Source organism: Paraburkholderia caffeinilytica (assembly GCF_046030355.1).
GTDB lineage: Bacteria > Pseudomonadota > Gammaproteobacteria > Burkholderiales > Burkholderiaceae > Paraburkholderia > Paraburkholderia caffeinilytica_B.
The window spans coordinates 1-57671 of the sequence record NZ_JAQQCQ010000035.1 but is presented as its reverse complement, the minus strand read 5'-3'; the positions used below and the strand labels follow the sequence as shown (position 1 = coordinate 57671).

Genomic DNA, 57671 nt, shown 5'->3' with positions numbered 1-57671 from the left:
GCAGGCCTTCATGAATTTCGTGCTCTCGCCAGCCGGCCAGGCCGTGCTCGCGAAGTACGGCTTCAAGCCCGCGCATTAACCCAGGTACGGCAAGCCCATGCAACAGGCCTGGATTCCGCTCCTGCTGTCACTGAAAGTGGCGGGCTGGGCCACCGCGCTCAATCTGGTGTTCGGCGTCGCCGCGGGCTTTGGTTTGTCGCGCTGGCGCTCGGGCGCGCGCGATGTAATCGATTCGATGCTGATGCTGCCGCTGGTAATGCCGCCCACCGTGCTCGGTTACTACCTGCTCGTGTTGCTCGGACGGCGCGGCGTGATCGGTGCATGGCTCGACCGCTTCGACATCCAGTTGGTGTTCACCTGGCAGGGCGCGGTGATCGCGTCGACAGTGGTGGCGTTTCCGCTCGTGCTGAAGTCGGCGCGCGCCGCTTTCGAAGCCGTCGATCCGCAGCTCGAGCGGGCCGCGCGCACGCTCGGCATCAGCGAAACAGCGATCTTCTTTCGCGTGACGCTGCCGCTCGCCGCCCGCGGCATTCTCGCCGGCGGTCTGCTCGCGTTTGCGCGGGCGCTCGGCGAATTCGGCGCGACGCTGATGATCGCGGGCAACTTGCCAGGGCGCACGCAGACGCTTTCGGTTGCGGTCTATTCAGCCGTGCAGGCCGGCGACGACAGCACCGCCAATTTCCTCGTACTCGTGACCTCCGTGACGTGCGTCGTGATCCTGTTGCTCGCGGGCCGTCTGGTGCCGCAGCACACGCTTTTGTCGTCCCGCTGATATGCCGCTCGCCGTCGACATCCGCAAGACCTTCGCGAGCGCCGAGCGCCGTTTTACGCTTGACGTCTCGTTCAAGGCGATCACGCAGCGCGTCGTGCTGTTCGGGCCGTCCGGTGCAGGCAAGAGCTTAACGCTACAGGCGATCGCCGGCTTGCTGCGCCCCGACGAAGGGGCGATCACGCTGCACGGCGACACTTTATTCGACAGTGCGCGCGGTATCGATCAGAAACCGCAGGCGCGCAAGATTGCGTATCTGTTTCAGGACTATGCGCTGTTTCCGCATCTGAACGTGCGGCAGAACATCGGCTTCGGGTTACAACAGGGTTGGCTCAATCCGCGCGCGCGTATCGCGCACCCACACGTCGATTACTGGCTCGATGCGCTCGAGTTGAAAAGCGTGGCGGGCAATCATCCGGCGCAGCTTTCGGGAGGACAGAAACAGCGCGTGGCGCTCGCGCGGGCACTGGTCGCCGAGCCTCGTTTGCTGTTGCTCGACGAGCCGTTTTCCGCACTCGATAGCGCGTTGCGCCAGCGTATGCGGCGCGAGTTATCGGACCTGCAAACGAGGCTCGATATTCCGATGGTGTTGATCACGCACGATCCCGACGACGTCGCCGCCTTCGGCGATCAGGTTGTGCAGGTCAGTGACGGTTGTGTACGCGAGAATCATCCGTTTGCCGGGTACGAGCGCAGCATGCCGTAACGTCAGCGCGCGCTGCCGGATGGTTCAACGCCACGCGCAATACGTAATCCGGAAATCCTCAGAATCGCCAGAGGCTGTGCCCTCCAACGCCCTTGCCTCACTCAATCCTTCACGCCAAGAATCACGCTCGACGCCTTGAACACCGCAACTGCGGTCCCGCCTTCCGCAAGCCCAAGCGTATCGACGCTTTGATTCGTGACCACCGCGGTAATCACCGCACCGCCGTCCAACAGCAACGACACCTCCGCGTTGACTGCCCCGCGCTTCACGCTCTGCACCTTGCCGCGCAACTGATTGCGCGCTGAGAGCTTCAGCGGCGCACCGCTTTCGTTCTCCACGAGCAGCACCACCCATGACGCCTTGATCAACGCGAACGCCGCCGCGCCCACCGCGAGCCCCAACGTCTCGGTACTTTCATGCGTGACGACCGCGACGATCGTATGGCCGCCCGGCAACGCCAGCGACACTTCGTCGTTGACTGTGCCGCGCGTGATTGCCGACACCGCGCCGTAAAGCTGATTGCGCGCGCTCGTTTTCACGCCGATGCGTCCGATCAGATCCCAATCCGTCGCAAAACCTTCGATCGCCGCGCCCGCGCGTTCCAGAAAACGCCGGTGCTCGCGTTCGACTGCCCGAAACGTGTCGATCAGCTTCACGGCGCGCGACGTGAGCGTCGTGCCGCCACCGCCTTTGCCACCGGTCGAGCGCACGACGAGTGGCTCGCCGGCGAGATTGTTCATCGTGTCGACGGCGTCCCACGCGCCTTTGTAGCTCATGCCGACGGCTTTCGCCGCGCTGGTGATCGAACCGGTCTCGCCGATCGCCGCGAGCAGCGCGATCCGCGACGCGCCGCCGAGCGTTTGCGCGCCCGCCTGAAACCAGACGGAGCCGCCAAGTTCAAGAGCTTCGTGGGACGAATCGGTGCGGTCGGATGTCATGGCGGCGGGGGCGATATGCGAGGAAAGGAGAGCGAATCATTATAGCGACGCAGCGCTCCTTAACGGCTGCATGTACGGCGCGTTACGGATTTCGGAGCCACTTGACGCAGCCCCGCTGCATCCATCCCTCGCCGCAAAGGAGCGCAGGCCGCCGGGTTCGTCAGTCATTCAAACCGCGTACTGCGCGATCCCATTCCCGAACGACCAGTTCTCCTTGAGCACTTCGACGAGATTGATGAACACATCTTCTCGTCGCAGTCCCGGCGACTCCGCCAGTTCATCCGCCATGCGCTTGTACAGCGCCTTCTTCTGTTCGAGCGTGCGCGTATTGTTAAACGTGATCTGAATCACCACGAGATCGTCGCTGCGTTCGATGTTCAGATACTGCTTGTCATACACAAAATTGCCGGCCTCGTGCTCGGTGATAAGCATGAAGATGTCGTCTTTCGGCACATTGCACGTTTCCACCAGCGAACGCTGGATGCTGTCCGTCAGCGCCTTCCGGTATTCCACCGGCTTGCCGGCGCGCAATGCGATTCGTGTGAGCGGCATGATGAAACTCCTTGGTTGCAGTGATTGGGTAAACACAGCTTAGGCGCACTCAGTCATAATGAACAGACATCATCGGCTATTTCATCCATATTCAACTGAAATGAAAGTTCTCGATCTCGACGCGGTACGCGCCTTCGTGCTGGTCGCCGATCTGCACAGTTTCACGCGGGCTGCGGACGCGCTCGATACCACGCAATCGGCCGTCAGCCTGAAGCTCAAGCGGCTGGAGGCGCACCTCGGCAAGCAGTTAGTGGAACGTACGCCGCGTGTCGTACGGCTTTCCGCGGACGGCACTGCGTTCCTCGGCGCGGCCCGCGATCTGCTGGGCGCGCATGAGCGGGCGCTGGGTTCGCTGTCAGTGGAGCGTCGGCGGCTCACGCTCGGGCTGAGCGAGCACGTCGCGGGAACGAACTTGCCGCAGTTGCTTGCGCGGCTCAACGCGCACGATCCGGGTCTGGTGGTCGAATTGCATCTGGGCACATCTGCGGCGCTGCTCGCGCAATTCGACGAGCGGCGTCTCGACGCGGTGATCATCCGCTATGGCGCCGATGAACCGCCGCGTGACGACTCGCAAGTGCTGTTCAGCGAGCCGCTCGGCTGGCTCGCGACACCGGAATGGCTGCCGCGCGTCGGCGAGCCGTTGGCGCTGGCGCTGCTCAGTCCGCCGTGCAATGTGCGCGACGTCGCGTTGCATACGCTGAATAAGGCTGCGGTTGCGTGGCAGGAAGTGTTCGTCGGTGGCGGTGTGGCGGCAGTCGGCGCTGCGGTTGCGGCGGGTTTGGCTGTGTCGCCGCTGGCGCGTAGAGTTGCGCCGCGTGGATTGGTCGATGTCGGCGGGCGGCTGGGTTTGCCGCCGCTGCCGGAGTCACGCGTGACCTTGCATTCGCGCGTGAGGGACAAGCGGTCGATGGAGACGCTGCGGTTGGTGACGAATGGGTTGGCAAGCGCTTGAGACATCTGGCCGCTTTGCCATAAAAACCCAAGCCCTGTGCTCCGCATGGAAAGGAATCCACTCATGAACAGCAGCGAAGAATGGCGGCTCGCTCGGGAACGCGGCGCTGAAACCGCCAAACGTCCCGCCGCGCGTGGCGCTTGCTATAAACCGCGCACCAAACGGCTCGAAATCACGCTGACCAATGACATCTCGCTGCTGGTGCCCATCGCTTATATCGAGGGTTTGCACAACGCGTCGGCCGCGCACTTGCGCTCGATTGAGATTTTCGGCCTCGGTTCAGCGCTCGTTTTTCCGGCACTCGACGTCGTGGTGTCGGTGCATGGCCTTATCGATGGTGTATTCGGCTCGAAAGCATGGATGCGTGATATCGGCCGCAGCGGCGGTAGCGTGAAATCCGAGGCGAAATCGGCGGCTGCGCGCGAGAACGGCAAGAAAGGCGGCCGTCCGCGAAAGGCCGCGTGAGGCTTTTCACCGCAAAAAGCGCACCGCCTGAACCGAAGATCAGTGGAGGATCGGCGGCAACGAACTGCTGCTGGCGGTAGCCGGATTAACGGCCGCGGGACTCGCCGTTACGTTTGCGGCCCCGGCAGGCGCGTTCGTGTGGACAGCGGCCGGTTTGGCCGTGCTGGTTTTCGCCGTCACCTTGACCGCTTTGGCGTGCGCTGCATGGCCTTGAACCAGGTTGGCGTGCATGATCCTGCCTTGCCCCGATTTCGCCTGAGCGAGTTGTGCGTGCGGCTTTTTACCCTGCGCCACCACGGCTGCCTTCGGCTTGGGCTTGAGTTTGCCTGCGCCCTTTACCACACCACTGTGGCCAGCACTCTTGGCCGAGACCTTCTTCACGCTACCGTGCACTGCCGGCCTGGCACCACTCTTCGACGCCGACGCAACTCGTTGCGCCCCATGTTGACCGTTCGCCGCGTGCTTCGAACCCGCCTTCGCCGCGGCGGTAGACTTGACCTTGCCGGCGCCCGTCGTTTTCTTTGCGTGCTTCGCCGCGTGCCCGGTCGACTCGGGCGGATTCCACACCTCCGCGTAACCGGCGGCCATTGCCGCACCCGATACACACCATACGGCAACTGCCGTTGCTACTGCTCGAACCCACATCTCCTGCTTCTCCTGATCTTCGGCTTCATAACGAGCCGGGATTATATTCTCTTGCAAAAATCCATTTTTAGACTAATATCAATAACAAGTACAGATAAGGACTTACCCGCTCATGGCTCACGCTGCCCGCGCCACCCAACCCGAACCGCCGATCCGCCGGCCGGTTTCGGAACCCACGCTCACGGAAATGTCGGCGGCAGGCCTGCGCGCATTCTTCAACATCGCGCGAGACTGGGACCTGAGCGCCGAAGAGCAGATCGTGTTGCTCGGCTCGCCCGGCCGCTCCACCTACTTCAAATGGAAATCCGCGCCGGCAACAGCGCGTCTGGGGCGCGACACGCTGGAACGCCTGTCGCTGCTGCTAGGCATCTATAAAGCGCTGCAAATCCTGCTGCCGCAACCCAGCGCCGCCGACACCTGGATCAAACGCCCCAATAGCGCGCCGCCGTTCGGCGGCCGCCGCGCGCTAGACCGTATGCTGGCCGGCAATATCAGCGATCTCGTGGCCGTGCGCCAGTATCTCGACGCGATGCGAGGCGGCTGGGCGTGACAGAACCGCATTGGCAGCACCGCTGGCGCAGCGCGCCGCTCGACTGGTCGCCCGCGTATCGCGTGATTCCGACACGCTTTCCGGCCGTCAATCTATTCGACCGGGTCGCATCGCCGGAAGATTTCGACGCCCTGTACGCGCTCGAGGGCATGACCAACGACCGCCTGCGCACCGAAGTCGGCGAACTCGATCTCGTGCCGCGCGAGGAGCGCCGGTTCGGTCCGGGCTATGGGCCGATCATGGCCGCGTTGACACACCTGAATCCGCTCGGCAGCCGCTTCTCGGACGGCACGTACGGCGTGTTCTATTGCGCCCGTTCGCGTGCCACTGCGATCGCGGAGACGCGCTATCACACGGGGAAATTTCTGGAGGCAACCGCCGAGCCCCCCATGCGACAGCAGATGCGGCTCTACACCGTGGTAGCGCAAGGTAATGTGGTCGACATCCGCGACGACGCATCGCTCGATCTAGCGGTGCTGTCGCCCGACGACTATGTCGCCGGACAATCGCTCGGCCGTGCCGTACGCGAGGGCGGTGCGCCGGGCATCGTGTATCCGTCGGTGCGGGATGACGAAGGCGAGTGCCTCGCCGCGTTCAGAACCACGCTGCTGCGCGACTGCCATCACGCGGCATATCTGGAATACAACTGGAACGGCTCAAGCATCGATATCGTGTTCGAACTCAATCAGGTGGGCTAAGAGACTCGAAACAATCACGGCAAAGCCAGCGCCGCCGCCCCGCTCTCCCGTGCCGCCTCAACCGAGATCGACCAGCGCCGCAGCGCCCGAGGCTCCACGATGGTCAGCTTGCCACCCGGCCCGAATGCGCCAGTGTCGATAAAAATCTGTGAGCCGATCTGCTGGATGTCGCGCATCGGCGTATGGCCGCAGTAGGTCAGTGAAAGGCCGTGTTGCCGCTGCGGATCGCCGTTACCCAACGCAAGATCGCGCCCCCACAGCAATTGCTGACGCGTTTCGGCGGAAAAATTCCCGGCGTCGAGTTCGGCGTCCGTGCCGAAGAATTCGGCATGCAGAATATTGAAGCGCTCTTTGCCGCTGCCGACCACCCGCACAAGCGGCAGCGTCCGCAGACGTTCAGCGTAGTGCTGCAAACGTTCGTCAGACAAAGTCGCCGCCCATATGCCGCCGATTCCATACCACCATTGCCGCCGCAAACGCCCATCGGCGACGGCGCACAAGGTGTCTTCATGATTGCCGAGCACCGCGTGAAACCACGGCTTGTCGAGCAGGGCCAAAGCCTGCTCGGAATGTTCGCCGCGGTCCACCAGATCGCCGACCGAAAAGAGCCGGTCGCGCGCCGGGTCGAACGCGATGTCGCGCAACAGATAGCGCAGCGCATCGACACAGCCATGCAAATCGCCGACGACAAAGTCGCGACCGTTCCCATTGGCCGGATGATGCTGGACGAAGTTGACGAGTACGGAAGCCATTCGCTCATGATAGATCGGTACGTGCAAGTACGTATGCGCGTTCCCGATCTTTTCCTGATGTCCCGCCTCACCGAAATGACGTAGAAACGACGCAAAATTTGCGTATCTCCGGCATAAGTTGCCGGAGAAATCCGCATAGGCGCGGTCGCTATTGCTGTGTTCGCAGTTTGGCATCCTGATCCGCCGTCATCGTGGACTGCGGATTGCCGAACTGTCTGGTCACGTAATGGGTGATAGCCGCCACCTGATCGTCGGTGAGTTGGGTGCCGAACGCGGGAGATACGCGCCGCCTGCCAATCCCCTTTCAACTGAAAGCGGTGCGCAAGGCCGTTGCGAAAGACTATGGCCTGCGACTCACCCATTCGACAAATGGTGCCCGAAGCGCGGGTAGAATCCGCGACACAGACGGCCCTTCACCCTTGATTCCATGCTCATCAACTATTTTCCGCAGGTTCTCCGCAATCGCCCCCGCATGCTGATCGGCCTCGCCGTTGGCCTCGTGGCCGCGCTGTTGCTCCCCGAACACACACGCCCCATGGTGCGCGTTCTAGCCGGCTGGGACGTCGCCGTGTGGACCTATCTCGTGCTGATCTGGCTGCACATGGCCTTCGCCAACGAAGGCCTGGTCCGTGACTTCGCACGGCGCGACGACGAAAACGCTGGTGTGGTGCTGTTGGTGATCTGTGTCGCGACAGTCGCCAGCATTGCTGCGATCGTGCTCGAACTGGCCTCGGCGAAGGGTACAGCCGGTGCTTCGACTGCCTGGCACTACCTGCTGACCGGCCTCACGATGGTCGGCGCATGGTTCCTGATCCCGACGATTTTCACGCAGCACTACGCCCGGCTCTATTACGACACGAATGCCGCCGAGACCGCGCTGCTGTTCCCCGACCACAAGTTGCAGCCGGACTATTGGGACTTCCTGTACTTCTCGTTCACCATTGCCGTGGCCTCGCAAACTTCGGACGTCGTGCTGCGCTCCCGCACGATTCGCCGCGCCGTGCTCGCACAGTCGATCCTGTCGTTCTACTTCAACGTCGCCGTGCTCGGCTTGTGCGTGAACATCGCGGCGGGCCTGGTCGGCTCCTGACCGGTCCCTGCTTCACTAAAGGTCTCTCCCTCACGACGCTTGTCCCGCCGGCCACCACTTCACCTTTCGCGGCGCCGGCAGCCGCGTCGTTTCCCCGTGTAAAACCGGGCGACATCCGTCCGTTTTACACGCCGGCCGGCCGTTACCAGGCCCCTGCCGCTTCCGGCTATTCGCCGCGCCTCCCCTAGGGCGCGCGCTTCCTCACCCTTCCGCGTGAGTCCAGCCCATACTGGCACAACGTTTGCTGCGTCTTGCGAATAGTCTGGCCGGCCGCGCGCTATCGACGCCTGGCGTCAAAGCACCCGCTACTGGCCAGCGGCGTGACGATCTTTGCACTACATTGACCAGTACGCGCCCTCGCTTCACGCATCGCGCGGTATCCGGCTCTGGCAGTCTGGAAGCCCAATGAGCGCTGTGATCGCATGTCAATTGCATCCACACCGCAGCAGGACGAATCTGGAAACGACCGATGGAATTCCCAAACGGGTACGCGCCGCGGATTTACTTTTTTCATTCACTTCTCGTTGGGCCGCTCGATGCATGGCCCGCGCAGTTCGCTCACGCAGCCGGACTGGGTTTCGATCACGCGCTGATCGGCGGCCTCTTCGAGCCGGGCCGTGCGGGCCACGCCCAGGTGGTCGGCAATCATGGCCGGCTGCATCCGGTGTTCGAGACTCAACAACCTGCCACCGAGGCGGTCCGCACGCTTGCGCAGGCCGCCCGCCAGAACGGTCTGGCCTTGCTGGTCGATCTGGTGATCGACCGGATGGCGGCCGATGGCGCGTTGTACGCCGAGCATACTGGCTGGTTCCACCCATTCGAGTCGGAAGAGGCGCGGCTCGATCCGCGCCATGTGCATCGCGAAGACAACGTCGCGTATGCGAACTTCAACGACGCCGCCAGCAGCGCCGCGCTAGTCGACTGGTGGACCCAGCAACTGCTGGCGCTGGCCGACGCCGGTGTCGGCGGCTTCCGGTTCGATTCGCCGCATCGCGTGCCGGCCGCGGTTTGGCGGCAACTCGGCGACGCGGTTCGCGCGAAGCATCCTGAGGTGCGTTTCCTCGCCGCGACGCCGGGGCTCGCGCGGGGCGATCTGCTCGGCCTCGCAGGCGCGGGCTTCGACAGCGTGTTCTCGTCGGTGCGCTGGTGGGACTTCCGCGCCAGCTGGATGGTGGAAGAGCATGCCGCGCTCGCCCGTATTGCCGCCCCCATCGCCTTTCCCGAAGCGCCTTACGGCACCCGCCTCGCCGCCGATCTCAGCGACGCGCACGACGCCGCCATCGTCGAACGTGCCTACCGGCGTGCGCTGTTCGCGTCGGCCTCGACCGGCACCGGCTGGATGATGCCGATGGGCTTCGAATACGGCGTCACCGAACCGATGTCGCAGACACGCGGCGACGCTGCGCAGTTCGCGCTGGCCTGCCAGGCGAAGCGATTCGACCTCTCCGAGCGGATCAGCCATGCGAACGACGTGGTGCGCAATACGAAAACGCTGCACGCGAACGGCGAATTGCGCCCGCTAAGCGGGCCCGGCGCACCCGCGGCCGTCTTGCTGCGCGCCGACACATCCGATCTGCGCGATGCCGGCGAAGCGATCCTGATCGCCATCAATCCCGAACTCGGTGCGCCAGTCCGCGTCGATCCAGCCCGCTTCCTCGCGGGCGTACCGGGCAACTTCACCCGCTTCGCTCCGCTCGACGCACCTGCCAACGCCACGCCCGCTGCATTCGCTCCCTTCACGCTCGCACCCGGCGCCGTGCGCCTGTTCCGCGCAGCCGCCGACCAACCGATCCGACTCGCGCCGCCGATCGACAAGGCGAACAGCAAGCGCAGCGGCCGCAAGACCGTGCTCGAAGCGATCAGCGCGCCGCGCGTGGCGATCGAGAGCGTGACACCGTCGGTCGATAACGGACGTTTCCCCGCCAAGCGCACGGTGGGCGAGCGCGCCGAAATCACCGCTGCGATCTTCGCGGAAGGTCACGACAAGATCGCCGCCGCCGTCGTCTGGCGCGCCGCCGACGAGACCGCCTGGCACGAAGTGCCGATGAGCCCCGCACAGCCGGCCGGCCTCGATATCTGGAAAGCGCGCATCCCGCTGGAGCGCCTCGGCCGTCATGAATTCACGGTCATCGCATGGCGCGACGATTTTGCGTCGCTGGTCGAGCATATCCAGAAGAAACTGAAGGCGGGCCAAACCGTCGAGCTCGAACTCGACGAAGCCACGCATCTGTTCGCCCTCGTGCTCGCCGAAGTGGAAACCGTAGAAGGCGCGGTGACCGAACCGCTCGAACATATCGTCAAGCTCTTCACGAAGGGAGACGCCGAAACGAAGCTGGCGCTGCTGCTCGCGCCGACCACCGCAAAGGCAATGACCGCCGCGCGCCACCGCCCGTTCCTGAGCCGCGATCCGATCGTCTACAAGATCGACGCCGACCGCACCGCGGCAGCCTTTGCCAGCTGGTACGAAATCTTCCCGCGTTCGATGAGCGACGACGAATCGCGTCACGGCACCTTCGCTGACGTTGTCACGAAACTGCCGCGTATCCGCGACATGGGTTTCGACGTGCTGTACTTCCCGCCGATCCACCCGATCGGCGTCGCGAACCGCAAAGGCCGCAACAATACGCTGACCGCACAGCCGGGCGACGTCGGCAGCCCGTACGCGATCGGCGGAGCCGAGGGCGGCCACACCGCCGTGCATCCCGAACTCGGCACGCTCGACGACTTCAAGCAGATGCTGGCCGCCGCGCACGCGCACGGCCTCGAAATCGCGCTCGACTTCGCGATCCAGTGCTCGCCGGATCACCCATGGCTGAAAGAGCATCCGACGTGGTTCGCCTGGCGCCCCGACGGCACGCTGCGCTACGCGGAAAATCCGCCGAAGAAGTATCAGGACATCGTCAATCCCGACTTCTATGCGCACGACGCCAAACCCGATTTGTGGCTCGCGCTGCGCGACGTGTTCCTGTTCTGGATCGAAGCCGGCGTACATATTTTCCGGGTGGACAATCCGCACACCAAGCCGCTGCCGTTCTGGGAATGGGTGATCAACGACGTGCGCTCGCGCTATCCCGACACGATCTTCCTCGCCGAAGCCTTCACCCGGCCGCGTATGATGAACCGGCTCGGCAAGATCGGCTTCTCGCAGTCGTACACGTATTTCACGTGGCGCGAGTCGAAGCGCGACTTCATCGAGTACATGACCGAACTCACGCAAACCGGCGCGCGCGATTTCTACCGGCCGAATTTCTTCGTCAATACACCGGACATCAATCCACGGCATTTGCAGTCGTCGGGGCGGTCGGGCTTTCTGATTCGGGCGGCGCTCGCGTCCACGCTCGCCGGTTTGTGGGGTGTATATAGCGGTTTCGAATTGTGCGAGGCCGCCGCGTTGCCGAACAGCGAGGAGTATCTCGACTCCGAGAAGTATCAACTGCGCGCGTGGGACTGGAACCGGCCCGGCAACATCGTCGGCGAGATCACAGCGCTGAACCGGATTCGTCGCGCGAACCCGGCGCTGCAAACGCATCTCGGCCTCACGTTCCTCACCGCGCACAACGACAACATCCTGTTCTTCGAAAAAGCAACCGAAGCACGCGACAACGTGATCCTGGTGGCGATCAATCTCGACCCGTTCAACGAACAGGGCGCGGATATCGAATTGTCATGGGACACTTTCAACCAATGGAATTTGCACGACCATGGCGCGCTGGAAGTGACCGATCAGATGACCGGCGCGCGCTTCGAATGGCACGGCCGCTGGCAGCACGTCCAGCTCGGTTCGGGCCAGCCGTTTTCGATCTGGCGCATCGCGCCGCTCGGCGGCCTGCCCGCCGAACGCCCGGATGATGCCGACAGCGACTATCACGCAGACGACGCTGGCAACCCAACCCCTACGGAAGGTGCGACATGAAGCGTGACGATCCAGCCCAAAGCACGTCGCAGGTCCATACGAGCGCAGCCACGGGCAGCGTCGCCAAAGCACGCTCGCATCGGCGCGGCAAGCCCGCGGCCCTGAGCGACGACCCGCTCTGGTACAAAGACGCGATCATTTATCAGGTGCACATCAAGTCGTTCTTCGACGCGAACAATGATGGTGTCGGCGATTTTCCGGGCTTGATCGCGAAGCTCGACTACATCGCCGAACTCGGCGTGAATGCGATCTGGCTGCTGCCGTTCTATCCGTCGCCGCGTCGCGACGACGGCTACGATATCGCCGATTACCGCAATGTGCATCCGGACTACGGCCAGCTTTCCGACGTGAAGCGTTTCATTCAGGAGGCGCATGCACGCGGCATTCGTGTCATTACGGAACTCGTCATCAACCATACGTCGGATCAACACCCGTGGTTCCAGCGCGCCCGCCGCGCAAAGCCAGGGTCGAATCATCGCAACTACTACGTGTGGTCCGAGACCGATCAGAAGTACACGGAAACGCGGATCATCTTTATCGATTCGGAGCCGTCGAACTGGACTCATGATCCGGTCGCGGGCGCTTACTACTGGCATCGTTTCTACTCCCACCAGCCCGATCTGAACTTCGACAATCCGGCCGTGCTGAAGGAAGTGCTGCAGGTGATGCGCTTCTGGCTCGATATGGGCATCGACGGGCTGCGGCTCGACGCGGTGCCGTATCTGGTCGAACGCGAGGGCACCAACAACGAGAACCTGCCGGAAACGCACGCGGTGCTGAAGAAGATCCGCGCGACCATCGACGCCGAGTATCCGAACCGGATGCTGCTCGCCGAAGCGAACCAGTGGCCGGAAGACGTGAAGGAATATTTCGGTGACGAAGACGAATGCCACATGGCGTTCCACTTCCCGCTGATGCCGCGCATTTATATGTCGATCGCGAGCGAGGATCGCTTCCCGATCACCGACATCATGCGGCAGACGCCGGACCTCGCGGCAACGAACCAGTGGGCGATTTTCCTGCGCAATCACGATGAACTGACGCTCGAAATGGTCACGGATTCCGAGCGCGATTACCTGTGGAACACCTATGCAAGCGATCGCCGCGCGCGCCTGAACCTCGGCATTCGCCGCCGCCTCGCGCCGCTCATGGAGCGCGACCGCCGCCGCATCGAGTTGATCAATTCGCTGCTGCTCTCAATGCCTGGCACGCCCGTGATCTATTACGGCGACGAACTCGGCATGGGCGACAACATCCACCTCGGCGATCGTGACGGCGTGCGCACGCCGATGCAATGGTCGTCGGATCGCAATGGCGGATTCTCGCGCGCCGATCCAGAGCAACTGGTGCTGCCGCCGGTAATGGGTTCGTTGTACGGCTTCGACGCCGTCAATGTCGAGGCGCAAAGCCGCGATCCGCATTCGCTGTTGAACTGGACCCGGCGCATGCTCGCCACGCGCCGCGCGAAACAAACCTTCGGACGCGGCACCATCCGCTTCCTGAAGCCGGAAAACCGCAAGATCCTTGCGTATCTGCGCGAATTGCCAGGCGAGCCGCCCATCTTGTGCGTCGCCAACCTGTCGCGCGCCCCGCAGGCGGTCGAACTCGATCTATCCGAATTCAACGGTTCGGTGCCGATCGAAATGACGGCCGATTCCGTGTTCCCGGCAATCGGCCAGCTCACCTATCTGCTGACCTTCCCGCCGTACGGTTTCCTGTGGTTCATGCTGTGCGATAGTGGCCAGCGTCCAACCTGGGCGCAAGCGCATTCCGAACCGCTGCCCGAATTCGTCACGATCGTGATCCGCGAAGGTCAGGTCGGTCCGACACCGGAAAACGTCCGGCTGCTCGAATCCGAAGTGCTGCCGTCATGGCTGAGCCGGCGCCGCTGGTTTGCATCGAAGGATCAGAAGATGCACGCGGTGCGCCTCGCCGCGTTGACGACCATCCCCAACGGCGGCTTCGCCTTCACCGAAATCGAAGCGGACGTGGGCGACCACACCGAACGCTACGTCGTGCCAATCGCAATCACATGGGGCGGCGAAACCACGACGCCGCTGTTCATGCAACTGGCGCTCGCGCGCGTGCGCCGCGGCCGCAACGTCGGGCATCTGACGGACGCGTTCGCGCTGCCCATCTTCGCTCATGGCGTGATGCGCAAGCTGCGCGAACGCGCGGTCGTGCCGACGGTGCAGAAGAGCGAGATCAAGTTTCTCCCCACCGAGCGTTTCGCCGAACTCAACGACCTCGGCGAACGGCCCGAGATCCGCTGGCTGGCAGCCGAGCAAAGCAACAGCTCGCTGATCATCGCCGATGCCGCGGTGCTGAAACTGGTGCGGCGTCTGGTAAGCGGCATTCATCCGGAAGCGGAAATCAGCCGCTATCTGACCCAACTCGGCTACGCGAACACCGCGCCGCTGTATGGTGAAGTGGTGCGCGTCGATCCCGAAGGCGTGCCGCATACACTCGCTATCCTGCAAGGCTATATCGACAATCAGGGCGACGCCTGGAACTGGTCGCTGGACTATCTGCGCCGCTCGGTGGACGAACTCGCGATCGCCGTCGATACGGACGGACAGTCGCCGGACCGCGACAACGAAACGATTCTCATGGAAGGCTACAGTTCGTTGGCCGGCACCATCGGCAAGCGGCTCGGCGAACTGCATATGGCGCTCGCGTCGCCGTCCGACGACCCGGCATTCGCCCCGGAACTCGCCAGCGTCGAGCAGGTGAAGGCGTGGGTCGCCGGCACGCAGTCCATGCTCGCCGGCGCGCTCGATCTGCTCGCTCCGCGCATCGCGCAGATGAGCGATCCGGATACCCAGGCATTGGCGCAAAGCCTGATCGACCGCCGCGCCGCGCTGGTCGACGCCGTGAGCAAGCTGGTGTCGGGCGATGCGGGCGCGCTGCGTACCCGCATTCACGGCGACTTCCATCTGGGTCAGGTGCTGGTCGCGCAGGGCGACGCGTATCTGATCGACTTCGAAGGCGAACCCGCGCGTACGCTGGAGGAACGGCGTCAGAAGTCGAGTCCGTTGCGCGACGTGGCCGGCTTGTTGCGCTCGCTGTCGTATGCGAGCGCCGCGGCGCAGTCCACCATGGAAAGCGCGCCCCAGCAAACCGCCGATCGCAAGCGCGCGCTCTTCGAGCGTTTCCGTGCGCATGCTGCCGAGACGTTCCTGAAGGAATACCGCGCCGCCCTCGCGGATTCGCCGACGCCGCTGGTAGCGCCCGAAGCCGAACAGGCCTTGCTCGATCTGTTCCTGATCGAGAAAGCCGCTTACGAAATCCGTTACGAAGCAGCTAACCGTCCGACGTGGCTCGGTTTGCCGGTACGCGGCCTCGCCGCGCTCACCAGCCGGTTGCTCGGCGACACCGGCAACCCGCAGCATGATCCGTCAACCCAGGCGCCAGGCGCCGCCGCATCGCCTAATCCGGCCGAGGGCGACTATGAGTGAGCACGATCCGGCCGCAGGCCTCCAACCACTCGATATCGACGCGCTCGTTGAAGCACGTCACCCCGATCCTTTCTCGCAACTCGGCATGCATCAGACGGACGCGGGTCCGGTGGTGCGCGCACTGTTGCCTAACGCCAGGCACGTCACCGTGATTTCACGCGCCAACGGCGCGACGCTCGGCGAACTCGAGCAACTCCGGCCCGGGCTGTTCGCCGGCCGCATCACGTCTGCCGCGCCCTATCGCCTGCGCATCGACTGGCATGGCACCGTGCAGGAAATCGAGGACACGTATTCGTTCGGACCCGTTCTCGGCGACGAACCATTGGGCCGTCTCGCCGGCGGCGACCCGTACGCGGTGCTCGAATGCCTCGGCTCGCGTCCGATGGAAGTGGACGGCGTGCCGGGCGTGCGCTTCGCCGTCTGGGCGCCGAATGCGCGGCGCGTCTCGGTGGTCGGCGACTTCAATTCGTGGGACGGGCGCCGTCATCCGATGCGGCTGCGTCATCAGGCAGGCGTGTGGGAATTGTTTGTGCCGCGCGTCGGCCCAGGCACGCGCTACAAGTACGAATTGCTCGCCCGTGACGGTCATCCGCTGCCGCTCAAGGCCGACCCGTGCGCGATGCAGACGGAATTGCCGCCAGGCACTGCGTCGGTGGTCGCGCATGTCGGCGAGATCGAGCAGTTTGAATGGACCGACCACGACTGGATTCAATCGCGCGCCGCCAGGCAAACCCCGCGCGCGCCGATCTCGATCTACGAAGTGCATGCCGAGTCGTGGCTGCGCGTCGCCGAAGAAGGCCAGCGCGGCCTCACGTGGGAAGAACTCGCCGAACGGTTGATTCCGTACGTGAAGAGCATGGGCTTCACGCATGTCGAATTCATGCCGATTGCCGAGCACCCGTTCGGCGGTTCGTGGGGCTATCAGCCGCTGGGACAATTCGCGCCGTCGGCACGCTTCGGCAAGCCCGAGCAGTTCGCCCTGTTCGTCGACAAGGCGCACGCGGCCGGCCTCGGCGTGATTCTCGACTGGGTGCCGGCGCACTTTCCGAACGACGCGCACGGCCTGATCGACTTCGACGGCACGCCGCTCTACGAGCACGCCGATCCGCGCGAAGGCTATCACCAGGACTGGAACACGATGATCTACAACCTCGGCCGCAACGAGGTGAGCGCGTTCCTGGTGGCGTCGGGCCTCGCGTGGTTGAAGCGCTATCACGTCGACGGCCTGCGCGTAGATGCGGTCGCCTCGATGCTGTACCGCGACTATTCGCGCGCCGCCGGCGAGTGGGTGCCGAACATCTACGGCGGGCGCGAAAACCTCGAGTCGATTGCGTTTCTGAAGCGGCTGAATCATGAAGTCGGCTACGTGCCGGGCGTACCCGGCGCAATCACGATCGCCGAAGAATCGACCGCGTGGCCTGGCGTGACGGCGCGCGTCGAAGACGGCGGCCTCGGTTTCCAGTTCAAGTGGAACATGGGCTGGATGCACGACACGCTGCACTACATGGAAGAGGATCCGGTCTACCGCCAATACCATCATCACATGATGACCTTCGGGATGGTGTACGCGTATTCCGAGCGCTTCGTGCTGCCGCTTTCGCACGACGAAGTGGTGCACGGCAAAGGATCGTTGCTCGGCAAGATGCCTGGCGACCGATGGCAGAAATTCGCTAACCTGCGCGCGTACTTCGGCTTCATGTGGACGCATCCGGGCAAGAAGCTGCTGTTCATGGGCGGCGAATTCGGCCAGTTAGCGGAATTCAACCACGACACGTCGCCCCACTGGCATCTGCTCGACGATCCGAACCATCACGGCGTACAGAAGCTGGTGCGCGATCTGAACCATCTGTACCTGCAGGAGCCCGCGTTGCATTTGCTCGACAGCGAGCCAGGCGGTTTCGAGTGGCTGATCGGCGACGACAGCGCCAACAGCGTGTACGCCTATCGCCGTACCGACGGCGCGGGCCGCGAACTGGTGGTGGTCTGCAATATGACGCCGGTGCCGCGGCTCGGTTACCGGATCGGCATGCCCCGCAGCGGCCGCTGGGCAGAAGTGCTGAATACGGATGCCGGCGTGTACGGCGGCTCGAACATGGGCAACGGCGGCCTGATTCACACCGACGAAGTTTCGAGCCACGGCTGGCCGCATTCCGCTGCGCTGACGCTGCCACCTTTGGCAACGATCGTTTTGCGCGCGGATTGACGGAAATGTTGTAAGGCGAGCGCGCGGCGGCCAGGTCGCGCGCTCGTTGCATGAAGTCCCACGATAGCGTTCATAAAACAGAACAAGGAAGGGGAATCATGTCGCATGCAATGCCCGACCGGCTTCTGCCCGGCTCGCCCTATCCGCTCGGCGCCAGTTGGGATGGCCTCGGCGTCAATTTTGCGGTGTTCTCGGCGAATGCGCAGAAAATCGAGCTTTGCCTATTCGATCCCACCGGCCGCAAGGAAATCAGACGTTTCACGCTGCCCGAATGCACCGACGAAATCTGGCACGGCTACCTGCCCAATGCGCACCCCGGCACGGCGTACGGCTTTCGTGCACATGGGCCGTATCAGCCGCAGCATGGACATCGCTTCAATCCGCACAAACTATTGCTCGATCCGTATGCACGCAAACTGGTTGGGCAGTTTCGCTGGTCTGACGCGTTGTTCGGCTACCGTGTGCATTCGAATCGCGCCGACCTCTCCATCGACCGGCGCGACTCGGCGCCCGCCATGCCGAAGTGCGTCGTGATCGACGAAGCCTTCGACTGGTCGCACGACACGCGCCCGAATGTGCCGTGGGGCGAAACCATCATCTACGAGGCGCATGTGCGCGGCGTGTCGATGTTGCGTCCCGATTTGCGTCAGCACGAACGCGGCACCTTCGCCGCGCTGGCCTCGCCGGAATTCATCGAGCATTTGCTGAAGCTTGGCGTGACCGCTATCGAATTGCTGCCCGTGCATGCGTTTCTGAACGACCGCTTTCTGGTGGAACGCGGCCTGCGTAACTACTGGGGTTACAACACCGCGGCGTTTTTTGCGCCGGAGCCCTCGTATCTGAGTTCACACCGGCTCGATGAAATGCGCATCGCCGTGCGTCAATTGCACGCAGCGGGCATCGAAGTGATTCTCGACGTGGTCTACAACCACACCTGCGAAGGCAACGCGATGGGGCCCACCGTCTCATGGCGCGGCCTCGACAACGCAAGCTACTACCGCCTGATTCCCGGCGACGAACGCCACCATATCAACGACACCGGCTGCGGCAATACCGTGAACCTGGCGCATCCGCGCGTGCTGCAGATGGTGATGGATTCGCTGCGCTACTGGTCGACCAAGTTCAACATCGACGGCTTCCGTTTCGATCTCGGCGTGACGCTCGGCCGCGAGCAGCACGGTTTCGATCCCGGCTCCGGTTTCTTCGACGCCTTGCGCCAGGACCCGATCCTGTCGCAACGCAAGCTGATTTCCGAGCCATGGGACATCGGCCCGGGCGGTTATCAACTCGGCAACCATCCACCGGGCTTCGCCGAATGGAACGACCGTTTCCGCGACACGGTGCGCCGCTTCTGGCGCGGTGACGCGGGCCTGCGCCCCGATCTCGCCGCCCGTCTCACCGGCTCCGCCGATCTGTTCAACCGGCGTTTCAGGAAACCATGGGCATCGGTCAACTTTGTCACGTCGCATGACGGCTTTACGCTCGCCGATGTCACCGCGTACGAGCACAAGCACAACGAGGCCAATCGCGAAGACAACAACGACGGCCATAACGAAAACTGCAGTCGCAATTGGGGCGTGGAAGGCTCGACCGACGATCCGGTCCTCCTCGACACCCGCAAACGCGTGGCACGCTCGCTGATCGCCACGCTGCTGATGGCGCTCGGCACGCCGATGGTGCTGGCCGGTGACGAATCGCTGCGCACACAGAATGGCAACAACAATGCGTACTGCCAGGATAACGAACTATCATGGCTCGATTGGGCGCACGCAGAGTCGCCCGATGGCCGCCAGATGACCGCGTTCGTCGCACGCGTGATCGCGCTACGCAAACAGCATCCGCTGCTGCGCGAGACGCGCTTTCTGTTCGGCGACCGCGAAGTGTTGCCGGGCTTGTTCGACGTCGGGTGGTTCGATGAACACGGCGATCCGCTCACCATCGAAGCCTGGCAGGACCCCGAAGGCCGCGCGTTCACGCTGCGGCGCGCGGGTCCAGGTTTGAATGACGAAACGGAAGTATTGTTGATGATGCTCAATGCTGCGGACGAAACACGGCGTTTCGTGCCGCCTGCGCCCCACCTGGAATGGCATGTGCTGCTAGACACGGCTGAGCCGGAAAGCGCGCCGCACCGGCTGGCGGTGCCGGAAGTCGAAGTGGCCGCGCATGGCCTCGTGATACTGGCGGCGCAACCCATCGGCGAAGCGGATTGGCAGGCGGGCTGGAAGGCCGGCGCGCAGCACGGGCCGCGGCTGTTGACCGCCCTGCCGCCCGATCCGGGCGCGCATCCGCCGAGCAGCGATACGTCGCCGAGCACGTAGGCGAAAGTAACATCGAATGGTGATGAATCATGTCCGAAAGTCCGATCGATCCTCACGCGCACCATCACGCGCATTGCCTGCCGTTCAGCGCCCAGTTGCTAGGCGCGACGGGCGCGAAGCCGCGCACGCGGTTCCGTTTCTGGGCGCCTTCGTGCAAGACGGTCCAGGTGGAGATCGAAAACGGACCGGCCCAAGGCGCGCACGACATGACGCCTGCCGGCAACGGCTGGTTCGAGACCACCGTCGACAGCGGCGCGGGCACGCTGTATCGCTTCCGGCTCGATGGCGAACATGCGGTGCCCGACCCCGCGTCACGGTTCCAGCCGCAAGACGTGCACGGCCCGAGCGAAGTGATCGACCCGCGCGCGTACCACTGGGAGCATACGAGCTGGCATGGTCGCCCGTGGGAAGAAACGGTGTTGTACGAGTTACACGTCGGCACGATGGGCGGCTATGCGGGCGTGCAGAAACGTCTGCCCGCGCTGGTTGCGCTCGGCGTGACCGCGATCGAACTGATGCCGCTGAACGACTTTCCCGGCCGGCACAATTGGGGCTACGACGGCGTGCTGCCCTATGCGCCCGATTCCGCGTACGGCCGCCCCGAAGAACTGAAAGCGCTGATCGACGCCGCCCATGGTCTCGGCCTGATGGTATTTCTCGACGTGGTCTACAACCACTTCGGCCCGGACGGGAATTATCTGCACGAATACGCCCGCTCGTTTTTTCACGAAGGCACGCACACGCCGTGGGGCCCCGCGATCGATTTCGCCCGCAGTGAAGTGAGCGATTTCTTCATCGACAACGCTGTCTACTGGATCAACGAATACCGTCTCGACGGCCTGCGTTTCGACGCGGTGCATGCCATCGGCAATCACACGTGGCTGCGCGAATTGTCCGACCATATCCGCGCGAAAGTGCAGCACGGCCGCCACGTGCATCTGGTGCTGGAAAACGAGCACAACAGCGCGAGCCTGCTGGACACGCATTTCGACGCGCAGTGGAACGACGACGCGCACAACACGCTGCACGTTCTGCTGACGGGCGAAACGGAGGGCTACTACTACGCCTACGAGGATCAGCCGATTCGCCGCCTCGCGCGCGTGTTATCGGAAGGTTTCGCATATCAGGGTGATTCGTCGCCGATTCACGACGGCGCGCCGCGCGGCGAAGCGAGCCGGCATCTGCCGCCCACTTCGTTCGTGATGTTCCTGCAGAATCACGATCAGATCGGCAATCGCGCATTCGGCGAGCGCCTGCGCAAGCTGACCTCGGACGATGCCTTGCGCGCCGCCACCGGTTTGCTGTTGCTGTCGCCGCATATCCCCCTGCTGTTCATGGACGAGGAATACGGCTCGACCCAGCCGTTCCTGTTTTTCACCGACTACAGCGGCGATCTCGCCGACGCCGTGCGCGAAGGGCGCCGCCGCGAATTCGCACGCTTTTCGGCCTTCAGCGATGAAAAGCGTCGCGCGCAGATTCCCGATCCGAACGACGTGCAGACCTTTGTGGCCTCGTCACCACCTGAACCGGTTCAAAGCCCGGCCACGGACGACACCGCAAAAGACCGTCTCGACTGGATGCACTTCTACAAATCCGCGCTCGCCGTGCGGGCGAAGCTGATCACGCCGCGCCTGAAACATTCCAGAGCGTGCGGCTCGACCGTGTTGACCGCCGCAAATGGCGGCGACGCCCATGCACTAATCGCCCGCTGGAAACTCGGCGACGGCGAAACCTTGTCGATTGCATTGAATCTCTCGAAAGAGAACGTGGCGTTTCCCGATCTGCCAGCCGGCAAAGTGATTTTCGAAACGCCGCCGCGCGCGCGCGAGCAGATTGACGTCAAGGTGTTGCCGTCGTACGCGTTCGTCGCGTGGGTGACCGGCGACGTCAGCGACTATGCCATCGGCCACGACGCCCGCATCGCGGGCCAACAGGAGCACCACGCGTGAGTGCCACCCGCCGTTCAAACGATACGATCGTGACCCTTGCGGCGCGCGCCGGCTTCGAAGTCGAGTGGCGGGACGCGCACCACACGACGCAACACGTACCCGAGAGCACGCTCGCCGTGCTGCTCGACCGGATGGGCTTGCCATGCGGCAACGCCACGCAGATCCGGCACAGCGCGGCCGCGCTCGAGGCGGAACTGTCCGGCCGCAAGCTGCCGCCGCTGATGACCGCGGAGGTCGAACGCGGCATCGCACTGCCGCTCGCGGCGATCAAATCCGGCAGTCACTACCGGATCGAACTCGAAAGCGGCTCGATCATCGACGGCCGTTTCACGGCGCCTAAAGGCGAGGAAGCGTTGCTCGCACCGATCGACGAACCCGGCTATCACACGCTGGTGATCAACGAGCAACGCGTGACGTTGGCCGTGGCGCCGTCGCGCTGCTATACCGCCGCCGATGCATGGCGCACGCTGCACGACGGCGCCACGGCGCAAACGCCGCCGTTGTGGGGCATCGCCGCGCAGTTATACGGCTTGCGCCGCACGGGCGATGGCGGCATCGGCGACTATACGGCCCTCGCGCAAATGGCCATTGAAAGCGCGCAGCGTGGCGCGCATGCACTCGCCGTCAGTCCGACGCACGCGATGTTCAGCGCCGAGCCGAATCGCTTCAGTCCGTATTCGCCGTCGTCGCGCTTGTGGTTGAACGTCACGCATATCGACCCTGCCGCGGTGTTCGGCGCCGACGCCGCACGCGCCGCGTTCGAAGCCGCGCAGGCCGCAAACGCGTGGTCGGCGCTCGAAGACTTGCCGCTGATCGACTGGCCGAACGCGGTCGTGCTGAAGTTGAAGGTTTTGCGCGCGCTGTACGAGAATTTCTGCACGCAGGAACGCGCGCACGACACGCCGCGCGCGCTCGAATTTCATGGTTTCTGCGAACGTGCCGGCCGTGCGCTCGAAGACCATGCGCGCTTCGAAGCGCTGCAGGCGGAACAATTAGCCCAGGAGGGTGGCAACGGTCACTGGCGCAACTGGCCTGAGGCATTGCGCGATCCGCGCAGCCCGGAAGTCGAAGCCTTTGCTGAAGCGCATCGGCATGAAGTCGATTTCCATCTGTTTCTGCAATGGCTCGCCGCCAAGGGCTTGTCGCACGCACAACATGCAGCGAGCGACGCCGGCATGGCCATCGGCCTGATCGCCGACCTCGCCGTCGGCTGCGATAGTGCCGGCAGCCATGCATGGTCGTACCGCGACGACATGCTGCAAGGCGTTTCAGTGGGTGCGCCGCCCGATCTGTTCAATCAGGCCGGACAGGCTTGGGGGCTGACCACCTTCTCGCCGCGCGCGATGCGCACGCAGGGCTTCTCCGCATTCATCGACATGCTGCGCGCGGCGTTCGCGCATGCGGGCGGTATCCGCATCGACCACATTCTCGGCTTGCGACGCCTATGGCTCGTGCCCGAGGGCGAGAGCGCGCGTAACGGCGCGTATCTGCGCTATCCACTCGAAGATCTGCTGCGGCTGATTGCGCTCGAATCGTGGCGGCATCGGGCAATCGTGATCGGCGAAGATCTCGGCACCGTGCCGCCCGGTTTTCGCGAGCGGCTCGACGAGCACGGTCTGGCCGGCATTCGTGTGCTGTGGTTCGAAGGCGCGGAAGGCGGCCGGGGTTTCAAGCCGCCGCAGGCGTGGGACCGCAACGCAGTGGGCACCACCACGACCCATGATCTGCCGACCGTGGCAGGCTGGTGGCGCGGCAGCGACATCACATGGCGCAACCGGATCGGTCAGACATTGGCGCGCGCCGACGGCCGCGACGCGGAAGAAGTCGCCCAGGAAGAACGCGCCGCCGATCGCGCGCTGTTGTGGCGCGCGTTCCAGCAAGCCGGCGTCGCCGCGCCAGACGTGGACGCGCCGCCGCCCGACAAGGCGCCCGTGGATGAAGCCCTCGCCTTCGTCGCCGCGACGCCCGGCCCGCTCGTCACTTTCCCGCTCGAAGATTTGCTCGCGCTGGTCGAGCAGCCGAATCTGCCCGGCTCGATCGACGAGCATCCGAACTGGCGCCGCCGCGTAACCTTGCCCATCGACGCATTGTTCGAGGACGACACGTTCAGCGATCGCCTGCTGGCCGTCGATCGTGCGCGCCGTGGCGCCATCGTTCCTGCTTCTTCCAACGCTTCTTCGGAGCCTGATACGCCATGACCGTCCCGCGCTCCACGCTTCGCCTCCAGTTCCACCGGGGCTTTACCTTCGACGACGCGGCGAAGCATGTCGACTACTTCGCCGCGCTCGGCATCAGCCACGTGTACGCGTCGCCCATCACCACCGCCGAGCCGGGCTCGATGCATGGCTACGATACCGTCGACTACACGCAGGTCAGCGCCGAATGCGGAGGCGAGGCAGGCTTGAAACGCCTCGCCGATAAACTGCGCGCGCACGACATGGGGTTGATCGTCGACGTGGTGCCGAATCATATGGGCGTTGGCGGCTCGAGCAATGCGTGGTGGCTCGACATCCTCGAATGGGGCCGGCACAGCACGTACGCTCGGCATTTCGATGTCGACTGGCATTCGCCCGATCCGGCATTGCGCGGTAAGGTGCTGGCGCCGACACTCGGCGCCCCGTACGGCGAGGAACTTGCGGCAGGCCAAATTGCACTGCATTTTGCGGCCGACAGTGGGCGCTTTTATATCGGCTACGGGCCACATGTGTTTCCAGTGTGCCCAACCGACTACGCGGCGATTCTGCAAAGCGCCGACCGCGCCGATCTCGCCGCACTGGCCGAACGTTTCCAGGGCCTGACGACGCAGCCGGCCGATCAGCCGCGCGCCGCCGAAGGGCGCGACATGCTGCGCGAGTTCGTCGCGCAAAACGGCGGCTCGGCGATCGAATTAGTGCTGGAGTCGTATTCACCCGCGGACCCGGTGACGCGTGACCGTTTGCATCGATTGATCGAACGTCAACATTTCCGGCTCGCGTGGTGGCGCACCGCGTCGGATGAAGTGAACTGGCGGCGTTTCTTCGATATTTCGACATTGGCCGGCGTCCGTGTGGAGCGGCCCGAAGTGTTCGACGCAGTGCACGCGCTGATTTTTCGTCTGTACCAGGAAGGCGTGGTGGATGGTTTGCGGGTCGACCACGTGGACGGGCTCGCTGAACCGCGTGAGTACTGTCAGCGTCTGCGGCAGCGCCTCACCGAATTGCGTGACACCGCGCCGTATGTAGTCGTCGAAAAGATTCTCGGCCGTGGCGAGCCACTGCGCGACGATTGGCCCGTGGACGGCACGACCGGCTACGATTTCATGAACGACGTGGGTGCGCTGCTGCACGATCCGGCCGGCGCCGAGCCGCTCGCGCAAACGTGGGCCGAACTCACCGGCCGCAGCCCGCGCTTTGCCGATGAAGCCTTGGCCGCGCGCCGCAAGATTCTCGCGGAGAACCTCTCGGCGGAACTGGACCGCGCGGCGCGGGCATTGCATCGCATTGCCCGCGATTCATTGACCACGCGCGATTTCACCTTCACCGCGCTGCGGCGCTTGCTGACCGAACTGGTCGTGCATTTTCCGGTGTATCGGATCTATCCCCAGAACGGACTGCGCAGCGCCGCCGATAACGTGTACTTCGAGCAGGCGCTGGCAGGCGCGAGAGAGACGCTTTCGCGCGCGGACTACGGGGTGCTCGACCGTGTAAACGCGTGGCTTGGCGGCAGTGCCGAAGAAGTGCCGAATGCACGCGGTAATGCGCCATCGCAACAGCAGGGCCCAAATGGCGCCCCGCCAAGTCACGCAGGTTCGGCGCGCCGCACCGCGCAAACGCTGTTTTCGCAATTGACCGCACCCGTCGCCGCAAAGGCGGTTGAAGATACGGCGTGCTATCGCTATGGACGTTTGCTCTCGCGCAACGAGGTCGGTTCGGACCCGGGCGAGTTTGCTTTGTCGGTCGAGCAATTTCATGCGGCGAATCTCGAGCGTTCGCAGCGCTTTCCTCACGCCATGCTCGCCACGGCCACGCACGACCACAAGCGGGGCGAAGACGTGCGTGCGCGGCTTGCGGTATTGAGCGAGATCTCTCATGACTGGAGTTCGACGTTGCGCGCGTGGTCGACCTTGAACGCGCCGCATCGGCGTGCGCTCGACGGTAAGCCGGTCAGCAGCGTGAGCCACGATACACGCTACGACTGGGCGCCAGGCCCCGCCGCCGAAGCGATGCTCTATCAGACCTTGGTGGGCTGCTGGCCACCGGATCTGAAGCCGGACGATGAAGCGGGCGTCAAGGAACTGGCTGAGCGCGTCGCGCAATGGCAACTGAAGGCGCTGCGGGAGGCGAAGCTGCAAACCAACTGGCTCGCACCCGACGAAGCGTACGAGGCCGGCTGCCGCGATTTTCTGTTCGATATCCTGGCGCCGCAGCGGCGCGACGGGTTCTTGCGCGAGTTGTCCGCGTTCGTGGCGCGGATTGGGCGCGCGGGTGCGCTCAACAGTTTGCAGCAGACCGTGTTGCGGTTGACGTCGCCTGGGATTCCCGATCTTTATCAGGGTACTGAGTTGTGGGACTTCAGTCTGGTCGATCCAGACAATCGCCGACCCGTCGATTTTGCGAGGCGTAAGGCGTGGCTCGCACAAACACCGCCCTCAGAGTTTCTGGCGAGTTGGCACGATGGCCGGGTGAAACTCGCCGTAGTGCAGCGCGTGCTGGCGTTGCGCGCGCATTTGCCGGAGCTGCTGAGTCAAAGTGCGTATCTACCGCTTGCCGTGCGCGGTGCGCATGCGTCGAATGTGATCGCGTTTGCACGGCGGCATGGGAATGCGTGGGCGGTGGTGGTGGCGAGCCGGCTTGCTGCCGGGTTGCTCGGCGCAGAAAGTGATGGCGGCGATTTGCCGATGGTCGATCCGGCCCAATGGGGCGATACGGCGATCGAAATGCCCGCGGATCTGGTCGCGCGAGCATTGTTCGACTGGCTGAGTCCGGCCGCGCCCAAGGTCGATGAAAACGGCTTGCTGTATCTCCGCGACGCGTTAGGCGCAATGCCGATCGCCGTGCTGGTAGAGGACGGCGTGCCACGCAGTTGATCACCAATTTTGAAAGATCATAGGCGGTTAAAGCACGCATGCTTTAACCGCTTTTTTATCGACTCATTCAAGGCGAAGCATCAACCCGCTGAGCCGCCCTGCTGCGCGCGTTTGACAGCTTCGGCCACCTGTTCCGCCACTCGCCGCGTGTCCCAATACACCTGCCCTTTGTACATCCGGTCGCCGCGCAGGTTGAAGCGATCGACACCCAGCCACTTCAGCGGCTGCCCGGCTACCGTGGCGGACGCCTGCCATTCGATCATGACGGCGTCGCCGGTGGGTGCCCATTGAAGGACGTCGACTTTCAGGTCCGGAAGTTGGGTGAGGACCTGCCGGAAATGTTCGATCACGCCTTTCCTGTCGGCCGGTTCGGTCATGGGTGGAATCAGGTTTCGCGTGTCCTCGTGCATGAGCGCTTCCAGGTTATCGGCGACCGGGTGTTGCCACTCCGAGGCAAAGCGTTGCACTGCGATCCGGGCGTTGGCTAACTGCTCCGCAGTCGGGGGAAGGTATTTTTCTGCTGACGTCATGTGGGTTTGCTCCTGAATGGGTTGCTTACCTACGGTGTTGTTTGCCCGTGTATCCAGGCCGCAGCCAAATTCCGATTTAACATACAACGAGATTTTCACATACACCGTGTATGTATACTACAATCAGAATGTGAAAAATCAAGAGATAAAAACGCACCCTATGCCGACCGCAGGTCCATCACCCAAATCCCGTCGCGAGGAATATGCGGACGCGACCCGTCAGGCGCTCATCGCCGCTGCGGGCGAGTTATTTACCTCAGAGGGCTACCAGCAAGTCGGGATCGAAGCCATCGCACGTAGCGCCCGTGTGACCCGTGGCGCCTTCTATCATCACTTCGCTGACAAGGCCGAATTGTTCGACGCCCTGGTCGAGTCGCTCCAGGCCGCCGCCGCATCCAAGGTCAGATCCGCCGCCACGGCCGCGCCGGAAGCCCGGCGAATGAGCGCGGGCATACGCGAATTCCTCGAGGTCTGTACCGAACCTGCCTACCGGCAACTCGTCATTGAAACCGCGCCCGCCGTGCTCGGCCCGGCGCGGTGCCGCGAGATCGAAGAAGCGCACGTCTACGGTCTGCTCATCGGCGCGCTGGCGAACCAGACCACCGGCAAGGAAAAAGCCAAGGCGTACCTCGCCGCGCGCATGATCGGCAGCATGCTGTGCGAAGCAGCGCAACTGCTCGATGACGCGGACGACCCCGTCGCCCTGAAGGCCGAAACGCTGAAGCTCGTTGAAAGCATGGTCGGCGCGCTGACCACTGATAAAGGCCGGGCAACAGCAGCCCGCAAATAAGCCGTACTCGAGAGGAGCACCGATGCAGATCGACTGGCCGAGCATCCAAAGCGGGAGTGCCGACACCTTGCACGGCACGACTGCCGACATATCGGGCTGGATGATTCCGCTGGACCCGCAAGCCGACACGGTCGATTACTTCTTGCTGAGCGCCGACGAGCCGTGCTGCGGGGGCTGTGTGCCGCGCAATCCGCTTACATCGCTCGAAGTGCAGATGGCCGCGCCGCTCGCGCCACAGTCGGAGGTTCTCGCCTTGCGCGGCCGACTGTTGCGCCTCGTCGACGATCCTGCGGGCTGGCGGTATCGGTTAGTCGATGCGGTGGCCCTCGATCGCCCACACGCGCCACAGCGTCGATTTAGCCGGCGCGCATTTTTGGCGTCGGGCGCGGCGCTGGGGTTGGCAGCGTGTGCGCCCGGGCACTTTGCCGGCTATACCGAGGCGCACGAGGAAACGGCGCAGGCGGCGCAAACAGCACAATCCGCTCAATCCGACACCGCGCCGGCATGGCAAGCGCCCGCCGACACGTTCACCATCGACATGCATAGCCACGGCGGCCGCGTGATCGTGTCGCGCAATCCGGCAATCGGCGCACACCGCCCCTTCATCCCGCTGGCCGCGCCCATGCGCGCCGGCGGCATGAACGTCATCTGCCTTGCGATTGTCACCGATACGACGGTCACGCGGGTGGCGGATAACCGCAAGCGTTTCGAAGCATGGCGCGAGCCGCAGTCAGGCGAGCTCTATGCACTCGGCCAGACCGAATTCCAGCGCGCGCATCAACTAGTCGAGCGTGAGCAGATCCGGGTGGTGACGGACACGGCGTCGTTGACGGCATTGGCGCCGCAGGGGCCGTGCGCGATCATCGCCGCTGAAGGCGCGGATTTTCTCGAAGGCCAGGTGGATCGGGTCGATGAGGCGTACACGAAGCATCAATTGCGGCATCTGCAACTGACGCACTATCGCGTGAATGAACTCGGCGATATCCAGACCGAGCCGCCAGTGCATGGCGGCCTCACGGACATCGGCGTCCAGGTGGTGCAGCGCTGCAACGCCCTGGGCATTGTCGTGGATGTGGCGCACGGCACCTATGATCTGGTGAAACGCGCGGCCGATACATCGACCAAACCGCTGGTACTCTCGCATTCGGCATTGGCCACGCATCCGGGCGCGCGCAGCCGGCTCATCACGCCGGACCATGCGCGGGTGATCGCCGGCACAGGCGGCGTGATTGGCGTGTGGCCGAGCTCAGGGACGTTTCACGATTTGCATGCGATGGCGGAAGGTGTCAAACGCATGGCGGATGTGGTCGGGGTGGAACATGTCGGCCTGGGGACGGACATGCTCGGATTCATTTCACCCCCGGTGTTCAGGAGCTACGAGCAGTTGCCGGATCTGGCCAGTGCCTTGTTGCTGGCCGGATTCTCGCAAGCGGAAGTCGGGGCGATTCTTGGAGGGAACTACCGGCGGGTATTTCAGGCGTCGGTGGGGTAACGTTTCACGCCTTTCGCAAAAAACTTATCGCCCGGCCGCCCACAGCAATGAAACCCCTGACGACAACATCAACCCGTCAACGACAAGTTTGAAAACCGCAGGACTCATCCGGACCACAATCAGCCGCGCGGAAAAAGACCCGATCATGAGCGCCGAGCCGGTGATCAGACCGTCGATCACCACATGCAAGGGCAATGCGCCGAAATGATTGAAAACCGCGACCTTGGTGCCGTAGACAGCCAATGATCCAGCCGCTTCAGTCGCAAGAAAGGCGCCTTTGACGAGACCATACGACATAAACACGGGCACCGTGATCGGTCCGGTAGAAACGACGATGCCGGTGAGAAAACCCACCACGCCGCCGATCAGTGAAAGCTGCCACAAAGAAAACTTGATAGCGCGCCGCGCCAACCAGCGCCGGGTCGGCACCATCGCGACAAAAAACAATCCCAACGCGAGTTCAACGGCATGAGGCGGCAATGCAAGAAGTGTCCGCACACCCAGCGCCGCCCCCGGAACCGCAGTCAGGCAATAAGCGCCGCAAGCCCGCCAGTCGATCTCGCGCCACCACGCGAGGATCTTGCCGAAGTTGCCCATGATCGCGGCAATCGCCATGATCGGCACCGCCTGCTGCGGCCCGAACAGCATCACGAGAACGGGCATCAGCATCATCGACGAGCCCGTGCCGATCACGCCGCTCAACGTGCCTGCCAGCAAACCGACGCACAGCACCAGTAAATATCCCATGTCGTCCCCGATGATATGGACGAGGATTTTACTCGAGCCATGTTTATGCGGGGCTCGGGTCAAGCAGGCCTCAGTTCATGCGGGCCTCAGACGGCCTCAGCGCAGAAGCCGTTCAACCGCCTTCATCGTCGTAGGTCCTCGGATAGACGCGCACGAGTACGATCCGCGGCCCTTTCATCTTCTTGACCACCACGTCGAAGCGATCGAACTCGACGCGTTGCCCTTCAGCAGGCAGATCGTTGAGCGCCTGAATCACGAGGCCACCGACCGACTCGGCCTTGCCTTCGTCGATGTCGATCCCCAGCGCGCGTTCCAACGACACCACCGGCAAACTACCCTTGCCCATCAACGTGCCGTCGTCCATGCGCGTCCAGTCGGCGTCGCCCTGACGGAATTCGTCGTGGATCTGCCCAACCAGTGCGCCGAGCAGATTGTCCAGCGTCAGAAAGCCGATTGGCTTCGAATTCTTATGGCCAACCAGTGCGAAGTGCGGTGCGCCCTTGCGGAAGCGGCGAAACAGTTCCAGCGCAGGCATGTCCGGCTTCACATACTGAACGGGCCGCGCATATTTGGAGAGGTCGTCGAGCGTGCTGCCCGCGTGCCGTGCCAGCAGCAAATCCTTCAAGTGGATCATGCCGGCCACGCGCTCGCCGGACGCATCTTCGAACAATGGATAGCGGCTGAAGCGGTGCTGCGCCACCACCTGCATGTTTTCGCGCAACGGCAAATCGCGCCGCAGGCCAACCATTTCATAGGACGGGCGCATCAGATCCGAGACGGTCATGCGCGAGAAATCCAGCGAATGCGCAATCGTGTTCCATTCGTCCTGGCTGTATGCGCCATCCGGCGAACCGAGTTCAGTCGCGACGTTGGCGTGGCGGCCACGCAGGATCAGCTTGAGCTCTTCGGTCGAGTAATGCGAATCGTGGCCGTGCTCCCCATTGAGGCCCGCCAGCCTCAATACCGCGTTGGCGCTCGTGTTGAGGACCCAGATCGCCGGATACATCGCCCAGTAGAAACCGTACAGCGGCGTGGCGGCCCACAACGAAACCTTTTCCGATTCGCGAATCGCCAGCGACTTCGGCGCCAGCTCGCCCACCACGATGTGCAGGAACGAAATACACGAAAACGCGAAGAACAGCGAGATGCCGTGAATCAGTTTCTCCGACTCCACCCCAAGCAGGCTAAAAACCGGCGTGAGCAGTTCCGCGAACGCCGGCTCGCCGATCCAGCCGAGGCCGAGCGACGCCAGCGTAATGCCGAGCTGGCAGGCGGACAGATACGCGTCGAGCCGTCCATGCACCTTCGCCAGCAAACGCCCGCGCATGCCATGTCTGGCCGCGAGGCTCTGCACGCGCGTCTGCCGCAGCTTCACCAGACCAAACTCGGCAGCGACGAAAAAACCGTTGAGGGCAACGAGAAACAATGCACCGATAAGGGCGACAACCTGGATCAAAGCGAAGGGCTCCGGCAACAAAAGTTGTCAGTATAGAGGGTGCAAGCAAGCCGAAAGTTAATCGGGTAAAGCGCGGCGCGCCGACAGCCGTTGCTCACGTTGCTGTAGTTGCACTCAGCGGCACATGCAGCGAGAGCACCACCGCTTCGCTCTCAGGTGCGTCGCTTTGCTCGAAACTGCCGCCGTGCGCTTCCGCAACGCGCTTGCACAGCGCGAATACCCACGCCATCCGCTTGGCTTCGCGCGGTTCGAGCGCCTGTTTGCGGGCAAAGGCTTCCAGCAGATGCGGTACCGCAGGATCGCCCAGTGCAGCGGCGCTCTGCTTGAAAGTGACGGTGGCGTACCACCGGCTGGCGTCCGCGCGCGCGGCCAGCGTGACCACGGCGCCCTCCGTGCCCGCTTCGACGGCAAACGTGAGCATCAGCCACAGCGCGGCGGCCAGGCGCTCGCGGTCGCCGTTGAGTTGCTCGGTAGCGAGGTGCGACTCGACCGTGACCTCGACACCCCGCGCGCGCGCCAATCCGGAACGGACTTCTTCAACGGTTTCATCGAGTAGCGGATGCAGCGGAAACGGGGCGACGACCAGCGCCAGCGATTTGGTCTCGGCGCGCGTGGCGTCGACAATCGTCTCCAGCAACTTCACCTGCTGGTCGACGCCGTTACGAATTCCGGTGATGGCGCGCTGCGAATTGGCGTCGTTAGCATCGAGCTTGCGCTCGAGCACGTACGCCCAGCTATGGATAGCGTTCAGCGGGCCACGCAGGTCATGCGACACCAGCGACAACACGTGGTCGCGCATAAACAGGGCAGTCTCGGCGCGCAGGTGCGCGGTGCGTTCGGATACGGCGAAGCCGGAAGGAATCGGCAGCGCGCCGGTGATCCCGGTGGGAGACGTTGTCACGATCGAGCCCTCTCAGGCGGTGCATGAAATGTTAAAAGAAACCCCATTATAGGCATGCCGCCCAGCGCAACCAGCCTGGCCGGATGGCTAACGTGAACGCAAACCGCGTGCCACGCGGCAATCCTCGGCGACGTGACGCCAACACGCCTACAATGTCGGTTTTTACAATTTGACCTAAGGAGCGACACATGTCGACTGTGACTACCGAATCCGGCCTGAAATACGAAGACATCGTTGAAGGCACTGGTGCCGAAGCAGTAGCCGGCAAGACCGTTAGCGTGCACTACACGGGCTGGCTGACCGACGGCCAGAAGTTCGACTCGAGCAAGGACCGCAACGATCCGTTCGCGTTCGTGCTGGGCGGCGGCATGGTCATCAAGGGTTGGGACGAAGGCGTGCAAGGCATGAAGGTCGGCGGCACGCGCAAGCTGACGATTCCGCCGCAACTCGGCTACGGCGTGCGTGGCGCAGGCGGCGTGATTCCGCCGAATGCAACGCTGGTGTTCGAAGTCGAACTGCTCGACGTCTAAGTTTTTCGCTGCGCTGTTTTGTATTGTGTATTCAGGCTTCGCCAATGAGTCATCCCGCCATCACCGCACCTAGCGTTTCGCTGCGCCGTTACGGCGCGATCGAGGCGTCGGACGTGCACGACTTTCATCAGGTCGTGCTCGGACTCGACGGCGCGATGGTGATGGCGGTGAACGGCGTCGGGCACCAGATCAACGCCGGCTCCGCCTGGCTCATTCCGGCCGGTGCGCGGCACGATTACGCAGGCATCGGCGAGAACCGGCAATTGGTGCTGGATCTGCCTGCCACCTCGCTGGCCGTGCCGGAACGTCTGTTCGATCGCGCGCGGGCCGTGACCGTGGATGCCTCGCTTACGCAGCTCGTGCATCGGATTGCGGCGCACGCCACAGGCGGCGCGCAAGGCGACCATCTGGATAGCCGGCGGTTTCAGTGGAATGCCGCAGCACGATTGGGCGCGGCGTTGGTGGCGGACACCGGCACCGTGACCGGCGCCCAGGCACCGGGTCTTGATTTCGCGCGCATCGACCGCTGGCTGCGCGCGCATTTGTCAGAGCCACTGCGTATCGCCGACCTGGCCGCGCACTGCGGCTTCGGCATGCGGCGCTTTCATCAGCTTTTTATCGACGCCTTCGGCGCAACGCCGCATCGCTATTTGCAGCGTCTGCGGCTCGACACGTCGCTTGGCCTGTTGTCCGACCCACGCCTGTCGCTCAGCGACATCGCACTGGAAATCGGCTTCAGCGATCAGAGCGCTTATACGCACGCCTTCACGCGGCGTTTTGGGCTGGCGCCCGGTCAATGGCGCGCGTTGCGCCATTGAGTTTGAACAACGTGCGAGCCGCCTGAACAGGCAGCCCGCGCTTCTTACCGTTCGCCTCCTGCAATTGCGTAGCGTGATCAGCCCGCCAGACCGCGCTCCAGATCGCCGCGGATATCGCCGGCGTTTTCCAGACCCACGGCTAAACGGATCAACCCTTCGCTAATACCTGCAGCCGCACGCGCCTCAGGGGTCACGCGACCGTGCGTTGTCGTCGCCGGATGCGTAATGGTGGTACGCGTATCGCCGAGGTTGCCGGTGATCGAGCAGATCTTCGTGTTGTCGATCACGCGCCAGGCGTTCGCGCGCATTTGCTCAGGCGTCTCGCCCTTCAGTTCGAACGAGAGGATCGCACCGCCCGCTTTCTGCTGACGCATGGCCAGCGCATGCTGCGGATGCGATTCGAGCCCCGGGTAGAACACGCGGTTCACAGCCGGATGCGTCTCCAGCCAGCGCGCAATTTCAAGCGCATTCGCCGACTGCTTTTCGACGCGCAGCGACAGCGTTTCCATGCCCTTGAGCAGCACCCATGCGTTGAACGCGGACAGCGTCGGCCCGGCGCTGCGCACGAACGGGAACACTTTCTCCATGATGAACTGCTTCGAGCCCACCAACGCGCCGCCGAGAACGCGGCCCTGACCGTCGAGGAACTTGGTGGCGGAGTGCATCACGACGTCCGCGCCAAGCTTCAGCGGCTGTTGCAAAGCCGGGCTGCAGAAGCAATTGTCGACCACGAAGATCGCATTGGCCGCCTTCGCGATCTTGCTGATCGCTTCGATATCGGCGACTTCGGTCAGCGGATTCGACGGCGTTTCGAGGAAGAACATCTTCGTTTCCGGGCGCACGGCGTTTTTCCAAGCATCCAGGTCGGTCGGATCGACGAAGGTCGTCGTAATGCCGAACTTGCTGAAGATCTGCGAGAACATGCCGAGCGTCGAACCGAACAGCGCCTGCGAGCTGACCAGATGGTCGCCGGCCTGCAGCGCCGACATCACCACCGACATGATCGCGGCCATCCCCGAGGCCGTGGCCATGCACGCTTCGCCGCCTTCGAGCGCGGCCAGACGGTCCTGGAACATCGAGACGGTCGGATTCGTGAAGCGCGAGTAGGTGTAATTGTCTTCGGAATTCTTGAATTTTTCGGCTGCGTCCGCGGCACTCGCGAACACGAAGCTCGAGGTCAGGAAAATCGCTTCCGAATGTTCATTGAAGTCGCTGCGCGCTGTGCCCGAGCGGATTGCCAGCGTATCGAAGTTCAGGGAGTCGTCCATGTTGGTTCTGGTTTCCAATGTTCCATGGCTGGGTTCGGCGTCTACGGCTCACGTGAAACGAGCGCCACGACGCCAAACGGCAGCAACAAAAAAGCCCGCTTTTGCGTCGGCATAAGCGGGCTTCATGTGCGGGGAAAAGCTGGAGCGGAGGCGGATGACTGCGGCTTTTCCACCATTCGCTTTAGCTGTTTTGGGTTGCCCCGCGTCCGCAAGCTGAGATCAAATCGACGCAAGCCCTCATGCTAACACGCTCGCGGCGTGGCGTGCAGCGCGCCACTGACATGGCACACCGCACGCGGGTTTGCTCAGCCCACCGACAATTGCAGATGCAGTTGCGAACGCGCCGGGCCGCCTTCGGCCGCTTCGCTCGCGGCGTCGCGGTCCGATTGCGAAGACGGTGCGAGACGCGCGGTTTCGATGCGGTCGAGGTATTCGGTGGTGACATCACCCGTGACGTAGTTGCCGTCAAAGCACGAAGCTTCGAATTCCTTCAGCGCCGGGTTGATGTCGCGCACCGCCTGCTTCAGGGCGTCAACGTCCTGATAAACGAGATAGTCAGCGCCGATCATGCGCGCGACTTCGTCGTCCGTGCGGCCGTGTGCGACGAGTTCACCGCGCGTAGGCATGTCGATACCGTAGACGTTCGGGTACTTCACCGGCGGCGCCGCCGAAGCGAAGATCACCTTGTTCGCGCCGGCGTCGCGCGCCATCTGCACGATTTCGTGCGAGGTGGTGCCGCGCACGATCGAATCGTCGACGATCAGCACATTCTTGCCCTTGAACTCGATGCCCATGGCGTTCAGCTTCTGGCGCACGGACTTCTTGCGCATCGCCTGGCCCGGCATGATAAAGGTGCGGCCTACGTAGCGGTTCTTGAAGAAACCTTCGCGATATTCCACACCCAGCTTCTTCGCGACCTGCATCGCGGCCGGACGGGACGAATCGGGAATCGGCATCACGACGTCGATTGGAACATCGGGCAATTCGCGCTTGATCTTCTCGGCGAGGTAATCGCCCATGCGCAGACGCACGTTGTAGACCGGCACGCCGTCGAGCACCGAGTCCGGACGCGCGAGATACACGAGTTCGAAAATGCACGGGTTCAGGCTCGGATTCGTCGCGCATTGCTGCGAGTGCAAATTGCCTTCGAGGTCGATGAAAATCGCTTCGCCCGGCGCAATGTCACGCACAAATTCGAAACCGATACCTTCGATCGCAACCGATTCCGACGCCAGGATCCACTCGACGCCTTCCGGCGTTTCCTGCTTGCCGAGGCACAGCGGGCGAATGCCGAACGGGTCGCGGAAACCGAGCAAACCGTAGCCGGCAATCAGCGACACGATCGCGTACGAACCGCGCACCCGGCGATGCACGCCCGACACCGCCTTGAACAGCGCGGCCGGATCGAGTTGCAGGCTCGAACTGGACAGCTGCAATTCGTGCGCGAGCACGTTGAGCATCACTTCGGTGTCGGAGTTGGTGTTGATATGGCGGCGATCGATGCGGAACATCTCATCTTTCAGTTGCTGCCAGTTGGTCAGATTGCCGTTGTGCGCGAGGATGATGCCGAACGGCGCGTTCACGTAGAACGGCTGGGCTTCTTCTTCGCTCGATGCAGAACCGGCCGTCGGGTAACGGACCTGGCCGATACCGGTGGTGCCGGGCAGGCTGCGCATGTTGCGCGTGCGGAACACGTCGCGCACCATGCCGTTCGCCTTGTGCATGTGGAAGTTGCTGCCGTTCGCTGTCGCGATGCCGGCGGCGTCCTGACCGCGGTGCTGCAGAAGCAGCAGGCTGTCATAGATCAGCTGATTGACCGGAGAATGGGAAACTACGCCTACGATGCCGCACATGGCATGTCCTTCAAAGGTACGAAATTCGTAACGGCGGCCGGTGCCTGCGATGCTGCGCGAGGGTACGCGACTACGTGGAGGCAACCGGATTGCGCCGGAGTCCTGCCGCGTTCCCTTAACCGTTCACCTGATCGTCACACGCGGACGTAGGCAGCGAGCGTCTCGGGAAGCAGCGGTTTCATTACGTGCACGCCCTCGACCGCATAGGGCCGAAGCAAGGCGTTGCGCCAGAATTCCTGTTGGGGCAGTTCGGTCAAGCCTGCAAGGGCGACCAGAACCAGCACCAGAGCGACCCCGCGCACGAGGCCGAACATCAAACCGAGCGAGCGGTCCACGCCGCTCAAGCCGCTTGCCTGCACGATGCGGCTCAGCAGCGCGTTCAGCACGCTTGCGACCAGCACCACGCCGATCGCCACCAGCGTGAACGCCAGAAGCCACTGGGTCAGCGCGCCGCCCGGCCACGTGGCAGGGATAAATGGCACGACATAACCCACAAAGCGGCAAGCAATGAAAAACGCCGCGATCCAGCCGATCAGCCCGAATATCTCAGACAAAAAGCCGCGCCATGTGCCGCGCAAGGCCGACAAACCGATCACCGCCATTACAGCGTAGTCGAAGGCAGTGAACATCGCTCGCTTACTGTGCAGTGCCGCTGTTCGCGCCCGACGTCAAGCCGGCCTCACGAACCTTCGCAATCGCGGCGCTCGCCGCTGCACGGTCGGCGAACGGGCCAGCGCGCAATAACGTGAGCGTGGAGCCGTCAGCCTGCTTCCGATGTTCGGTATATGCGGGCACTCCCGCCGCTTTCAACTTGGCGGCCCAATTACGCGCGTTGGTGTCGTTCGCAAATGCGCCCAGCTGGACGGCGAAACGGCTGCCCGGCGGCGATGCCGGCGTACCGGAATTGGCGTCCGCGCTGGCTGCGGCGGTGTTCGGGCTGTCTTCGCTCGGCGTCTGGACTTTCGCCGCGCTTTGCGTGGCGGGTGTTTTGGCCGGCTTGGCAGGCGTTTGCGCGACGGGCGCTGCGGGTGTCGCTGCGGGCGCCTGCGATTTCACAGCCGGCCTGGTTGCGGACGCTGCGTTCGTCGCCGCGCTCTGCTGTCTGGCTGCGCCGGACTGGCCTTGCGTGGCTGCCGTTGTCGGCGCAAGGCCGGAAGCGGCGAGTGCCGCGTCAGGCGTTGGGTTATCCGGTGCTACGCCGGCCTGCGTGTCCTCGTCGGTCTTGGCGACCTTCGGCGCGGGGCGGCTTGGAATATCGATGGAGATATCGTCAGTAACGGGCTTGGGATGCGAATCCAGCACCATAGGCAGGATCACCACCGCTGCGACAACCAGCGCAATCGCGCCGACGAGTCTGCGCCGCGCACGCTGCTTTTCAGGCAACGTAGGGTCGAGCAGCATCGCATCGGCATCCACGGTGCGCTCCGTGCGGCGGGTTCGCCGCTCCACGCGCTCGCCACGGGCGGCCCGAGTGGAACTGGTGTTTGCGCCGCGCCGGGTGGACGCGTCGTCTTTCTTGCCGAACGAGAAAATTCCCATGAATCGCTTGGTTCGAGCCTGGCGCCCGTTCAGTGTTGCTGCGATTTACGGTAGGCCATGACGCCTGCTACCGTATAGAAACTGCCGAAAACCACAATTCTATCATTCTCTGACGCTCGTTTTAGCGCGTCTTGGAAAGCCTCTGCCGGTGTTGGGTAGCGCGTCACGCTGCTGTCGTTGCCGTCGCTCACGCCCTGTTCGCGCAAAGCCGCTTCCAGTTCTTCCGCCGAAGCCGCACGCGGAGTCGGCAGATCGGTCACGCACCAGTGGTCGATTTCGCCCTTCAGGTGCGCCAGCACGCCGGCAATGTCCTTGTCGCGCATCGCGCCGAACACGGCATAGGTGTACGGGAAAAAGCCCATATTGCCGAGGTTTTGTGTCAACACAGCCGCGGCGTGCGGATTGTGGCCGACGTCGAGCACGATGGCCGGCTTGCCGGGCAGCACCTGAAAGCGCCCCGGCAGTTCGACGTTGGCAAGGCCGAGCCGGATGTCCTGCGCCGAGACCGGCAAACGGCCGCGCAGCGCTTCCAGACCGGCCAGTGCCGCCGACGTGTTGATCAGCTGATTCGCGCCGCGCAATGCCGGATAGGCGAGCGCGGAACGGCGCATTGTCGGGCCTACGTAACTCCATTGCTGGCGCTCGCTGCCCGCCTGCCCTTCGTAACGGAAATCGCGGCCGAATAGCCACAGTTCGGCGCCGATCTTCTCCGCATGGTCGATCAGGGTTTGCGGCGGCACCGGATCAGCGCAGATCGCCGGTTTGCCCGGGCGGAAAATGCCGGCTTTTTCGAAGGCGATTTTCTCGCGCGTGTCGCCGAGATACTCGGTGTGATCGATATCGATGCTGGTGATGATCGCGCAGTCCGCGTCGAGGATGTTGACCGCGTCAAGGCGGCCGCCCAGGCCGACTTCGAAAATTACCGCGTCCAGTCCGCGCGAGGCGAACAGGCTCATGATCGCCAGCGTCGTGAATTCGAAATAAGTCAGCGTGACTGGTTCGGCGAGGCTCAGACGCGCGGCTTCGACGGCTTCGAAATGCGGCAGCAAGTCTGCATCGCTCGCCATTTCGCCGTTCACGCGCGCCCGTTCGTTGAACGACAGCAGATGCGGCGACGTGTGGCAGCCCACCGTAAAGCCCGCGCGCAGCAAAATCGATTCGAGGATCGCGCAGGTCGAACCCTTGCCGTTGGTGCCGCCGACCGTAATGATCGGGCACTCAAACGACAACTGCATCGCATCACGTACCTGCGTGATACGGCCCAAACCCATGTCGATGCCGACCGGATGCGCGGATTCAAGGTGCGTGAGCCACGCGTCGAGGGAGGGGAATGTGGTCATCGAATGAATCTGTGCTGCGTTGCGAGATCGTGATTATCCCGGAAATGACAGCGCGCCGCTTGATGACTCTCGCGGCGCGCTATTTTTTACTGCTTTTCTGACTGCAGCCGCGCCTGAAAAGGCTTGGCGCGGCTGGATCGAAGCGAGTGCTTACGCAACCGCGTCCGCCGGCTGATGGCTCAACAACGCCATTAATTGCGCGATCTCTTCGCGCAGCTTGCGACGGTCGACGATCATGTCGACCGCGCCCTTCGTCAAAAGGAACTCGGCGCGCTGGAAGCCTTCCGGCAGTTTTTCGCGCACGGTTTGTTCGATCACGCGCGGGCCGGCAAAGCCGATCAGCGCCTTCGGCTCCGCGATCACCACGTCGCCCAGGAATGCAAAACTCGCCGACACGCCGCCCATGGTCGGATCGGTCAGCACGGAAATGAACGGCAGCTTGGCCTCGGCGAGCCTGGTCAGCATGGCCGTGGTCTTCGCCATTTGCATCAGCGAGAGCAAGCTTTCCTGCATCCGCGCGCCGCCGGAAGCGGTGAAGCAAATAAACGGTACTTTCTGTTCGAGTGCATTCTGTGCGCCGCGCACGAAACGCTCCCCGACCACCGACCCCATAGAGCCGCCCATAAACGAGAACTCAAAGCACGCGACCACCACCGGCAGCGTGTGGATGGCGCCGCCCATCACGACCATTGCGTCGGTTTCGTCGGTGTCGTCCATCGCCTCTTTCAGGCGATCCGGGTACTTGCGGCTATCTTTGAACTTGAGCGCGTCGACCGGGACGATTTCCTGGCCGATTTCGTAGCGGCCTTCCGGATCGAGCAGGCCGTCGAGCCGCTCACGCGCGCCGATGCGCATGTGATGGTCGCACTTCGGGCAAACGTGCAGATTGGCCTCGACGTCATTGCGATACAGCACGGCTTCGCACGACGGGCACTTGATCCACAGGCCTTCCGGAATCCCCTTGCGGTTCTTCGGGTCGGTTTGTTTGATTTTCGGCGGCAGCAGCTTATCGAGCCAGCTCATATTGAATCCTTCTGGGGTCAGCGGTTGCGCAAACGGCGGGACGAACCCGCCGCTCACACTACAGAAGACAAAAAATAACTGTTATCGGGCAGTCGCGACGCTATCGATCGCCTCGCGCACTTCGGCGATGAAGCGCGTGAGCGTCTCGGCGGCGGTTTCGGGCGCCGCTTGTTCGAGCAACTGCACGATACGGCTGCCGATCACGACGGCATCGGAGACTTCGGCCACCAGACGCGCTGTTTGCGCGTCGCGGATGCCAAAACCGACGCCCACCGGCAGGGGGACGCGCGACTTGATGGCCGGGATTTTACTCGCGATGCTGGAAACGTCCAGATTTGCCGCGCCGGTCACGCCTTTCAACGACACATAATAGACGTAGCCGCTGGCGATTTTACCGACTTCCGCGATGCGCTCGTCCGTGGAAGTGGGCGCCAGCAAAAAGATAGGATCGATACCGGCAGATCGCATCTGTTCAGCGAAGTTAGCACACTCTTCCGGCGGATAGTCGACAACCAGCACGCCATCTACCCCGGCTTCCTGGGCCGCCTTGGCGAACGCTTCGGTACCCATGCGCTCGATCGGGTTGGCGTAACCCATCAGTACCACGGGCGTCTTGTCGTTGGTTTCGCGGAAGCGCTTCACATCGGCCAGCACGTGACGCAGCGACACGCCATGGGCCAATGCACGCCCGGACGATTGCTGGATCACCGGGCCGTCGGCCATCGGGTCGGAAAACGGCACGCCGAGTTCGATCACATCGGCGCCGCCGGCGGCGAGCGCGTGCATGAATTCGACCGTGCGCGCCGGATCCGGATCGCCAGCGGTCATGAACGGAATCAGGCCTTTCTTACCCTGGGCGGACAACGCAGCAAACGTGTTCTTGATACGGGACATGGAATATTCTCGGATTTTTAAGCTACTGCGCGCTTATTGCGCCTCGGTTTGCTGCTCGGGTTTGGCCGCATTCTTGCGGGTTTTGCGAGCAGCAGTGGGCGCCGACGCGGCCGCGCTAACGCGTTCGCGCGCTATCGCGCAGTAACTTTCATTGATCTCATAGCCGACGAATTCGCGCTGCTGCCGGGCGCAAGCGACTGCGGTGGTGCCGCTGCCCATGAACGGGTCGAGCACGCGCCCGCCCTTCGGACAACTTGCCAGCACCATCCGCTCGACAATTTCCAGAGGCTTCTGGGTCGGATGATCGACGCGTTCGGCGTGTTGCCGATGCAATCTCGATACCGACCAGACGTCCTTCGGATTATAGCCAAGCTCGAGCCACTTACTGCCTTCGAACAATTTACGCGAACGCGCCTTCTTCGTGACGGCATCGTACGGGATGCGGACGGGATCGAGATCGAAGAAATAGTCCTTCGACACCGCGAAAAAGCCGATGTTGTCGTGCACCGAAGTAAAGCGGCGCACGGTTCCACCCATGCTCGGCACACGTCGATCCCAGATGATTTCGTTGATCATCGTGAGTTTTGTCTTCAGGAAGCTGAAGATTTCCGGCGCGTACTGCCAGGTGCAGAAGATATACAGCGAACCCGACGGCTTGAGCTTCGGAATAGCCAGCTCGAGCCAGCCACGCGTCCAGGTGAGGAAATCCTCACCGGAGCGCATGTCGGAGTCGTTGCCGTAGTCCTTGCCGAGCCCATAAGGCGGATCGCACAGGATCAGGTCGATCGACCCGTCGGGGATGTTCGCTACATCGGTCAAAAAATCGCGGTTCAACAGCCGGATGCCGGCGGGCACCTGCGGTAACAAGGGTGCAGGCGCCTCGGCCGCCAGAACGTCGGCGACCGGGGTGGCTTCTAGCGCCGGTTGCGGCTCGTCGAACTCGTCGCGCATCGTCGCGGCGCTCAGAACTGGATACCCGATCGCTCAGCGACCGTATGCATGTCCTTGTCGCCGCGGCCCGACAGATTGACCAGGAGGACTTTGTCCTTGGGCAGCGTCGGCGCGAGCTTCGCGGCATAGGCGAGCGCATGGCTGGATTCCAGCGCCGGAATAATGCCTTCGATGCGACAACAATCGTGGAACGCCTTGAGCGCTTCTTCGTCGGTGATGCTGACATATTGCGCGCGATTGCTGTCTTTTAGCCACGCATGCTCAGGACCCACGCCCGGGTAGTCCAGACCGGCCGAGATCGAATGGGTTTCCATGATCTGACCGTTTTCATCCTGCAGAAGATAGGTGCGATTGCCGTGCAGCACGCCCGGCGTGCCGCCGAGCAGCGAAGCCGCGTGCCGGCCGGTTTCGATCCCATCGCCGGCCGGCTCGACGCCGATCAGTTGCACTGAAGTGTCGTCAATGTACGGGTAAAAGATACCCATTGCATTCGAACCACCGCCAACGCACGCAATCACGGCGTCCGGCTGGCGACCCACTAACTCGGGCATCTGCACCTTGCACTCGTCGCCGATCACGCGCTGAAAGTCGCGCACCATCATCGGATAGGGATGCGGCCCCGCCACCGTGCCGATGATGTAGAACGTGTTTTCGACGTTGGTCACCCAGTCGCGCATCGCTTCATTGAGCGCGTCCTTCAGCGTGCGCGAACCGGACTGCACCGGGACGACGGTCGCGCCGAGCAGTTTCATCCGGTAGACGTTGGCGGCCTGGCGGCGCACGTCTTCCTCGCCCATGTAGACCACGCATTCCATACCGAAACGCGCCGCGATGGTCGCTGTCGCCACGCCGTGCTGGCCCGCGCCGGTTTCCGCGATCACGCGCGGCTTGCCCATGCGCTTCGCGAGGAGCGCCTGGCCGATCACGTTATTGATCTTGTGGGCGCCGGTGTGATTCAGGTCTTCGCGCTTGAGGAAAACCTGCGCGCCGCCGAGCATTTCGCTCCAGCGCTGTGCGTGATAAATCGGGGACGGACGACCCACGAAATACTTCAGTTCGCGCTCGTATTCGGCGACGAATTCCGGGTCTTTCTGATATTTCTCGTACGCCGCACGCAGCTCGCTGAGTGCGTGGACCAGCGTTTCAGCGACGAACACGCCGCCATATGGGCCGAAATGGCCTCTTTCGTCAGGCAAGTTATACATGGTGATCACTCTTCTCAGTGTGGCGCACGGCTTTCATAGGAGAAAACCGCGCCGCCTGAATCATTCAGCGTCTGCCGCGCGCACTGCGCGTACGAACGCCGCCATCCGGGCGTGATCTTTCACGCCCTTGGCGCCCGGTACTTCGATGCCGCTCGAGACATCGACCGCGTACGGGCGCACGCGATGGATCGCATCACTGACGTTTTGCGCGTTCAACCCACCACTCAAAACGGCCCGACGCGCGAGCTCTGCTGGAATAAGTGACCAATCGAAAACCTTCCCGCCGCCGCCATAGCCTTCGACATGGGTGTCGAACAGGAGGCCGCTGGCTGCTGAATAGTTAAGCGCCGATTTTACCAAATCTGCCGGTTGAGTATCCGCCGCGACCCGCAACGCGCGCAACCAAGGCAAACCCGCAAAGCTGGCGAGGGATTCACACTGCTCAGCAGTCTCGTCGCCGTGGAACTGCAGCAGTGTGAGCCCGACATTGCTAGCGACTTCGCGGATCCAGTCCTGCGTTGCGTTCACGAACAAGCCGACTACCGACACGAACGGCGGCACGTCGTGCACCAGCTCGACAGCCTGCGCGACGCTCACCGAACGTGGGCTCGGGGGATAGAACACGAGGCCGATCGCGTCGGCGCCGAGGTCGATCGCCAGCGAGACGTCTTCCGGTTTCGACAGCCCGCACAACTTGATCCGCGTGCGATGTGGTGCGGCGTGCTGTTGCGCGCCGGCGTTTGCTTCGGTTGCCAGATTTTCAGTTGATTTCATGTTTGCGCTTGCTCGGTCCATACGGTACTCCACGGCACGCTACCGGTCTGCGGCGCAGGCACGGCGAATTGTTCAGGATAGCCCACCTGCGCCAGGTACAGGCCGTCAGGCATGAAGGTCGGCGCTGCACAGTCGCGATTGCGGCTGGCGAGAACCTCGGCCATCCATTCGGCCGGATGGCGTCCCCGGCCGATATCGACGAGACAGCCCATCAGGTTACGCACCATGTGATGCAAGAATGCGTTCGCCCGAAAGCGAAAATGAACGAAGTCGCCTTGTTGCCGCATGTCGATCTGATACAGATGCTTGACCGGCGTTTTCGCCTGGCATTGCGAGGAACGGAACGCCGAAAAATCGTGCTCGCCGATCAGGTGGGCCGCGGCGGCCCGCATGGAATCGACGTCGAGCCGCGTGTGCACCCATCCGGCCCGCGTATCCTGCATCGGCGAGCGGAACGGATGGACGTACAGGACGTAGTAATAGGTTCGCTCGAACGCCGAAAAGCGCGCGTGGAATTCGTCGGGCATCGGCTTGGCCCATTGCACGGCGATCGTCTTCGGCAGGAAGGCGTTGGTGCCGCGAATCCACGAAAAATCCGTGCGATCGAGCTCTGTGTCGAAGTGCACGACCTGACCAAGGCCGTGTACGCCGGTATCCGTGCGGCCCGCTACAACGGTTTGCACTGGTGTTTGTGCAAACTCGCGCAACGCCCGTTCGAGCTCATCCTGCACGGTCTTGCCATGCGGCTGTGACTGCCAGCCGCAGAATGCCGAGCCGTCGTACTGGACGCCTAACGCAATACGCTTCACGACAACGGCGCGAGCGTCGAGAGCAGCGCGCGAGCCTCGGTGCGCGTGGCCGGATCGTTCGCTTCGATCACTTCATTGATGAGCAGGCGCGCGCCGGACAAATCGCCGAGGTCGATATATTCGGCGGCCAGATCGAGCTTGTTGCGGGCGATGCGGCTGAGATCGGCCCGCGTGAAGGCGGGCAACGGCTGAGCGGGACTCGGCGGCAACTCCAGGTCGAAATCGAGCTTCAGCGCGCCGAAGCCGGCCGCGCCCAGGCCCGCGACGGCTGCATGGCCCGCGGTGCCGGCGCCGATTTCGTCGGCGATATGCGGGGCATCGTCGGGGTCGTGCGGCGCCACGGCTTGCTGTGCGGTGGTTTCCGGAGATGCGACCGGTTGTGTCGTCGGCAATCCGGGGGCGCTCGCGGCTGCGTCGTCGGTCGATTCGACGCGCGGCGGCAACGGCATGTTCAGGCTGCTGAATGCGTCGACGGCATCGCGCGGGAACTCAGTCGGCACGGTCGGCGTCGGCTGAATTTGCGCGATGGGTGCCGGCTCGACGTTCGGTGCGCCATCGGGCTCCGCCGTTTCGGCGTGTTGATGTGACTGCGGTTGCGCCTCATGGGACGGCTGATACGTCGGTTCGACGTGAGCCGCGTCCTGTTGGGCCGTGGGCGTTGCCGGCAAGGATGTGTCGGCGGGCGCCGGATGCGTCGTCGTCTCGCTGTACGGCTGACTGAGCGGCTCAGTCGCGTGCGGCTCGACCCGCTGCTGCGTGAAGTCGATGACAGGCGCCGGGATGTCCTGATGGCTCTGCGGCTCTGCAAGCGACTCATTCGTCGGCTCGGCCAACGGCGTGGCCGGCGCGCTCGATGCGGGTTCGTCGTCCCATTGCAGACGGTGCGGAGGCGCCTCTTGCTGGAAAGTCTCGTTGACCGGTTCGAGCGAGGTCAGTGGCAATGCTTCAGCACCGAGCTCTGCGGCAGCTGCGAGACTCGCAGCTGCGGTCGCCCCGTCGAGATTTTCGTGATGGGTAGCGGGAAGAGGCTCGGACGTGGGACCGCCTTGGCCAATCGATTCAGTGTCCGGGCTCGGTTGCGCAGCTTCGAACGGCGCGGGCGTCGGGTGAATTTCCTGCGACGCAGGTTGGAACGCATCGTGGTCTTGCGTGGCCAAGCCTGTGTGCGATGGGTGGGCAGTGGCTTCGTGTTCCGCTGCGGCATGTTGTGCCGCGTCGTGATCTTCTGCCGCACGCTCAGTTGCAGCTTGGTCGGTCTTCGCGCGTTCGGCTTCTGCACGCTCCGCAGCAGCATGTGACGCGGCTGTGCGTTCGGCTTCTGCCTTTTCTACCGCAGCGCGGTCCGCTTCTGCACGCTCCGCCGCCAGCCGTTCGGTCGCCGCGCGCTCTGCACTTTCGCGCTCTGCTGCCTCGCGCATCGCCGCTTCGCGCGCAGCCGCCGCGCGAATTTCCGCTTCGCGCTCCGCTGCCACGCGCTCCGCCACGTCCCGTGCTGCCGCTTCATCCGCTGCGGCCCCGTGGTCAGCCAGCGCCAGTGCCGGCGCATGCCCTGCTGCCGCTTCGTCGTTCACCTCCACCGCGTCGCGCGTCGAAACGACATCCTGCGACTCAGCCGCTCGCGCAGAAGCCGCCGCTGCGTCCGCCGCCAGCGAGCTTTCGGTCGCGGCAACGGCGGCGCGCTTACGCCGGCCCAGACGCAAGGCCGCCAGCAACACGACCAACGCCGCGCCGATTGCCGCCGCCACGCTCAAATTCGTCTGCGAGATGCCGGCGTCGTTCGACGGGGGCATCGTCGCGCTGGCATGACCTGAAGCGACCGCCGCAGAAGAAACGCCGGTGGCGGGCTGAGCACCGTTCGTCGCAGGCGCGACCTTCGCGGCCGGCGACCCACCGATGCCATGTTTCTGCAACTCCATCAGCACACGGTTTTTCAGCGCCAGCAGTTGCTGCAAGCTGGACACCTGCGCGCGCGGTTGCGATGCCGGCTGCCCATTGGCCGTAGCGGTTGCTGTGGCAGCCGCCGACGCACCTTCTGCCGCCTCACTGGCCGAGGGCTGAATCGCGCCCGACCAAACATGTGCACCGCTGGCGGGCAACGCGCCTACAGCCTGTGAACCCGCTACGGGGGCCGCCGAAACCGCACCGCCCGCTGCCGAGCTGGCCGGAGCCGCCGGGCTTGCTTCAGCCGTCGAGCTCGCCGTCCCTGAAACCGCTGATGCTGCAGCACGAGCGGCGGCGCTTGCTGCGCTCGCTGCGGCGGCGTTGATCTGCTGCGCCACCCCGCTCGCGGTGCCGACCGCCGCACCGGCCGCCGCTGCGTTCGGCACGGAAGCAGGCGCAGCCGTAGCGGCCGATGGCGTGGCGGACGCAGCCCCTGCAACCGGCGCGGAAGCCGCCAAAGCGCCGGACGCATCCAGCGCCGGGACCGTCAACAGCGCGCCTACGCGCATCCGGCTCGGGTCATGACTCATGAAGGCATTCGGATTCGCATCGAACAGCGCGCGCGAAGCGCGTGCGAGCGTCCCCTTGTCGTGCGATTGCGTGACGGCAATCGCCACGTCGTTCAACGACTGCCCAGGCCGCACCGTATATTGACTCCCGGCGGCGTAAGAAACGGAAGCGCCCTCGGGCGCGCTCGCGGCATCGCCCGGCGCTGCCACTGCGCGGCCCACGCCGGCGCCCGTCAGCGCGAGCGCCAAAGCGGCCGCGGCCGTCAGCCGGCTCGTACCTTGATGCATAAACATAGCCCGAAGGGAAGAGAGTCGAAGGTTCATCGGGACGCCAGGCGCGTCAGCGCGCAGCCCTTGTTTGCGGTTGGAAAGAGACAAGATAATCGGAGCACACAATGAAAAAAGCGCCGCGCAAGCGCGACGCTTCTTGAGTTTTCTACGCGTCGTGAGCGCGTAGTTTACTTTACTTGTCGAGCACAATGCGAAGCATGCGACGCAACGGTTCCGCCGCGCCCCACAGCAGCTGATCGCCAACCGTGAAGGCCGACAGATATTCACCGCCCATCGCCAGTTTGCGCACACGGCCGACCGGCACCGTCAGCGTACCCGTGACCACAGCCGGGGACAGATCGCGCATCGATGCTTCGCGTTCGTTCGGCACGACCTTGACCCAGTCGTTGCCGGACGCGAGGATGCTGTTCACTTCGTCCAGCGGCACGTCCTTGTTCAGCTTGATGGTCAGCGCCTGCGAGTGGCAGCGCATTGCGCCGATCCGCACGCACAGGCCATCTACCGGGATCGAACCCGGCGTGCCCATGGCCGGCTTGCCGAGGATCTTGTTGGTTTCCGCACCGCCCTTCCACTCTTCCTTCGACATGCCGTTGCCGAGATCCTTGTCGATCCACGGAATCAGCGAGCCCGCGAGCGGCACGCCGAAGTTGTCGGTCGGCATACGGTCGCTGTTCATTGCGGAGAGCACTCGACGGTCGATGTCGAGAATCGCCGACGACGGATCCGCCAGGTCCTCCTTGGCCGCGCCATACAGCGTGCCCATTTGCTGCAGCAGTTCGCGCATGTTTTGCGCACCCGCGCCCGAAGCAGCCTGATACGTCATGGCCGTCATCCAGTCGACGAGGTTTTCGCGGAACAGGCCGCCCAGCGCCATCAGCATCAGGCTGACCGTGCAGTTGCCGCCGATGAAATTCTTCTGGCCCTTGACCAGCGCGTTCTTGATCACGTCGAGGTTGACCGGATCGAGAATGATGACGGCGTCATCCTTCATGCGCAGCGACGAAGCCGCGTCGATCCAGTAGCCGTTCCAGCCCGCTGCGCGCAGCTTCGGGAACACCTCATTCGTGTAATCGCCGCCCTGGCAGGAGATGATCGCTTCGCACTTCTTCAGGTCGTCGATGCTTGTCGCATCTTTGAGCTTGGTCTCGTTTTTGGCGAACGACGGCGCGTTGCCGCCCGCGTTGCTGGTGCTGAAAAACACCGGTTCGATCAAGTCGAAATCGCCTTCCTGTTGCATACGTTGCATCAGGACGCTGCCGACCATACCGCGCCAACCTACGAGACCTACGTTCATGACTTCATACCCTTCGAATGGAAACTTCCCCGCATCTTTGCCCGCAGTGACCGCGCGGGGAAGATGAGCGGGCACGACGGACGATCAGCGTTTCGTGATCGTTTTCGGGGTAATCGCTTTAATGAGCGCTTTAATGAGCGCTTTTGTGGTGGTAAAGGCGAGCTCAACCGCACGGGCCGTTTTGCCGTGCAGTTTCGAAATCGAGGAGATTTGAGCTATGTGCGCCATCGCTACAATATACACGAAAACCGGAATCTGGCGACGTCAATGTCCGCCGCTATCGCCCGTAATACGCGCGAATCGGCCTGTTTCAAGGCCGATTCGCGTTTTAAAGGCCGCTTTGACGAGGGTTCAGCAAACTGAACACCGCCTGCTTCAAAGAAGCTTACAGCGCAGCGACCACTGCGTCGCCCATCGCCACGGTACCGACCTGCTTGCAACCCGGCGTCAGAATGTCGCCCGTGCGGAAGCCCTGTTCCAGCACCTTCTTAACCGCGGTTTCAATACGATCCGCCTGTTCCGCCTTGTTCAGCGAATAACGCAGCATCATCGCGGCCGACAGGATCGTTGCCAGCGGATTCGCCACGCCCTTGCCGGCGATATCCGGCGCGGAACCGTGCGACGGCTCGTACAAGCCCTTATTGTTCTTGTCCAGCGAGGCCGACGGCAGCATGCCGATCGAACCCGTCAGCATGGCGGCTTCATCCGACAGGATGTCGCCGAACATGTTGCCGGTGACGACCACGTCAAACGCCTTCGGCGCCTTAACCAGCTGCATTGCCGCGTTGTCGACATACATGTGCGACAGCTCGACGTCCGCGTATTCCTTCGAGACGTCGATCATCACGTCGCGCCAGAACTGCGAGGTTTCGAGCACGTTGGCCTTGTCCACGCTCGTCAGCTTCTTCTGGCGCTTTTGGGCCGCCTGAAACGCGACGTGCGCAATGCGGCGCACTTCGGGTTCCGAATAACGCATCGTGTCGAAGCCTTCCTTCGCGCCTTCGAACAGCCCATCCGGCGACGAACGCACACCGCGCGGCGCGCCGAAGTAGATGTCGCCGTTCAGTTCGCGCACGATCAGGATGTCGAGCCCCGAAACGATCTCCTCTTTCAATGACGACGCGCCCGTGAGTTGCGGATAGCAGATTGCCGGACGGAAGTTCGCGAACAATTGCAGGTGCTTGCGCAGACCGAGAATCGCCTGCTCCGGGCGCAGCGCGCGTTCGAGCGAGTCGTACTTCCAGTCGCCGACGGCGCCGAACAGAATCGCATCGGCTTCCTTCGCCAGCGCCAGCGTCGAATCGGGCAGCGGATGACCCTTCGCTTCGTAGCCCGCACCGCCGACCGGCGCTTCTTCGAGTTCGAACTTTTCGCCGAGCACGTTCAGGACCTTCACGGCTTCCTTGACGATTTCGGGACCGATGCCGTCGCCCGGCAAGACTGCGATCTTCATGCGAGTTTCCTTGATGATTTTCTTCGAGACTTTTCTAAGCGTGAATCACGCGAACCACTGGACCTCGGGTCTATAAGCCCTTATCCGACGATGCGGTGATTCAGCCACGGCTGCTTCGCGATCCGTTCGGCTTCGAACTGGCGAATCTTGTCAGCGTGACGCAGCGTGAGGCCGATATCGTCGAAGCCATTCAGCAGGCAGTACTTGCGGAACGCTGCCACTTCGAACGGATATTCGGCGCTACCATCCGACGTGCGCACGACCTGCGCTTCCAGGTCGACGGTTAGCTTGAAGCCGTTGAATGCATACGTTTCGTTGAACAGATGATCGACTTGCTGTTCGGTCAGCACGATCGGCAGCAGGCCGTTCTTGAAACAGTTGTTGTAGAAAATATCGGCGAAGCTCGGCGCGATGATCGCACGGAAACCATACTGCTCCAGCGCCCACGGCGCGTGCTCGCGCGAACTGCCACAACCGAAATTCTTGCGTGTCAACAGCACCGATGCGCCCTGATAACGCGGCTGATTCAGCACGAAATCCGGATTCAGCGGACGCTTCGAGTTGTCCTGACCCGGCTCGCCGTGGTCAAGGTAACGCCATTCGTCGAACGCATTCGGACCGAAGCCCGTGCGCTTGATCGACTTCAGGAACTGCTTCGGGATGATCGCGTCCGTATCGACGTTCTCGCGATCGAGCGGCGCCACGACGCCGGTGTGTACGATGAATTTATCCATGACGCTTGGCACCTGTTTCAAGACCGGGCGATGCGCGTGGCGGCCGGAAAGCCGCTCGCCGCATTGCCGGCAAAAATCAAAAACCGCTTATTTGTCAGCGTGATTGCTGATCGAATTGCCGAGGTGCGACATGTCCTCGCCAAATCCGTGCACCGTGTTGCAGCCGGCCAAACCGAGCAATAGCCCCGCCAGCGTACCGAGTGCGAAGCGGCGCAATAGAGTGGTGCGATTCATGTTCTTCATCATGCGTGTTTATCCAAGCTTGCGAATATCGACGAAATGCCCTTCGATAGCCGCAGCGGCAGCCATCGCGGGGCTCACGAGGTGGGTACGGCCACCGGCGCCCTGACGACCTTCGAAATTACGATTCGACGTGGACGCGCAACGCTCGCCCGGATCCAGCCGGTCGGCGTTCATCGCGAGACACATCGAGCAACCGGGCTCACGCCATTCGAATCCGGCATCCGTAAAGACCTTGTCCAGGCCTTCGCGTTCCGCTTGCGCCTTTACCAGACCCGAACCCGGCACGACCATGGCCAGACGGATGTTCGGTGCGACGCGGCGGCCGAGCTTCTTCACGACGTAGGCCGCGGCGCGAATGTCTTCAATGCGCGCGTTGGTGCACGACCCGATGAAGATTTTATCCGGCTTGATGGATTCGATCGGCGCATTCGGTTCGAGCGCCATGTATTTCAGCGCGCGTTCCATTGCGTCGCGCTTGCCCGGGTCTTTTTCGCGCTCCGGATCCGGCACGCGGCCGTCCACGGCGGTGACCATTTCCGGCGACGTGCCCCACGTGACTTGCGGCACGATTTCCGCGGCGTTCAACTCGACCACGCGATCGAATTGCGCGCCTTCATCCGACTTGAACTGCTTCCAGTACTCGACCGCGTGATCCCACTCGACGCCTGCCGGCGAGAACGGACGACCCTTCAGGTATTCGATGGTGGTGTCGTCCACGGCGACCATACCGGCGCGTGCGCCTGCTTCGATCGCCATGTTGCAGACCGTCATGCGGCCTTCCATGGACAACGCGCGAATCGTCGAACCACCGAATTCGATTGCGTAGCCGGTGCCGCCTGCCGTGCCGATCTTGCCGATGATCGCGAGCACGATGTCTTTCGCGGTACAGCCGCGCGGCAGCGGGCCTTCGACCTTCACCAGCATGTTCTTGCTCTTCTTCTGCAAGAGCGTTTGCGTGGCCAGCACGTGCTCGACTTCCGACGTGCCGATGCCGTGCGCCAGCGCGCCGAACGCGCCGTGCGTGGACGTGTGCGAATCGCCGCAGACGATGGTCATGCCCGGCAGCGTAGCGCCCTGTTCCGGCCCGATGATGTGCACGATGCCCTGGCGCAGGTCGTTCATCTTGAACTGCGTGATGCCGTAGGCGTCGCAATTCGTGTCGAGCGTATCCACTTGCAGCTTGGAAACTGGATCAGCGATGCCGTGACTGCGATCCGTGGTGGGGACGTTGTGGTCCGACACCGCCAGATTCGCGCTGATACGCCACACGGGGCGCTCAGCCAGCTTCAGGCCTTCGAACGCCTGAGGGCTGGTGACTTCGTGCAGCAGGTGACGGTCGATATAGAGAATCGTCGTACCGTCTTCTTCCGTGTGGACCACGTGTGTGTTCCACAATTTGTCGTAGAGAGTCTGTGCCATGGTATGCGGGGTAGTATTGACTGCGGGCTGACTGTGTCGGTCGATTATGCCACGCAGAATGCCGCTTTGGGCCTCTCAATCACCGAGAAAACCGATAAAAAACAGGGAGTTGGGTGGTAGTGGCGATACCTGTATGGGTGTTACCCGGCAAGCCGCAGCACCGATGTGTGTCCCAATTCGACTTACGGACAGTGAGTGCCACTTTTGCCTTGATCGCCGCCATCGGCGATCACTTCGTAGAGGTCGTTGCTCTGCTTCGGCACAAAGGCGACTTTCACACCGTTCTTGACGAACCCTAACCTCGACATGCTCGTTTCATTGGAAGACGCACGCGTCATTTATTTATGGGTCGCGATTAAATAAATTCGTTTGCCCAGTCTATCGCCGTGTCATATCGTTCGACAAGCTCATCACATAAGGCGCCCCACTGGATGCGGTACCGCGAATCCCCACCCGGATTCGCGGGGTATGCCTGCGCGGAAAAATCGCCGTTGAAAAAGGCATTCTGCTGCTGAATGAATTCCTGAACAGGAAAAGTTCTGGATGGACGGCTTATTCAATGACGTCAATCAGCAGTCGATTTGCGCATTGTTCTGTCGTCGGCATTTTTTTAAATTGAAGTGCGCGAACGCCATAAACAGAGTTCACCGGCCAGATCGTCACCATTGATGAGCGACGGGCTCAAAGCGGCACAGGTAGTGGCATCCGTGATGTTTGTTGTACCAATCACATTCTGATAACAATCAAACGGAGACATCGGGTGAAAAAGTCATCATATTTAGTGGCTGCGCTTGGCGCATCGGCCTGCGTCGCGCATGCTCAAAGCAGCGTGACGCTATACGGCGTCATCGACGAGGGGCTTGAATACGTCAGCAATGTCAAGACGGGTCCAGGCCAGGGTAAACCGCTTATCTGGCTTGATTCGTCGAGCGGCGAACAAGGTTCACGCTGGGGGCTGAAGGGTTCGGAGGACCTCGGCAATGGCCTCAAAGCGATTTTCCAACTCGAAAACGGATTCGAGGTAAATAACGGAAAACTCAATCAGGGTGGCGCCATGTTTGGACGGCAGGCATTTGTGGGACTGTCCGGCACGCAGTGGGGAACGGTTACTTTGGGCCGCCAATATGACAGCGTCGTCGATTATGTTGAAACCCTGACGGCAGCTGCGCAATGGGGAAGCCATCGGGCAGCCCACCCAGGAGATCTCGATAACGAAACCAATTCATACCGGAGCAATAACTCCGTCAAATTTGCCAGCAACAATTACGGCGGATTTACCTTTGGCGGTCTTTATAGTTTCGGCGGACAAGCCGGGCAATTCACGCAGAACCAGATATATTCGGTTGGCGCCCGTTACGCAACCGGTTCGGTCACTGTAGCGGCCGGTTACGTCAATGCGCGAAACGCCAATGTTTCGTACTTCGGCAATAATCCGAACAGCGGCGGCCCCACCACCAACAATATTGCCGCCTCGACCAATCCAGTCTTTTCCGGCTATGCCTCCGCGCATACTTTCCAGATTATCACCGGAGGCGTGGGCTACACGCTGGGCGGTGCTCAATTCGGTGTCGTGTATTCCAATGTCAAATTCATGGCGCTCGGTGATACAGCCGGGTCCGGGCCGAATCCGCAGCACTATACCGGCACCGCAACGTTTAACGACGTGGAAGTCAATGCCGATTATCACTTTACGCCCTCCTTCCTGGTGGGTTTCGCTTATAACTTCACGAAAGGCAATAGCGTATCGAGCACCCAGGCAACGGTGCAAAACACCGGTGTCAAATACCATCAATTTACGCTCGGCGCTGATTACAACCTGTCCAAACGCACCGACGTCTACCTCGTCGGTGTCTATCAGAAGGCAAGCGGCGTGGACTCAACCGGCCAGCAGGCCGTAGCCAGTATTCCCACTGAGACAGCGGCGTCGGGCAATCACGCCGCCGTGGTTCGCGCGGGCTTTCGCGTCAAGTTCTAAAGAGATCGGATCAAACAGGAAATGACGATGACGAGCCGAAAAATCACTCACCGCGCGGTGCTCGCAACGCCCGGATACGGCACGCCGGCGCGCGGTCGTGATCGCATGAAGCTGAAGGTCATGGTGGCGCGCACACTACTTATCATCTGCGTGCTGGCGCTTTGGCAAGGTGTTGTGAGCATCGGCTGGGTCGATCCGTTCTGGATCAGCAGCCCCTTGCTGGTGGCGAAAGAACTTTGGGCCCAGACGGTCGGCGGCACGCTGCTGACGGATATCGGCGTGACCGTATTCGAAGCACTGATCGCGTTTGTGATTTCATCGGTGCTCGGCATCGCCAGCGGGCTGATGCTCGCTCGTTCGCCGTTCTGGGATACGGTGCTCGCGCCGCTGATCGTGATGCTGAATAGCATGCCGCGCGTGGCAATCGCACCGCTCATTATCTTGTGGTTCGGCATCGGACTTGCCGCGAAGGTGATTACGGCGTTCACGCTGGTGTACTTCATTTTGCTGATCAATACGCTGAGTGGCGCAAAGAACGTCGACAACGATATCCGGACGATTGCGTTACTGATGGGCGCGTCACGCCGCGACATGCTGCTCAAGGTCACCCTGCCGTCCGCTCTGCCATGGATTTTTGCGGGGCTCAATCTCGGGCTGACCTACTCGCTATTGGGCGTGATCGTCGCGGAGATCCTGTCCTCGAACGAAGGGCTGGGTTTCGTGATTGCCCACAGCGCCGGCAATTTCAACACCGCAGGCGTATTTGCGGGGCTGATCGCGCTATCGCTGGTCGCGTGGTTTTTTGCGATCGTCATGCGTATTGTCGAAGCGCGGCTTCTCGCGTGGAAACCATCTACCACGAGCGCCTGACGGATCCGGACGGCCTCTTACCTCGCCCGCCCTTTCCCACCCATGACGCTCGCGGTGCCTGCCGCCCGCGGAGGAACACACACAATGAGCAGCGTCTCCCGCACGCCACAGATCGAACTACGCAATGTGGATATCCGCTTCTCTCCCGAAGGCCGGGATGTCGTCACCGCAGCGCAAGGCGTCACACTCGACGTACCGCACGGCGCAATCGTCACGATTGTCGGCCCCTCCGGTTGCGGCAAGTCGACGATTCTCAATGCGGTATCCGGTTTGCTCAAGCCGTCCGCCGGCGTGGTCAACGTTGGCGGCGAGCAGGTCTCCGGCGTTCGGCACGACGTGGGCTACATGTTCGCCCGGGACGGCATGATGCCGTGGCGCACGGCCATCCGGAATGTCGAATTCGGGCTTGAAATACGCCGCGTGCCAAATCATTCCGAGGTGGCGCGCGAATGGCTGCGCCGGGTGGGCCTGGCACAGTTCGAGAATCACTATCGCCACGAGTTGTCGCACGGAATGCGCCAGCGGGTTGCGGTGGCGCGCACCTTTGCGACCGATCCGGACATCCTGCTGATGGACGAGCCGTTCGGTGCACTCGACAGCCAGACACGGCTCAAGTTGCAGGAGCTTTTCCTGTCGGTCTGGGAGAGCTCACGCAAGACCGTGCTATTCGTCACGCACGATCTGCATGAGGCTATTTTCCTGTCCGACATCGTCGTCGTATTCACGAACCGGCCGGGCCGCGTGAAGTCGATCATTCCGGTCGACTTGCCAAGGCCGCGGCTGCCGCCCGCGGAACTGGCAGCGGCGCCAGAGTACCAGGACATTCATTCACGCATCTGGGGCAGTCTCAAAGATGAGGTCAATCATTTTTAACGCCTGTCGCACACAGCGTATGAGCCTCCCCATGCTGCAAGGAGCGAATCACAGATGAACCCCACGAAGTACGGCGGAGTAATCGGGTGCGCATTCTACGCACCGGGCGGTGAGCCACACGGCTCG

General features: G+C 62.8%; 49 protein-coding genes (1 of these 49 running past the window's edge). 23 read left to right on the top strand and 26 right to left on the bottom strand.

The features are described 5' to 3' along the window. The 3 genes in view from modA to PQQ95_RS33885 are tightly spaced (at most 18 nt apart) and all read left to right on the top strand, a layout consistent with a single transcriptional unit that may run on beyond the window. Positions 1–79 carry the 3' portion of a molybdate ABC transporter substrate-binding protein gene (modA, locus tag PQQ95_RS33895; protein WP_408446026.1) on the top strand. It extends 695 nt beyond the left edge of the window, so only the last 79 of its 774 coding nucleotides appear in the window; its start codon lies off the left edge, out of view; it ends in the stop codon at positions 77–79. A gap of 18 nt (positions 80–97) precedes the next feature. Further along, on the top strand, positions 98–772 hold the full coding sequence (gene modB / locus PQQ95_RS33890; RefSeq protein ID WP_408446025.1) for a molybdate ABC transporter permease subunit: 675 nt from the start codon (positions 98–100) through the stop codon (positions 770–772). A 1-nt stretch (position 773) separates the two neighbouring features. Beyond that, complete coding sequence (locus PQQ95_RS33885) at positions 774–1475, top strand: sulfate/molybdate ABC transporter ATP-binding protein (protein ID WP_408446022.1); 702 nt, start codon at positions 774–776, stop codon at positions 1473–1475. A gap of 101 nt (positions 1476–1576) precedes the next feature. On the opposite strand, the gene PQQ95_RS33880 is transcribed toward PQQ95_RS33885, so the two are convergent. Together PQQ95_RS33880 and PQQ95_RS33875 are read right to left on the bottom strand one after the other, a co-directional pair. Continuing rightward, entirely contained in the window at positions 1577–2413 is an 837-nt protein-coding gene (locus PQQ95_RS33880; protein ID WP_408446021.1) for a TOBE domain-containing protein, read from the bottom strand. 168 nt (positions 2414–2581) lie between these two features. After that, the gene (locus PQQ95_RS33875; protein WP_408304117.1) at positions 2582–2965 is read right to left on the bottom strand and encodes a tautomerase family protein; all 384 of its coding nucleotides are present in this window, start codon (positions 2963–2965) and stop codon (positions 2582–2584) included. 100 nt (positions 2966–3065) lie between these two features. On the opposite strand from PQQ95_RS33875, the gene PQQ95_RS33870 reads away from it, so the two are divergent. Beyond that, on the top strand, positions 3066–3917 hold the full coding sequence (locus tag PQQ95_RS33870) for a LysR family transcriptional regulator (RefSeq protein WP_408446019.1): 852 nt from the start codon (positions 3066–3068) through the stop codon (positions 3915–3917). A 63-nt stretch (positions 3918–3980) separates the two neighbouring features. Continuing rightward, positions 3981–4382, top strand: coding sequence for a DUF2442 domain-containing protein (locus PQQ95_RS33865; protein ID WP_408446018.1), 402 nt, complete (start codon positions 3981–3983; stop codon positions 4380–4382). A gap of 39 nt (positions 4383–4421) precedes the next feature. On the opposite strand, the gene PQQ95_RS33860 is transcribed toward PQQ95_RS33865, so the two are convergent. Continuing rightward, a complete protein-coding gene (locus PQQ95_RS33860; RefSeq protein ID WP_408446015.1) occupies positions 4422–5027 on the bottom strand; it encodes a hypothetical protein in 606 nt (201 codons plus the stop codon). Positions 5028–5139: 112 nt separating this feature from the next. Here PQQ95_RS33860 and PQQ95_RS33855 point away from each other — a divergent pair, with 112 nt between their 5' ends. Together PQQ95_RS33855 and PQQ95_RS33850 are read left to right on the top strand one after the other, a co-directional pair. Beyond that, complete coding sequence (locus PQQ95_RS33855) at positions 5140–5577, top strand: MbcA/ParS/Xre antitoxin family protein (protein WP_169487214.1); 438 nt, start codon at positions 5140–5142, stop codon at positions 5575–5577. Continuing rightward, the gene (locus tag PQQ95_RS33850) at positions 5574–6275 is read left to right on the top strand and encodes an RES family NAD+ phosphorylase (RefSeq protein ID WP_408446012.1); all 702 of its coding nucleotides are present in this window, start codon (positions 5574–5576) and stop codon (positions 6273–6275) included. Before PQQ95_RS33855 ends, PQQ95_RS33850 begins: the two co-directional genes overlap by 4 nt. Positions 6276–6289: 14 nt before the next feature. On the opposite strand, the gene PQQ95_RS33845 is transcribed toward PQQ95_RS33850, so the two are convergent. Continuing rightward, entirely contained in the window at positions 6290–7027 is a 738-nt protein-coding gene (locus PQQ95_RS33845; protein ID WP_408446010.1) for a metallophosphoesterase, read from the bottom strand. Between the two features lie 427 nt (positions 7028–7454). On the opposite strand from PQQ95_RS33845, the gene PQQ95_RS33840 reads away from it, so the two are divergent. The 8 genes from PQQ95_RS33840 (at position 7455) to treY (ending at position 27023) form a co-directional block, all read left to right on the top strand. Further along, positions 7455–8117: a DUF1345 domain-containing protein gene (locus PQQ95_RS33840; RefSeq protein ID WP_408446008.1), complete on the top strand. Its 663-nt coding sequence runs from the start codon at positions 7455–7457 to the stop codon at positions 8115–8117. Positions 8118–8586: 469 nt separating this feature from the next. Beyond that, positions 8587–12030, top strand: a complete 3444-nt coding sequence (locus PQQ95_RS33835) for a maltotransferase domain-containing protein (protein ID WP_408446005.1) — start codon at positions 8587–8589, stop codon at positions 12028–12030. Then, positions 12027–15488 carry a maltose alpha-D-glucosyltransferase gene (gene treS, locus PQQ95_RS33830; protein ID WP_408446002.1) on the top strand — a complete coding sequence of 1154 codons (3462 nt, stop codon included), beginning with the start codon at positions 12027–12029 and terminating at the stop codon, positions 15486–15488. Before PQQ95_RS33835 ends, treS begins: the two co-directional genes overlap by 4 nt. Continuing rightward, entirely contained in the window at positions 15481–17691 is a 2211-nt protein-coding gene (gene glgB / locus PQQ95_RS33825) for a 1,4-alpha-glucan branching protein GlgB (protein WP_408446000.1), read from the top strand. The genes treS and glgB overlap by 8 nt, the downstream gene beginning before the upstream one ends. Before the next feature lie 98 nt (positions 17692–17789). Then, entirely contained in the window at positions 17790–20009 is a 2220-nt protein-coding gene (gene glgX, locus PQQ95_RS33820) for a glycogen debranching protein GlgX (RefSeq protein ID WP_408445998.1), read from the top strand. A 29-nt stretch (positions 20010–20038) separates the two neighbouring features. Further along, complete coding sequence (gene treZ / locus PQQ95_RS33815) at positions 20039–21958, top strand: malto-oligosyltrehalose trehalohydrolase (protein ID WP_408445996.1); 1920 nt, start codon at positions 20039–20041, stop codon at positions 21956–21958. After that, the gene (malQ, locus tag PQQ95_RS33810) at positions 21955–24156 is read left to right on the top strand and encodes a 4-alpha-glucanotransferase (RefSeq protein WP_408445994.1); all 2202 of its coding nucleotides are present in this window, start codon (positions 21955–21957) and stop codon (positions 24154–24156) included. The genes treZ and malQ overlap by 4 nt, the downstream gene beginning before the upstream one ends. Beyond that, complete coding sequence (gene treY, locus PQQ95_RS33805) at positions 24153–27023, top strand: malto-oligosyltrehalose synthase (RefSeq protein ID WP_408445992.1); 2871 nt, start codon at positions 24153–24155, stop codon at positions 27021–27023. Before malQ ends, treY begins: the two co-directional genes overlap by 4 nt. A gap of 80 nt (positions 27024–27103) precedes the next feature. On the opposite strand, the gene PQQ95_RS33800 is transcribed toward treY, so the two are convergent. Beyond that, the gene (locus PQQ95_RS33800) at positions 27104–27553 is read right to left on the bottom strand and encodes a nuclear transport factor 2 family protein (RefSeq protein ID WP_093634955.1); all 450 of its coding nucleotides are present in this window, start codon (positions 27551–27553) and stop codon (positions 27104–27106) included. 106 nt (positions 27554–27659) lie between these two features. On the opposite strand from PQQ95_RS33800, the gene PQQ95_RS33795 reads away from it, so the two are divergent. Both PQQ95_RS33795 and PQQ95_RS33790 read left to right on the top strand, forming a co-directional pair. Continuing rightward, positions 27660–28343, top strand: a complete 684-nt coding sequence (locus PQQ95_RS33795; RefSeq protein ID WP_408445990.1) for a TetR/AcrR family transcriptional regulator — start codon at positions 27660–27662, stop codon at positions 28341–28343. 22 nt (positions 28344–28365) lie between these two features. Next, on the top strand, positions 28366–29835 hold the full coding sequence (locus PQQ95_RS33790; protein WP_408445989.1) for a dipeptidase: 1470 nt from the start codon (positions 28366–28368) through the stop codon (positions 29833–29835). 24 nt (positions 29836–29859) lie between these two features. Here PQQ95_RS33790 and PQQ95_RS33785 read toward each other — a convergent pair whose 3' ends face one another. The 3 genes from PQQ95_RS33785 to PQQ95_RS33775 all read right to left on the bottom strand — a co-directional run bounded on the left by PQQ95_RS33785 (position 29860) and on the right by PQQ95_RS33775 (position 32939). Next, positions 29860–30582 carry a sulfite exporter TauE/SafE family protein gene (locus PQQ95_RS33785; RefSeq protein WP_408445987.1) on the bottom strand — a complete coding sequence of 241 codons (723 nt, stop codon included), beginning with the start codon at positions 30580–30582 and terminating at the stop codon, positions 29860–29862. A 112-nt stretch (positions 30583–30694) separates the two neighbouring features. Then, on the bottom strand, positions 30695–32038 hold the full coding sequence (locus tag PQQ95_RS33780) for a hemolysin family protein (protein WP_408445985.1): 1344 nt from the start codon (positions 32036–32038) through the stop codon (positions 30695–30697). 94 nt (positions 32039–32132) lie between these two features. Beyond that, on the bottom strand, positions 32133–32939 hold the full coding sequence (locus tag PQQ95_RS33775; RefSeq protein ID WP_408445984.1) for a sensor histidine kinase: 807 nt from the start codon (positions 32937–32939) through the stop codon (positions 32133–32135). Positions 32940–33127: 188 nt separating this feature from the next. Between PQQ95_RS33775 and PQQ95_RS33770 the strand changes: the two genes are divergently transcribed. Both PQQ95_RS33770 and PQQ95_RS33765 read left to right on the top strand, forming a co-directional pair. Further along, complete coding sequence (locus tag PQQ95_RS33770; protein ID WP_006047612.1) at positions 33128–33469, top strand: FKBP-type peptidyl-prolyl cis-trans isomerase; 342 nt, start codon at positions 33128–33130, stop codon at positions 33467–33469. Positions 33470–33513: 44 nt separating this feature from the next. Beyond that, positions 33514–34287, top strand: a complete 774-nt coding sequence (locus tag PQQ95_RS33765) for a helix-turn-helix domain-containing protein (RefSeq protein WP_408445982.1) — start codon at positions 33514–33516, stop codon at positions 34285–34287. Positions 34288–34364: 77 nt separating this feature from the next. Here the strand turns inward: PQQ95_RS33765 and PQQ95_RS33760 are convergent, their stop codons facing one another. The 13 genes from PQQ95_RS33760 to asd form a co-directional block, all read right to left on the bottom strand. Then, complete coding sequence (locus PQQ95_RS33760; RefSeq protein WP_408445980.1) at positions 34365–35555, bottom strand: O-succinylhomoserine sulfhydrylase; 1191 nt, start codon at positions 35553–35555, stop codon at positions 34365–34367. A gap of 305 nt (positions 35556–35860) precedes the next feature. After that, positions 35861–37408, bottom strand: a complete 1548-nt coding sequence (purF, locus tag PQQ95_RS33755; RefSeq protein ID WP_408445977.1) for an amidophosphoribosyltransferase — start codon at positions 37406–37408, stop codon at positions 35861–35863. A 134-nt stretch (positions 37409–37542) separates the two neighbouring features. Next, the gene (locus tag PQQ95_RS33750) at positions 37543–38037 is read right to left on the bottom strand and encodes a CvpA family protein (RefSeq protein ID WP_408445974.1); all 495 of its coding nucleotides are present in this window, start codon (positions 38035–38037) and stop codon (positions 37543–37545) included. A gap of 7 nt (positions 38038–38044) precedes the next feature. Then, the gene (locus PQQ95_RS33745) at positions 38045–38947 is read right to left on the bottom strand and encodes an SPOR domain-containing protein (protein ID WP_408445972.1); all 903 of its coding nucleotides are present in this window, start codon (positions 38945–38947) and stop codon (positions 38045–38047) included. Between the two features lie 29 nt (positions 38948–38976). Then, the gene (gene folC, locus PQQ95_RS33740; protein WP_408445970.1) at positions 38977–40287 is read right to left on the bottom strand and encodes a bifunctional tetrahydrofolate synthase/dihydrofolate synthase; all 1311 of its coding nucleotides are present in this window, start codon (positions 40285–40287) and stop codon (positions 38977–38979) included. A 150-nt stretch (positions 40288–40437) separates the two neighbouring features. Continuing rightward, entirely contained in the window at positions 40438–41310 is an 873-nt protein-coding gene (accD, locus tag PQQ95_RS33735; RefSeq protein ID WP_063498420.1) for an acetyl-CoA carboxylase, carboxyltransferase subunit beta, read from the bottom strand. Between the two features lie 81 nt (positions 41311–41391). Next, positions 41392–42204 carry a tryptophan synthase subunit alpha gene (gene trpA / locus PQQ95_RS33730; protein ID WP_408445967.1) on the bottom strand — a complete coding sequence of 271 codons (813 nt, stop codon included), beginning with the start codon at positions 42202–42204 and terminating at the stop codon, positions 41392–41394. A 33-nt stretch (positions 42205–42237) separates the two neighbouring features. Continuing rightward, positions 42238–43155: a DNA-methyltransferase gene (locus PQQ95_RS33725; RefSeq protein WP_408445965.1), complete on the bottom strand. Its 918-nt coding sequence runs from the start codon at positions 43153–43155 to the stop codon at positions 42238–42240. 11 nt (positions 43156–43166) lie between these two features. Then, entirely contained in the window at positions 43167–44360 is a 1194-nt protein-coding gene (gene trpB / locus PQQ95_RS33720; protein ID WP_408445962.1) for a tryptophan synthase subunit beta, read from the bottom strand. 60 nt (positions 44361–44420) lie between these two features. Next, positions 44421–45134, bottom strand: coding sequence for a phosphoribosylanthranilate isomerase (locus PQQ95_RS33715; RefSeq protein ID WP_408445960.1), 714 nt, complete (start codon positions 45132–45134; stop codon positions 44421–44423). Next, positions 45131–45943, bottom strand: coding sequence for a tRNA pseudouridine(38-40) synthase TruA (gene truA, locus PQQ95_RS33710; RefSeq protein WP_408445958.1), 813 nt, complete (start codon positions 45941–45943; stop codon positions 45131–45133). Before truA ends, PQQ95_RS33715 begins: the two co-directional genes overlap by 4 nt. Beyond that, complete coding sequence (locus PQQ95_RS33705) at positions 45940–48687, bottom strand: motility hub landmark protein FimV (RefSeq protein WP_408446074.1); 2748 nt, start codon at positions 48685–48687, stop codon at positions 45940–45942. The genes truA and PQQ95_RS33705 overlap by 4 nt, the downstream gene beginning before the upstream one ends. A 169-nt stretch (positions 48688–48856) precedes the next feature. Beyond that, positions 48857–49978, bottom strand: a complete 1122-nt coding sequence (asd, locus tag PQQ95_RS33700) for an aspartate-semialdehyde dehydrogenase (RefSeq protein WP_012428637.1) — start codon at positions 49976–49978, stop codon at positions 48857–48859. Here asd and PQQ95_RS33695 point away from each other — a divergent pair. Then, the gene (locus PQQ95_RS33695; RefSeq protein WP_408446076.1) at positions 49916–50341 is read left to right on the top strand and encodes a hypothetical protein; all 426 of its coding nucleotides are present in this window, start codon (positions 49916–49918) and stop codon (positions 50339–50341) included. The two genes, asd and PQQ95_RS33695, sit on opposite strands and share 63 nt — an antisense overlap. Before the next feature lie 22 nt (positions 50342–50363). Here PQQ95_RS33695 and leuB read toward each other — a convergent pair whose 3' ends face one another. The 5 genes from leuB to PQQ95_RS33670 all read right to left on the bottom strand — a co-directional run bounded on the left by leuB (position 50364) and on the right by PQQ95_RS33670 (position 54135). After that, entirely contained in the window at positions 50364–51431 is a 1068-nt protein-coding gene (gene leuB, locus PQQ95_RS33690) for a 3-isopropylmalate dehydrogenase (RefSeq protein ID WP_074289025.1), read from the bottom strand. 80 nt (positions 51432–51511) lie between these two features. Continuing rightward, entirely contained in the window at positions 51512–52165 is a 654-nt protein-coding gene (gene leuD, locus PQQ95_RS33685; RefSeq protein WP_408445954.1) for a 3-isopropylmalate dehydratase small subunit, read from the bottom strand. An 87-nt stretch (positions 52166–52252) separates the two neighbouring features. After that, positions 52253–52411 (bottom strand): entericidin A/B family lipoprotein, encoded by a 159-nt coding sequence (locus PQQ95_RS33680; protein WP_028196115.1) that lies wholly within the window; start codon positions 52409–52411, stop codon positions 52253–52255. A 6-nt stretch (positions 52412–52417) separates the two neighbouring features. Further along, a complete protein-coding gene (gene leuC, locus PQQ95_RS33675) occupies positions 52418–53827 on the bottom strand; it encodes a 3-isopropylmalate dehydratase large subunit (protein ID WP_408445951.1) in 1410 nt (469 codons plus the stop codon). A gap of 182 nt (positions 53828–54009) precedes the next feature. Continuing rightward, positions 54010–54135, bottom strand: a complete 126-nt coding sequence (locus PQQ95_RS33670) for a hypothetical protein (RefSeq protein ID WP_408445949.1) — start codon at positions 54133–54135, stop codon at positions 54010–54012. Positions 54136–54587: 452 nt separating this feature from the next. Between PQQ95_RS33670 and PQQ95_RS33665 the strand changes: the two genes are divergently transcribed. From PQQ95_RS33665 to PQQ95_RS33655, 3 genes are all read left to right on the top strand, one after another. Beyond that, a complete protein-coding gene (locus PQQ95_RS33665; RefSeq protein ID WP_408445947.1) occupies positions 54588–55802 on the top strand; it encodes a porin in 1215 nt (404 codons plus the stop codon). A 27-nt stretch (positions 55803–55829) separates the two neighbouring features. Then, positions 55830–56672 carry an ABC transporter permease gene (locus PQQ95_RS33660; RefSeq protein WP_408445945.1) on the top strand — a complete coding sequence of 281 codons (843 nt, stop codon included), beginning with the start codon at positions 55830–55832 and terminating at the stop codon, positions 56670–56672. 84 nt (positions 56673–56756) lie between these two features. Beyond that, positions 56757–57545, top strand: a complete 789-nt coding sequence (locus PQQ95_RS33655) for an ABC transporter ATP-binding protein (protein ID WP_408445942.1) — start codon at positions 56757–56759, stop codon at positions 57543–57545. The last annotated feature ends 126 nt before the right edge of the window (positions 57546–57671 follow it).

Coding starts and splice junctions, on each gene's coding strand:
- PQQ95_RS33885 (WP_408446022.1), top strand. CDS start 774: ATGCCGCTCGCCGTCGACATCCGCAAGACCTTCGCGAGCGCCGAGCGC.
- PQQ95_RS33705 (WP_408446074.1), bottom strand. CDS start 48,687: ATGTTTATGCATCAAGGTACGAGCCGGCTGACGGCCGCGGCCGCTTTG.
- PQQ95_RS33870 (WP_408446019.1), top strand. CDS start 3,066: ATGAAAGTTCTCGATCTCGACGCGGTACGCGCCTTCGTGCTGGTCGCC.
- PQQ95_RS33875 (WP_408304117.1), bottom strand. CDS start 2,965: ATGCCGCTCACACGAATCGCATTGCGCGCCGGCAAGCCGGTGGAATAC.
- accD (WP_063498420.1), bottom strand. CDS start 41,310: ATGAGCTGGCTCGATAAGCTGCTGCCGCCGAAAATCAAACAAACCGAC.
- treS (WP_408446002.1), top strand. CDS start 12,027: ATGAAGCGTGACGATCCAGCCCAAAGCACGTCGCAGGTCCATACGAGC.
- PQQ95_RS33655 (WP_408445942.1), top strand. CDS start 56,757: ATGAGCAGCGTCTCCCGCACGCCACAGATCGAACTACGCAATGTGGAT.
- PQQ95_RS33845 (WP_408446010.1), bottom strand. CDS start 7,027: ATGGCTTCCGTACTCGTCAACTTCGTCCAGCATCATCCGGCCAATGGG.
- leuB (WP_074289025.1), bottom strand. CDS start 51,431: ATGAAGATCGCAGTCTTGCCGGGCGACGGCATCGGTCCCGAAATCGTC.
- modB (WP_408446025.1), top strand. CDS start 98: ATGCAACAGGCCTGGATTCCGCTCCTGCTGTCACTGAAAGTGGCGGGC.
- glgB (WP_408446000.1), top strand. CDS start 15,481: ATGAGTGAGCACGATCCGGCCGCAGGCCTCCAACCACTCGATATCGAC.
- PQQ95_RS33770 (WP_006047612.1), top strand. CDS start 33,128: ATGTCGACTGTGACTACCGAATCCGGCCTGAAATACGAAGACATCGTT.
- PQQ95_RS33790 (WP_408445989.1), top strand. CDS start 28,366: ATGCAGATCGACTGGCCGAGCATCCAAAGCGGGAGTGCCGACACCTTG.
- folC (WP_408445970.1), bottom strand. CDS start 40,287: ATGACCACATTCCCCTCCCTCGACGCGTGGCTCACGCACCTTGAATCC.
- treZ (WP_408445996.1), top strand. CDS start 20,039: ATGTCCGAAAGTCCGATCGATCCTCACGCGCACCATCACGCGCATTGC.
- PQQ95_RS33860 (WP_408446015.1), bottom strand. CDS start 5,027: ATGTGGGTTCGAGCAGTAGCAACGGCAGTTGCCGTATGGTGTGTATCG.
- leuD (WP_408445954.1), bottom strand. CDS start 52,165: ATGGATAAATTCATCGTACACACCGGCGTCGTGGCGCCGCTCGATCGC.
- PQQ95_RS33715 (WP_408445960.1), bottom strand. CDS start 45,134: ATGAAATCAACTGAAAATCTGGCAACCGAAGCAAACGCCGGCGCGCAA.
- PQQ95_RS33660 (WP_408445945.1), top strand. CDS start 55,830: ATGACGAGCCGAAAAATCACTCACCGCGCGGTGCTCGCAACGCCCGGA.
- PQQ95_RS33765 (WP_408445982.1), top strand. CDS start 33,514: ATGAGTCATCCCGCCATCACCGCACCTAGCGTTTCGCTGCGCCGTTAC.
- PQQ95_RS33750 (WP_408445974.1), bottom strand. CDS start 38,037: ATGTTCACTGCCTTCGACTACGCTGTAATGGCGGTGATCGGTTTGTCG.
- purF (WP_408445977.1), bottom strand. CDS start 37,408: ATGTGCGGCATCGTAGGCGTAGTTTCCCATTCTCCGGTCAATCAGCTG.
- PQQ95_RS33785 (WP_408445987.1), bottom strand. CDS start 30,582: ATGGGATATTTACTGGTGCTGTGCGTCGGTTTGCTGGCAGGCACGTTG.
- PQQ95_RS33840 (WP_408446008.1), top strand. CDS start 7,455: ATGCTCATCAACTATTTTCCGCAGGTTCTCCGCAATCGCCCCCGCATG.
- asd (WP_012428637.1), bottom strand. CDS start 49,978: ATGAACGTAGGTCTCGTAGGTTGGCGCGGTATGGTCGGCAGCGTCCTG.
- PQQ95_RS33835 (WP_408446005.1), top strand. CDS start 8,587: ATGGAATTCCCAAACGGGTACGCGCCGCGGATTTACTTTTTTCATTCA.
- trpA (WP_408445967.1), bottom strand. CDS start 42,204: ATGTCCCGTATCAAGAACACGTTTGCTGCGTTGTCCGCCCAGGGTAAG.
- PQQ95_RS33760 (WP_408445980.1), bottom strand. CDS start 35,555: ATGGACGACTCCCTGAACTTCGATACGCTGGCAATCCGCTCGGGCACA.
- PQQ95_RS33680 (WP_028196115.1), bottom strand. CDS start 52,411: ATGATGAAGAACATGAATCGCACCACTCTATTGCGCCGCTTCGCACTC.
- PQQ95_RS33745 (WP_408445972.1), bottom strand. CDS start 38,947: ATGGGAATTTTCTCGTTCGGCAAGAAAGACGACGCGTCCACCCGGCGC.
- PQQ95_RS33855 (WP_169487214.1), top strand. CDS start 5,140: ATGGCTCACGCTGCCCGCGCCACCCAACCCGAACCGCCGATCCGCCGG.
- glgX (WP_408445998.1), top strand. CDS start 17,790: ATGTCGCATGCAATGCCCGACCGGCTTCTGCCCGGCTCGCCCTATCCG.
- treY (WP_408445992.1), top strand. CDS start 24,153: ATGACCGTCCCGCGCTCCACGCTTCGCCTCCAGTTCCACCGGGGCTTT.
- PQQ95_RS33670 (WP_408445949.1), bottom strand. CDS start 54,135: ATGTCGAGGTTAGGGTTCGTCAAGAACGGTGTGAAAGTCGCCTTTGTG.
- trpB (WP_408445962.1), bottom strand. CDS start 44,360: ATGTATAACTTGCCTGACGAAAGAGGCCATTTCGGCCCATATGGCGGC.
- PQQ95_RS33725 (WP_408445965.1), bottom strand. CDS start 43,155: ATGCGCGACGAGTTCGACGAGCCGCAACCGGCGCTAGAAGCCACCCCG.
- leuC (WP_408445951.1), bottom strand. CDS start 53,827: ATGGCACAGACTCTCTACGACAAATTGTGGAACACACACGTGGTCCAC.
- PQQ95_RS33865 (WP_408446018.1), top strand. CDS start 3,981: ATGAACAGCAGCGAAGAATGGCGGCTCGCTCGGGAACGCGGCGCTGAA.
- PQQ95_RS33880 (WP_408446021.1), bottom strand. CDS start 2,413: ATGACATCCGACCGCACCGATTCGTCCCACGAAGCTCTTGAACTTGGC.
- PQQ95_RS33800 (WP_093634955.1), bottom strand. CDS start 27,553: ATGACGTCAGCAGAAAAATACCTTCCCCCGACTGCGGAGCAGTTAGCC.